Genomic DNA, 42,986 nt, shown 5'->3' with positions numbered 1-42,986 from the left:
GAGTGGAAGATGCCGCCACGGGAGTGGAGCATGGCGAAAGCCCAGTTCGCCATTCTGTTCGAAGGCCGCTTCAGGCTGGGATGATGAACCCGGCCCTTACACGGAAATTCCGACAGTCCCGGACGCTCAAGAACATCGAAGTCGAGTTCCACACCTCTGGAGCGGTACTGTTTGGGGTCGAGTACTACGTTCCCTCGCTGATGCGGTACGTCGAGAAATATGGGGCCAGGCTCAATTTCGGCTCGACCCTGAAGGCGGTGGACGGCCCGGCGAGAAAGGCGTTCTTCGAGACGAAGAGAGCTGACGGCTCGGTCGAGAGGGTCGAGCGCAGTTTCGACATGATCCATGTCTGCCCGCCGCAGCGGGCCCCCGGATTCGTGCGCGAGAGCCCGTTGGCCGATCAGGCGGGCTGGATCGAGGTCGATCCGGCCACCCTGCAGCATCCGCGCTTCGGCAATGTGTTCGGCGCTGGCGATGCCTGCTCGGCTCCGAACGCGAAGACGGCGGCGGCCGCACGGAAACAGGCGCCGGTGGTGGCCGAGAACGTCCTGTGCGTTCTCGACGGGCAGGCTCCACGGGCCGTGTATGACGGCTACGGCTCGTGCCCGCTGACGGTGGAGCGGGGCAAGATCGTGCTGGCCGAGTTCGGCTACGGCGGCAAGATCCTGCCGACGTTCCCATTCCTGGACGGACGCAAGCCGAGCCGGCTCGCCTGGTTCCTCAAGGAGAAGATGTTGCCGGCGATCTATTGGGACCTGATGCTCAAGGGGCATGAGTGGCTGGCGAAGCCGGAGCTGCTGCCGCATAAGCCCGGATCCCACGAGGCCCAGGCGGCTCTGGTTCAGGACCTCAACAAGGGAGCCCATTAGCCGCAATGCCACTCCCACAGACGGGTGCCCGGGTTTGTATCCGCGACAGCCTCCAGAGTGAGTTCGGGATGAAGAGGAGCATGCGAAGCCCGCAACAGGCGAACTGAGACGGGAGCTTCATGACGAACGAGGTCCAGCCAGATGACGGAAGTTCGCCTTGGACTGCGGCGCAACCTGCCGCAGTTCACGTTGCTTGTCGTGGTGAACGCCTTCGTGGGCGCGATGGTGGGGATGGAGCGCAGCATCCTGCCGGCTCTCGCCGAGCAGGAATTCGCGCTTGCCGCCAAGTCGGCGATCCTGGCCTTCATCGCGGTGTTCGGGGTCAGCAAGGCTCTCGCCAACTACCTCGCCGGGCGCCTGTCCGACCGCTATGGCCGCAAGCACGTGCTGGTGGCAGGATGGTCGATCGCGGCACCCGTACCCTTCCTCCTGATATGGGCGCCGACGTGGTCGTGGGTGCTTGCGGCCAATGTCTTGCTCGGCATCAGCCAGGGGCTGACCTGGTCGACCACGGTGATCATGAAAATCGACCTGGCGGGCCCGCGCAACCGCGGCCTGGCGATGGGTCTCAACGAGTTCGCCGGGTATTTCGCGGTGGCGCTGGCCGCCTGGGCCACCGGCTGGATCGCCGCACGCTATGGCTTGCGCCCGCAGCCGTTCTACCTCGGCGTTGCTTTCGTGGCGGTTGGTCTCACCTTGTCGGCCTGGATGGTCCGGGACACGCAGCAGCATGCCCGGTACGAGGCCGAGCACCATGCCGGCCCGCAGGATCAGGCACTTAGCCAAAGCGAGATCTTCCGGCGGACATCCCTGACCGATCCGAATCTTTCGAGCGTCAGTCAGGCGGGCCTCGTCAACAACCTGAACGACGGCATGGCATGGGGGCTGTTTCCTCTGGTTTTCGCCGCCGCCGGGATGGACCTCGCGCAGATCGGGGTTCTCGCTGGGCTCTACCCCATGGTCTGGGGCCTGCTTCAGCTCGGCACCGGTGCTTGGTCCGACCGGGTCGGGCGCAAATGGCTGATCGCAGCAGGCATGTGGATCCAGGCTGCGGGCATCGCCCTGATCGCACTTGCGACGGGCTTTGCCGGTTTCGCCAGCGGCGCTGCCCTGTTGGGGATCGGAACGGCCATGGTGTACCCGACGCTTCTCGCTGCCATCGGCGACGTCGCCCATCCGAGCTGGCGCGCGTCGGCGGTGGGCGTGTACCGCCTATGGCGGGATCTCGGCTATGCGTTCGGGGCCCTGCTCGCCGGGGTCACGGCCGACCTCTTCGGGCTCGGCCCGGCCATGTGGCTGGTGGCTGCCCTGACCTTCGGCTCGGGATTGGTGGTGGCGGTCCGGATGACGGAAACCAGACAACTGTCGCGCCCCGGCAGGGCGGATCAATAGCGAAGGAGCCGGCGGAATGATGCACGACATGGGCGGCATGAGCTGGGGCATGGGTGCAATGAGCCTGATCTGGCTTCTCCTCCTGATCCTGCTCATTCTGGGGATCGTCGCGCTCGTGAAATATCTTCTGAAGTGAAATGGCATGGCGGACGAGCAACTGCCCGCCCGCGTCCAGCGTGATCCCAAGCGAACCCGCTACTTGGGTTTAAGTACTAGCGGTTGTCCTGTGTATCGCCGGTGTCGTCATCGTCATCATCGTCGTTGGTTCCGCCAGGCATCATGCCTCCGCCGGGCCCCATCATTCCCCGGCCCATCATTGGTCCCATCATGCCGCGACCACCCATGCGGACGAGCACCTGCAGCCGCCGCTTCTGCGCCTCGTCGAGTGTCGCGTAGAGCGGCGAGGCGGCATCCGCGAGCTTACGCATGGCGTCCGCTCCCTGGCTCATGCGCTCAGCCATGCCACGGAGCAGACCGACCGGATCGGTTGCCATCATTCCCCGGGCCTGGCGCATGGCCTGCAGGTGGCTGGCGTGGAGTGTGGCGAGATTCCGGAACGCATTTTCGACGGGAGGCCACAGCTTTTCCTGCTCGGCGGACAGCTTCAGACCGGCATGGACCGCCGCCACGTGAGCGTCAATGAAGGCACTCATGTCCTCGGGCGAGAAGCCGCCCATCATGCCCCGGCCGGGACGCCCCATCATTCCTCCACTCATCATGCCGCTTGGCCCGCCCTGGCCTTGCTGCATCATAGCCCCGCCCATGGGCCGGCCTTGCATCATCTGGCCCATGGGCATTTGGGTCCCGCTTTGCGCCGGCGGCGTCTGCGTCTGGGCTGCGGCACTGAAGGCCAGAAGACTTCCTGCGCAAACAGCAACAATGATCAGATGTTTCATGATGTCGACCTCGCTCGGGGACCTATTCCGCTCTCACAGGCTGTGAGGAGTTGAATTCGAGTTGCTTTGGGCGCCCTGCCCCTGAGATCCGCTACGGCTCTGGCCGGGGCGTCGTGGCGACACTGGGCGGCAGGATCGGGTAGGTGACCTGCGGCTGGTCCCCGGTCAGCGTCTGCAGGAAGGCCGTGATCCGGTCGATCTCCTGATCCGTCAGCTCGGCCCCGAGCTGGCTCGTGCCCATCACGGCTACTGCCTGGCGCAGGTCCCAGCTCTCGCCGCTGTGGAAGTAGGGCGGCGTCAGGGCGATGTTGCGCAATGTCGGCACCTTGAACACGTATTCGTCGCTCACTGTCTTGGTGACCATCAGCCGGCCCTTGTCCTGCGGCGGCAGGATGTCGGCGCCCGGCTTCTGCACCACGCCGAAGGGCGCATACATGCCGCCGCCGATGTTGATGCCGCTGTGGCAGGAGGAGCAGCCCTTGTCCATGAACACGCGAAGGCCTTCGGTCTGCTCGGCCGTCATGGCCTTGTCGTCGCCGTTGAGCCAGCGGTCGAAGGGAGCGTTGGGCGTGATCAGCGTGGCCTCGAAGGCCGCGATGGCATCCCGCACGTTGGCAAACGTGATCGGATCCTGTTGGCCCGGGAAGGCTTTCTGGAACGGCTCGGCATAGCCGGGAATGCCCTTGAGCTGCTGGACCGTGTGCGCCTCGGTGGTGGCCATCTCGATCGGGTTGACGAGCGGGCCGCCGGCCTGCGCGCGCAGGTCCTCGGCGCGCCCGTCCCAGAACTGGGCTGTGTTGAAAACGGAGTTCAGCACCGTCGGGGCGTTGCGGCCACCGCGCTGCCAGCGATGGCCGATCGAGGTCTTCTCGAGGTCGACTCCGCCCATGCCAACGATATGGCAGGAATTGCAGCTGATGGCGTGGCTCTCAGACAGGCGCGGCTCGAAGTAGAGCATCTTGCCGAGCTCGACCCGCGCCGGCGTGGTCTCGATGCCCTTCACGGCCGGTGGCGTGGTCGGCAGCGGTTGGAACGTTGCCTTGGCGGTGGTCCGGAGATCGCTCTGGGCCAGCGCCGCTCCCGCGGCAAGACCGCAGGCTGCGACGGAAACAAGCAGGACAGTCCTCATGACACATCCCTCCTGATGCGGCACGAACGGCTTTTCAGAATCGCCCCATATAAATTGGCTGTCTCGGACTATTCGGAGTGAGGGTCGGATGACACCTCGGGACGACCTCCGGCGAGGGTGGTCAACGCGAAGACGTGTTGATGATGCACTCGCAGCTTGTGATGTAGATTGTCACGGCCCGGAGGTCCTTCGCAGCTGAATGAAAAGCCGGTGCAACCGTAACCGCCTCAAAGGGATAACTGTTCTCTCCTTGTATCCGCTGAACGAGCCGTCCTGCCGTGCGGCCGCAATGATCAATCTACACGCGTTGAAAGATGCTTCTTACCAGATGGCGATCATGAGAAGCTTTTGATCTCGGCTCACATATGATCTGGCGCTAACATTGATAGTCTCATGATCGAGTTGGCTAAGCAGGGATAGCCCCTGGATGGAGTCCAGCTCGGCCTTGTATTGCTCTCGGCGATCTATTGCGCTCTCATACGAGCTGCCGTGTCTTTGCTTCGGCGCGGTCATAAACAACGATTGTTTAGGGAGCTACAATGCAACTTTTCTCCAAGCCTACTCGTCGGGACGCGCTCGGTTTCCTTCTTGGCGTGGCCGCCTGTATGGCATTCGGTGTGGCTCACGCCCAGGATACGCCATATCCCTCCCGGCCAGTGCGCCTCATCGTGCCGTTTCCCGCAGGCGGCACCACTGACATTTTCGCGCGCCTCTTGGGAGACAAGCTGTCGCGATCGCTAGGGCAGCAATTCATCATCGAAAACCGCGGCGGAGCGGGCGGCAACATCGGCGCGGATGCCGTCGCGAAGGCGGATCCTGACGGGTATAGCCTCGTGATGGGAACGGTTGGAACGCACGCCATCAATTCAAGCCTCTATGCTAAGATGCCCTATAATCCGCTCACGGATTTCGCTCCGGTCGCCTATGTGGCCGGGGTGCCGAACCTAATGGTGGTGAGTCCCAAAAAAGTGAAGGCTACCACCGTCAAAGAGTTCATTGAAGAAGCGAAGGCGGCACCAGGCAAGTTCAACATGGCATCGTCCGGTAATGGCACCTCGATTCACCTCTCAGGGGAGTTGTTCAAGCAGATGACGGGAGTCGAGATGCCCCACGTGCCCTACAGGGGCAGCGGGCCGGCGGTGAACGACCTCATCAGTGGGCAGGTCGATGTGATGTTCGACAACCTGCCGTCGTCGATCGAGCAGGTGCGGGCCGGCAATCTGCGGGCGCTCGCCGTCACCTCATTGCAGCGCTCACCCGCAATTCCTGATACGCCGACACTTGCAGAGGCCGGCGTCCCGGGCTTCGAGGCTTCGAGTTGGTTCGCTCTGTTCGCACCGAAAGGAACTCCGCCCGAGATCGTCAACAAGCTCAATCGGGAGGTCCGTCAGGCGCTGGAGGCGCCCGAACTGCAGAAGCGGTTTGGGGAAATCGGCGGCGAGAGCAAGCCGATGAGCCCCGACGAGCTCGCGGCCTATGTGAAGGCGGAGCACGACAAATGGGCTAAGGTTGTCGCGGCTTCGGGGGCAAAAGTGGATTAGCCCCCTGGCCGAATGCCAGCCCTGCATATCGGCTCCGATGTCGCCACCGCAAAGGCGATAGCGGGTAAATCCATTCGAAGGCAGTTCCGCCAAGCGGATATCCAAGGCCAGGCGCCCGGTTGCGCCTTGGCCGCACTTTTCCAACCGACTCCACCAGGGAAGCCTGACGATGTTCATCACGGCTTGAGTGGCTAGTAATCTTTATCGCTTCTGAATCTGGGGCAAATCGCCAACGGGAGCATGGCAACCCGTTTCGACTGCGCATCTCTACCCTATTGTGTGGAGACGAAGCATGTCGATTCCCGCCAGCCATAATAGATTTTGTCGGAGTCCATCATGTCCCGTCAGAGCCGATCCGGTTGCGTGGTTCCATGTCTGGTCGTGCTCCTTCTCTGTATTTCGCAAGCGTCCTGGGCCCAGGACGCAAAGGGGCCTGCCGCCGCCATCGACACTCTGCCCGGAATGCCGCCTGTGCTCGACCCTTCCAATCTCTACGGAGAGGCGTCGGCCGACGGGCTGAGCCAAGCGGCCGCCTCGGCTTTGCCCAGGGTTTATGTGCCCAACGTGAAGTCCGGCAATGTCGATGTGATCGATCCCGCAACCCTCAAAGTCGTGGACCATTTCACGGCGGGGCGGAGCCCGCAGCACGTGGTACCCTCCTGGGACCTGAGGACCCTATGGGTGACCAACAGCTCGGATCGCTGGCACGGACAGGGCAGCCTGCTGCCGATCGACCCTGTCAGTGGCCAGCCCGGCCACCCGATCCCGGTGCCCGATGCCTACAATATGTACTTCACTCCAGACGGTCGCTCGGCTCTCGTCGTCGCCGAAGCCTATCGGCGGCTGGAATTCCGCGACCCGAGGACGATGGCGCTGCAGCACAGCCTGCCGGTTCCGCAATGCGCCGGGATCAATCATGCCGACTTTTCCATCGATGGACGCTACGCCATCTTCACCTGCGAGTTCGGCGGCAGCCTCGTCAAGATCGATCTCGTCCAGAGCGCGGTGGTCGGCTCCTTGCGGCTTTCGAAGGGCGGCATGCCACAGGGCATCCGGATCTCACCGGACGGCAAGGTCTTCTACGTGGCCGACATGCGAGCCGACGGCGTGCTCCTGGTGGATGGCGAGTCTCTGGCTGAGGTTGGGTTCATCCCCACGGGCCCCGGCACGCACGGTCTCTACCCCAGCCGGGACGGCGCGAAGCTCTACGTGGCGAACCGCGGCTCCCACAAGACCAATGGGCCGCCCCACGGCCCCGGCAGTGTCTCGGTCATCGACTTCGCGACCCGCAGGGTCGAGGCCACGTGGCCGATCCCCAGCGGCGGCAGCCCGGACATGGGCAATGTCAGCGCAGACGGCAAGCAGCTCTGGCTGTCCGGTCGCTACGACGGCGTGGTCTATGTGATCGACACCGCGACCGGCGAGATGAAGACCATTCCGGTCGGCAGGAGCCCGCATGGCCTCACCGTTTGGCCGCAGCCCGGCCGTTATTCGCTCGGGCACACGGGCAATATGCGCTGAGGCACTGTCAATCGCCCTCATCAGTGCCCTCCGGTGCCCTGTTCTCAGGCTCAGGCCCCACCGGGCGCTCGACCGAACTGCCGTTCCCGGCAGCGAGACCGCACCCGAAACGAGTCGTTCAGGGCCGGGTCTGAAAGAGGAGGCGGCTATGGTACAAGCCGACCTCAGTGACGATTGATCAATAAGGATCCGCCGTCCTGCGAACGGCCCAGAACGTTCCACCGGACCTTTTGCGGAACGTTGTTCGGGGACCCGGAGCTTTACTCCTGCGGCCCGCCCCGCTTGGTGCGCTTTACGCCAGTGACACTTCTCTTCTCGGGAACAATCGTGTCCCTCCTCATTCGCCTCTAAGTCGTCGCGCCTACACTGGATGCTATGGAGGGGATCCGAACAATCGAAGGAGATCGACTATGCTTCATCTGAATCGAAGGGTTCTTCCGATTGCGGCCGCAGCCTTCCTGAGCGCCGCTCCGATGGCGTATGCGGCACAAGGCCATGTCCACCATCCCGTAATGGGGCCGCCGATCCACCATCGGGCGTCACCTCTTGAAAGCAGGGTCGGCGGGCCGGAGCTCTGGCCGCCATGTCTCCAAGGCTCGCCTGCCTGTACGGCGGCTGGTTACCCCAACCTGAGCTATGCCCGCAGGCTCCACGGAGCTCCATTCTAGGCCGATGCGCGCGGCTGCCGGATGTCGCGGGCTGGCGCCGTCCGCGGTCCCGCTTTGGAAAGGAAGTTCAACCATGTTGAAGAATTCGAATGAACTGACGGCCATGAACGTCGTCAACGCTCTCCTGGCCGTCTTCCTCTTTGTCTCCCCTTGGATCCTCGGTTTTCGCGGAGTTCAAGCTGCTTCATGGAATGCTTGGGCCTGCGGCGTTCTCATTGCCGCATTGGCGGTGGCGGCCCTGGGCGAACTGCATGAGTGGGAGGAATGGACGAACGCCGTCATCGGGCTGTGGACGGCAATCGCACCGTGGGTCCTCGGATTTACCAGCGTGCGGAATGCCCTGTGGGTCCATGTAGGGATCGGAATCGTCGTCGCCATCATCGCCGCGGTCGAAGCCTGGCTTTTGCACGGCAACCCACCGGCCCGCGCCGCATAACACGGCATATAACGCTTGGGCTCGTGAATTGATCCAGGCGCACGAGGGCACTCAGGGATCTTCCGTGCTCAGACGACGCCTGAGATGAGGTTGAGAGGTGACTGTGATGCTCCGCGAAGTTCCATCCGGTGGCTGGCAGTCAAAAATCATGTGGGTACTTTTGGTACTCATCAGAGCGGTAGGACTGTTCCTGCTGGTAGCGGGTCACTTCTGAAGTGATCGCGTCGGAAGACGATCCTTGAACAATCATCGCTCTTGGTCGAGGCGAGGTACTCGCACGGATATCCTGGAGGCGATGACGCCGATGAGAATTGCCATGCCTTTATGACTGCCGCCCGAAGAGGACGCCTCATGTCAGAGATCCGTTCGCCGTCCGTAACAACCCCCACCCGCCGCGACTTTCTGTTCATCGCAACCGGGGCGGCAGCCGTCGTCGGGGCAGGAGCAACAATCTGGCCGTTCATCTCATCATTGGCGCCTGATGCGGCCACCATTGCGGCTGGCGCGCCCGTCGATGTTGATCTGGCACCGATTGCGATCGGGCAGATCGTCAAGGTGTTCTGGCGCGGTAAGTTGATCTTCATCCGTCACCGTAACGAGCGCGAGATTGCAGAAGCACGCGCGACTCCGCTATCGGAACTGATCGATCCTCAGACTGATCAGGCGCGCGTCAAACCCGGCCACGCGGAGTGGCTCATCGTCTTCGGGAACTGTACGCACCTAGGCTGCGTCCCACTTGCCCACCAGGGACAGTATGATGGCTGGTTCTGTCCATGCCATGGGTCCTTGTATGACACATCAGGCCGTGTCCGACGCGGCCCTGCACCCCTCAACCTGCCGATCCCTCCCTATGAGTTCACTTCGGATACCAAGATTCAGATTGGGCAGAATGCGTGAGGTGGAACGACAGACATCATCGACAGGAGATCGTCACGCATTCAGGCGTCGATCTGGTCTCACTCGTGGACCTTGCCTTGGTATGATGAGGTGGCTGCACCTGAATGCCGCTCCTCTGGTCTGCGCGGGCTTGTGAGACTGGCCAGCAGCACGGCGACAACGCCAGTCACGAAAACTCCGTCGAATGTTCCCGCCCCGCCGATCGACACGATCGGCGCACCAAGACCCTGTACCTTGTCCAGATTGAGAAGATCCGCACCGATCAGAGCACCCAAGCTGCCGCCGATATAAGCAAGCGGAGCCGCATGTTGTCGCGACAGAAGCAGTGCAATGATCGCGCTGGAAAGCGCCGGTACGAAGATTGGTAGCGCGATCCCCAGTCCGCGAACGGGCTGCGCGAGCATGTGGCAGACGCCTGAAACACCGACAACGCAAATCGCGCTGAGCCACCAGATCCGGCTTCTTGAAGCGAGATAAAGTGACGTCAATCCAGGAATCATGGCGCCGCCCACGTTCACCGCGATGAGGGTGCCAGGCCAGTCGACCACAATTGGAACGACATATCTCATGCCGAAGAAGTTGATGACCTGACCTGACACGATCTGCTGCTCGGGCAGGTGCAAGATGGGGACATTGACATAGCTCCCCAACAGAGATCCCAGAAGCAAGAGCCAGGCGACACCCGGACGGATGCCCATCCGACGATACGCGAAGTGCAGGGCTCCAATCTGGATCAGAGTGAAAACGAGCGATAGAAGGCCAAAGAGCAAGAGAAAGAACGGGCCAGAGAGCGGCAGGTAGTTTGTTTGGCTGATGTGCATCCTACCAATCTCCCCACGAGGCCTCATTGGAGATATTTATCAGGGAGGCGGGTGTTCCATGGGCCAGCACGAAGGTCAGCAACACTTTACGCTCTCCGCCAGTTTCCAAACGAATGCCGTGTGGGAACCAGCCAACCGTGGAGACGCTTGGCGCTTCCACGCTACACGAGTTGACAGTCCCGATAGGACCAGCTCTGAATACGGCACGTCGTCAGAATGCAGCCTCGTCTGGCCCGTCCTATAGATCAAACTCGACGTTTGTGACTCTTGACGTGCGGGATCAAACGCTCGTTGACTTTCATCAATTGGCGAATTCTTGGTCGATGCCGCTGAGGGCTGAGGCGTGCACCTCGGCCGCAGGTCTCATCTTTCCGTCGAGGCCAATCCGCTCGAAGGCCGCGGTCACACCGGACACGGCGAATGTCGTGAACCTGGGATTCCCTTATATGCGTAGCTACTGCTGTAAGGGCTTGGGGATCGGCGTCGAGTGACGTGGTTTGGGCTCCTCAATCAGTCGGAACGCCACTGGAGGTGATTTCCAGTCTGTCGGCAACTGAAGAGGAACGGTGCAGGTTGTGAACAGAGACTGCCCTTCTTGGTTCTTGACTTCGAAGACATAGCCAGGCCGCTCCATCCGGCGGCACTCGCTCCATTGATCGAAAGCGATCCAGTCGCTCATCATCACAACCTCACTGTTTCTCAGAGATAGAAATCCGCTTTGGCGAGCGCCGATAGCCCTGAGACATTGATCTGGAGATCTGCCACCCCATCACCATTCACATCGGCGGACAGGATCCCGCTGCTGAATTTCAGCTGACCTGCGCTTCCGGTAAACGCTTTGCTTCCGATGAAGGTGAAAGCCTGGTCCCCTGCAAGCCTGGTGTTGGCGTCGATCCCACGCAGGTCGATGTGGTCCACCCCGCGCACGAAATCACGGATCGTATCCCGCGCGCCCGGGAGTGAGTCCTTGACCGAGGTGAACACGAATGTATCTGCCCCCGCATCACCATACAACGAATCCGCTCCGGCACCACCATAGAGCAGGTCGTTGCCATCACCTCCATAGAGCTTATCGTTGCCGCCGCGTCCATAGAGTTTATCGTTTCCTCCGCCACCCTTGATCGTGTTGGCGGCATCATTGCCGCGCAGATTGTCGGCATATTTGCTGCCGACGAGGCCCTCAATGCTCGAATAGGTGTCGCCGTACGCGTCTCGGCTATTCTTGGATGCAACCATCAGATCAGCCACCACGCCAGCCGTGGCGCTGGCATAGCTTGCATAATCAAAACCGTTGCCGCCGCTGAGGTAATCCCGACCGGCGCCGCCGTCGAGCACGTCGTTGCCATCACGGCCATAGAGCGTGTCATTGCCGCCCTTGCCGTAGAGCTTGTCATTGCCGGCGCCGCCCGAAAGCGTGTTGTTGTTGTCGGTTCCGGTCAGCGTCAGGTTCTGTGGGGCTGCCGCAGACGCATTGCTGGTCATCTGCGACAAGGAATAGGTCTTGTCGGAGAACTGGAACCATTCGACGCCTTTGACCAGATCCTTGCCGTCCGGTGCGCCAAAACGCATATCCGCGATCTGGAACGATCCGTCTGAGAGCATAGAGACGCTGTAGTTCGAGAACAGGCCACTGAACATGGCAGTGTCTGTTCCTACGCCGCCATCCAACGTATCGTTGCCCTTTCCGCCCGTCAGGCGGTCGTTGCCGGCTCCGCCCTTGAGGGTGTTCGCGACGTCATTGCCGGTGAGAATATCGTTTCCCGAGCCTCCGAGAGCGTTCTCGATCAGCGAGCGGACATCACCTTTGTAGAGTAGTGCGTTCGCGATATTGCCGGTCGCGATTTTCGAGCCGTCCCACTTCAGATTTGCCAGCTGAGCCGTGGAGGTGGTTGTCCACTGACCGGGCCGCAGGTCGACCTTCAAATTGCTAGTGTAATTCGAGAAGTCATACGTATCGTTGCCGCCGCCATCCCAGACCGTCAGCAGGATTTTGTTGCCGCCGGGCCTCCCCTGGCCGACATTGTTGATGAACATCTCGCCGGTCGTCGGACTCCAGGAATAGATCGTGCTTCCGCTGTTGGTGGCGTAGTTGGCGCCATACATGTGCTGCAGGGCGGCGATGTCGTACATCATCAGCGATTGAGAATAACCCCAAGTCTCATTGACGTAGCCGCTCGTGGTGGAAGCACCCACATACGAGCGATAGCTCATGACCGTGTATTCCATGGAATCCCGAGCTGTCGGCATGCCGCTCTCGTGCGAGTGCTCCAAGCCGAGAGAGTGCCCGATCTCATGGATGAAGGTCAGGTAGGCGTAGTTGCCCTTGACGGGATTGCTGTAAGCCCCGCTGGACTTGTTGAACCAGGCGTCTCCGCCTTCGGAGGAGGTGGTCGGAAAATACGCCCAGGCAGTGCTGGGCTTGTCCGACAGGGCAAACCGCAGGTCCGCATGCTGAGTGGAGGTTTCACCGATTTCACTGAAGCTGAGACTAGCCACTGAGGCAAACATCTTCAGGGCCGCGCGCGTGGCGCTCTGCTGACCAGCGTTGAGAACGCCGAAGTTGGTAACATTCTCTCCATCACCATAGGAGGGGCCGTAATACGCGCTGCTTGCCGGAAAACTGTAGGTAAAGCTGTTTACGGCCCATTTGACGTCGCCCAGGACGCCATCGATATAAGCGTTACCGGTCGGGCTGTAGGTCACGACAGCAGGCATGGATCCATCCAGTATGAGAGTTGATAGGCGTGCGCGAAAGATCGTTCGATGAGAAGCGCCTAGTTCCGGCACGATATAGCCGTCTCTGACCTGGGACACTACCCAGTGGGATGGGGTAGTCGGAGCCGAAACTGATCAGGTAAATGGATTAATGCGTGACACCCGTTTGCCGCAATAGGCACCACCCTGCGCTTCGGTCATTCCATGCTTTAGGGTGGAGATTTACTCTGTCGCGATGAGAGTTTCTGTACCAGATGTGCTAGGCTTTCAGGAAGGGGCGATTCCAGTATATCGCTGTATTCTGTCGCTAGCTGACGACCTAATACATCTAAGAGATCAGCGAAGGCGATCGGAACGGGTGTGTAAATCCCTCGGCTCCATATGCTCTCATCAACAAGCATCAGGAGCCTCCTTTATCAATTCACGAGTTGTCCTTGGCGAAGACTAGCGTGGCACGCTGTTGCTTCGGCGAGGCTGATGGATGACAGGACACGTCCTGAGATATCCATGATAGCGAGAGTCCAGCCCTCCCAGTCGCCTGAATTTCCTGCATTCTCCTGTTTCAAATCTTCAATCGCTTCCAAAGCGAGCGCCTTTGCAATGGCGAGATCGGCAACATCAACTCCAGTTTTGTCGAGGATGACGTCATCCGCATTAACGAGATGAAAGAAGCAATGCATCGGCAGGCATTCATTGTGGAAGTCACGGGCGCAGGACACCGCAAGCGGCCTTTTCTCACAACGACAATTCAGGGGTGTGAGTTTCGTCCTATTATTCGTGAGGCTTAGCCTTATGGCGCGCACAGAGCAAAATGTGTTCGCCAAGCCAAACCGCGAGATCAGCTTGTAATATCTGAGATTAAATCGCCCTCTAAGATGAGAAGATCTTTCCGATGCGCCGAAGGTTGCATCGTAGACACTTAGTGCGGCTGGATTTCCATACAGCGACCGAGCCTTGGGTCAGCTGAGCCCAGACAGGGGTGCTAAGTGGCCGGAACGATTGGTGTTTTATAACGTATCGCGAAAGACGCGATCGTTGATGCTTGAGCGAAACCAGCTCTTTGATAGTGGATCAACGGATTATTTATCGCATCTGAGCAAAAAATGCTCTTATCGCCTATCCATTGGCGACGCTCCAAGGCTTGAAAGTCGGCATATTTACGGCAGTTCAACTCCTAAGGCTTACCACTTTCGCGCATGGTTCACCCTTGTCTGGACGTGGAGACGTTTCGGGAGGCATTTCGGTTCGGGGCGTCGAGCGTGTGCAGAGATGTCGGAACTGAATGACATGAAATGTTTGCACGATATAGCGAAGCTGACCCCGGCCGGAACCTGGGAATGGGATTTCCTGTCAGGTGCTGTGACCTGGTCCGACGCGGTGTTCAGGCTGCTGGGCCTGGAGCCCGGGTCGATCCCACCTTCGTATGAGTTCTTCGTCAGCCGAATCCATCCCGACGACCAGCACGACGCAGAAGCGATCGGCTTCATGGCGCGCTCCGAGCAAACACTGAGCGCGGCATTTCGGATCATACGGCTCGATAGCACCGTCAGGTGGGTCACGAGCCTGGGCGAAGCTTTTCACGATGAGACCGGGAAGCTGGCTTGGGCATCAGGTATGCTGATCGATGTTACGGATTTGAGGGAGGCGCAGCTCGAGCTCGCAACGAGGGAGGCACGATACGAGGGGTTAGCGAGCGCAAATTCTCTCGGGCAGTGGCGCGCGAGCACTGAGGGCGAGGTGTTCGAGGCCGATTACTGGTGTGAATTCACCGGGCAGAGCGAGGACGAAGCGCGTGGCCTCGGATGGCTTAGCGCCGTGCATCCTGAGGATGTGGATGCTGTTTCGTCAACTTGGCATGATGCCATAAAGATCGGCAGCGGCACTCAATTCAGCTATCGCGTCCGTCACCACTCCGGCGAATACCGCTGGCTCGTCACGAAGATGGTCCCAATCAAAAACACCGACAGATCCGTGCGGGAATGGGTCGGCTCCAGTGAAGATATCCACGAGTGGCGCGAGGCACAAGAAGCTCTCAGGATCAGCGAGGAGCGGCTCCGTCTTGCACTCGAAGGGGCTCGCATGGTCACTTGGGACTACGATCACGAGAAAGATTATATCACACGTTCGGCCAACTCGCTCGATATCTATGGAATGGGATCCGGGCCAGCCAGCGAATTCTGGGTGCGGATCCATCCCGACGACCGTCCATTGGTGAAGCATGCTTTGGAGGTAAATCGAGAGACCGGCGCACGACTGCAGGTTCAGTATCGAATCTTCGACCCACACGGCGATCTCAAGTGGCTTCACTCAAGCGGGAGTATTCTGCGGAGTGTCCGCAAAGATTCCAACCGTACCATCGGGGTGACATTCGACATGACCTCGCAGATGTCGACCGAATTCCGCTACAGAGAGGTAGAGCGCGCGCACGCGGAGGTAACAAGTGCTTTGCATGCGCTGGAGGAACGGCATCGTGCCTTAAAGGGAATCGCAGGAGACATCGTTTGGAGTACAGACCCTGACGGGAAGAGCGTCGGTATGTCCGAATGGTGCAAATTTACCGGACTGACGGCAGACCAGATTCGAGGCTGGGGTTGGCTGAACGCGCTTCATCCGGCAGACCGTGAGCGGGCGCGCGACAGCTTGGAGCGTGTCGTTGAAGAGAGATCATGCCAGGCATTCGATTGTCGTGTGCGCGACAGGGATGGGGCGTACCATCGGATTAGAGTGCGCGTCGCTCCTGTGATTGCATCCGACGGGACGTGTCGAGAATGGATCGGAGCCTGTCACGCGACAAACGCGGTGCTTCTGGAGACGGGTAAGGTCCTCACCCATCATTCACAGGCGCCATGCCATGATCCGGCGACTGCCCGGCTCGTTCCGTGGCAGATTCGAGCGGCACGGGCGATCCTGGGCTGGTCGGCGCGCGAGCTCGCAGCAGCATCGGGGGTTTCTCTCTCGACCGTCCGGCGCATCGAAGAGGCTCAAAGCCACGATTCCCGCATGCTGGCAGCTGTTCGGAGCGCACTCGAACAGGCTGGAGTGGAATTCCTGATATCGCCGAACGGAAAGAGAAGCGTGACTACAGTCGAGTCAGTTGAAAAGATTGATGTGAATTGTTGGTCCGCCGTTGGTTGAAAACGTGGCAGCCATCGCAACAGCCGCGAGAAGAGTGGACCGGATTTCCAAGCCACGCCAGAATTGGCGGTTCTCCACTAAGATTCTGCTGCCTGTCGGAGTCGTCGTGGTTCTGGCGATAACGTTTACCGTGAGTGCACTCTTCTGGGTTGCGCACGAGAGCAATACCGTTTCTGTCGAGCGTCAGATTCGGACAGTGCGCCATGCGATTGACAGCAGCATCAACAATCTCGTGAAGGAGCAGCAGACGATAGCCATCTGGGAGCAAGCGGTTCAGGAGCTCAACAGCCCGGCCACAAACTGGCAGTGGGTCGATGCTGAGGTCGGTACATGGCTGTATCGGCTGTTCGGCCATGACGAGGTCTATATCCTGGCCCCCGGTGACGATCCCGTTTATGCCATGGTGGGAGGGACGAGAGCGCCGGCCATCAAGTTCGAAGAGGTTCGTGGCAGTCTTCGCCACATCATTGATGCTGTGCGTGGCCAGCAAACCCATACGATTAAAGACGACCAGGAGGTCTTTCCGGGCGTCACGGATGACCGCGTGGAGGCCCATGGCCATTTTCTGGACCTGAACGGTCGGCCGGTTGTAGCCAGCGCCATGAAGGTCAAACCATCTACCGATGAAGTGAGTCAAAGGTCTGGTCTGGAATTTCTCGTCGTCAGTGTCCGCTACCTCGACGGCCGGTTTCTGAAAGACCTTTCCAAGAATAACCTGATCGAGCGCCCGCGGTTTTCTCGCGCCGATACGGCATCAGGCAACGAGCGATCGGTTCCACTGCATGCAGAAGATGGCGCTATCCTCTGCTACTTTGTCTGGCTGCCAGAGCTGCCCGGAACCAGAATCCTGGGATTTCTGCTGCCTATTGCCTCGATCGTGCTTGGCATGGTGATTGCGGCGATGATCCTGCTGACGCGGCGGCTTCGGCGTGCAACCCTCGAACTTCAGGCAAGCGAAGCACATGCGCAGCACCTTGCCGTCCACGATATACTGACGGGTTTGCCGAACCGCGGTTTCTTTGGGGAGAGAATCGATCAGGCGCTCGTGCGCGTGAGACGGGGAGGGAAATTAGCTGTACTGTTGCTCGACCTCGACCGCTTCAAGCACGTCAATGACACGCTTGGTCATCAAGCTGGAGATGCACTGATCAGGGAATTCGCCCGAAGGCTCTCAAAGTTGACCAGAAGCGGCGATGTGATCGCGCGCGTCGGGGGCGACGAGTTTGCAATCCTCAAGGCTACTACCCAGGGCAGGCGGGAGGTTGAAACCTTCTGCGCCGATATCCTCGCGGCAGTGGGCCCGCCTTTCGACCTGCTAGGCAACCAGATGTTCGTGGGGGTCAGTATAGGAGTGTCATTGGCTCCTGAGATGAGCATGGACCGGCTTGAACTCATACGCAAGGCAGACATCGCACTCAATCATGCAAAGAGCCAGGGAAGGAATCGCTATTGCATCTTCTCTTCTACGATGGACGAGACCGTCCGGTTGCGGAGCATGATCGAGGACGATCTTCGCCAAGCCCTGATATCGAAGGATCAATTGACGGTCCATTTTCAGCCCTTGGTCGCCGGGCCGGAGGAGACGATCGTCGGCCTTGAGGCGTTGGTGGGATGGGAGCACCCGACTCGAGGTCCCATCCCTCCATCTCAATTCATCCCTATTGCAGAGGATGCCGGCATGATCTTGGAGCTGGGGGAGTGGGTTTTTCGAGAGGCCTGCGCAGCATCCTGCCGATGGCCAGATCTCTCCATCGCCGTCAACTTGTCGCCAGTCCAGATCCGTTCGGCTGGTTTTGCGGAGCTCTGCATTGCCATCGTTCGGGAGTACCAGGCGAATCCGGCCAAGCTCGAGCTCGAGATTACAGAAGGTATTCTGCTGAAGGACGACAATGCGGTCTGCGACACGTTGAGTGCATTACGGGAATTCGGCTTCAGAATCGCACTCGACGATTTCGGAACGGGATACTCGAGCTTGAGCTACCTGAGACAATTTGATGTCGATAAGATAAAGATCGACCGGTCCTTTGTTCAACGGCTCGGCAAGACGGATAGCGGCGAAGGCTTGGCCATTATCGAGGCTCTGGTTTCATTGGGCCACGCCATGGGATTGGCAGTCGCCGTGGAGGGAGTGGAGACAAAGGATCAGGAGCGCCTTCTCCTTGCAGCAGGATGCCGCGAAATGCAGGGCTACTTATTTTCACCAGCTTTGTCTCAGGAACAGATCACTGCCATGCTTTCAAGCCGTGGACGTTGAGGGCACCCACTGTGTCGAACCCGAATATCTTTCGAATTCAGCCCATTGGGTCGGAGCGTAGCGCGTGGCGCTCAAGCCTTGCGCTCCTCGTGTGCCTTGGCGTCGCTTTCCTCACTTCCGCCTGTACGATGATCGGCGAGGGACTGCCTTCGAGTTTCGGCAGCTCCATGGCTGCGATCGACCTCCCTGCGACCGTCGAGCCATATCCCGACGATCAGGTCCTCCGCATTGCGAAAGCTCACTTCGCCGAAGGGAATTACGGTCACGCGGCCCGCTACTACGAGCGATCGGTCGAGGTGGCGCCCGGAGACGGAGAGGCATGGTTGGGGCTTGCCGCTTCCTACGATCGGCTCCGACGCTTCGATCTCGCTGACCGGGCTTATCGGAATGCCGCACTTTCTATCGGGCATCGCCCCGAGTACTTCAATAATGTCGGGTATTCCTACCTCTTGCGGGGCGATATTCAAAAAGCCCGCGGCAATTTTTTGAAGGCGCTGGAGCTCGATCCCCATAATCCTACGCTTCTGAACAACCTGGAGCTATTGCGGGAGAGTGTCAGGAAAGTTGGGACGAGTTAGCTCTTCCAGTGTCGAAGGTGGAACTTGCGGGCTCTCTTGGCTTGCTACGATCCGATTGATGGCTGCAACAATTGTCTTCAATTGATAGGGCTTGGCGACGAATTGGCTGTCAGTCAGTCGCCTGACGGGATCTTGGCTCTCGTTTGTCGCGTAAATGACGCCGAGCCGCGGCCGGAGATGCCGAATGCGTTCTGCCAGTGCCCAGCCATCCAATGTGCCTGGCATATTGATATCCGTTAGAAGAATGTCGATCCCGGCGCCAGCCAGGAGGATCGCGAGGGCCTCGTCGCCCGATTGGGCTGCCTCGACCGTATAGCCACTGGCCTGCAGTTGCTTCGTGACGAGTTCACGCAGGAACCTTTCGTCCTCTGCAAAAAGGATCCTTATAGGGGAGGGGACGAGCATTCCATTTCAATCCGGATGGTTGCGTTCTGCTGAGGCAAGGGCCGATTCCCAGACTCTCACAAGTTCCAAGCGGGAGCTACCCAGGCAGGAGGCTTAGTCCATCGGCGCGTCCTTTGCTGCGACGTCGTCAACAGGACGACTGTCCGGGTGCCTTAATGCGTCCCGAGTACTAGGGGCCGGGATGGGTTAATCCATCAGCCCGAATGGTGGCCGGAGCTGAGAGTGAGCAAATACCGTCCATCGAATGATATTTGGCGGGATGCTGCAAGTATGACGTTCTCCTCATTATTAGCTCTCTTTGCCAGTCTGATTTTCGTCGCTGCCATCCTGGTGGCCGGTGTGATGGATCTCCTGATTATGAGGATCCGCAACTGGCTCGTCCTTGCGCTCCTCGTGTCCTATGGCTTCCTCGCCCCCGCTGCGGGTCTCGATCATGAAACGATTGGATGGAGTATTGTTGCAGGGCTCGTGGTGCTCCTTTGTGCGTTCTTGTTTTTCTCCCTGAACTGGATCGGCGGAGGCGATGCCAAGCTGGCTGCCGTCACCGCCCTCTGGCTCGGCGCTGGTCAGACCCTGGATTACATCCTGTATACGGCTCTGTTCGGAGGTGCCCTCTCCATCGTTCTGCTGAGTTTCCGGAGAGTGGAGCCTCCACGTAGCGGGTGGGCTTCGCCCTGGATGTCCCGCCTGCACATGCATGAGACAGGGATTCCCTACGGGGTCGCTATGGCCCCGGCTGCACTCCTCGTCCTTCCGCATACTGCTTGGTTTTCACCTTTCTGAGTTCGAGCAGGAACACGATCATGCTTCGCATTCTCATCCTTGTCGTGGCGCTTGGCGCCGGCGTTCTCGCGGCTTGGCTCGCCCTGTCGATGCAATCCGGCGCAAGGCCGCCAGTTGCAGCCACCGAGGTCGTGAAGGCTCCAACCGTTCAGGTCCTCGTCGCCGCGGCCGATGCTGCTCAAGGGGAGAAGCTCGGCAAGGCTGGTCTGCGTTGGCAGCCATGGCCCGAGGAGGCCATCAATCCGGGATTCATCACGCAAGCGGCGAAGCCTGATGCCGTGGAGGCGCTCAATGGCGCCATCGTACGAATTCGCTTCGTTTCCGGAGAACCGATCCGAAAGGACAAGCTGTTTCAGGATGGCTCGAATCTGCTGGCGGCCAATCTAAGCCCCGGCATGCGCGCCGTCGCGATCCGCGTCTCTCCTGAAAGCTCCGCCGGAGGCTTCATCCTCCCGAACAGCCGTGTCGACGTGATTCATATTGCGAACCAGCAGGAGCAGCCCGGAGGTCCGACGCAGATCATCGGGCAAACGATTCTCAAGAACATTCGTGTGCTTGCAATCGACCAGAAGGTAGATGAGGCGAAGGGGGAAGCGACCGTCATCGGAAAGACTGCCACGCTGGAGCTGACTGCCGCCCAGGCAGAGGTCATTGCCGGCGCCCAGGCCTCGGGCAGTCTGTCTCTTTCGCTCCGCTCCATCGAAGATGGTGACGAGATTCCGGAGTCTCCCGCGACCAAGCAACAGACGCCCAATACGATACGGTTCCTACGCGCTGGACGCAGCGAGATCGTGACCATTCGGTAGAGCACCCTCGAGACCGCAGCCCTCAGCAGGAACTTAGCACGACGTCCCATGAAGAATCCCGCATTTAATCTTGGAGGTGATGCCCTCCTGGATCGGCGCGATGAGATCGCCGCGGTCCCTCGCATCGTCGTTCAGGCCTTCTGCGACAGTCCAGATGCTATGGATGTGGTCAGGTTGGCCGCGCAGGACCGGCTCATGGCTCGGGCCCGGGTGACGGTTCGTTCGGGTGGAGTTGCTATGGCTGTGCAGGCTCTTCAGAGCGAGCCTACTCCCTCCCTGATCATCGTGGAAAGCTGCGATCCAGCCAAGGTTCTTTTTTCACAACTGGATCAGCTGGCGGAGCTTTGCGATGCTGGCACGAAAGTCCTGGTGATCGGGCACACGAATGACATTGGCATCTATCGGGAGCTCATGAAGCGGGGGGTCAGTGAGTACGTGGTTTCGCCTATCGATCCCGTGACGGTCATCGCCGCCATCTCTGGCATCTATTCGGACGAGGCCTCCGACAAGCTTGGACAAGTCTACGCCTTCGCCGCTGCGAAAGGGGGAGTAGGATCCTCGACAATCGCTCATAATGTCGGGTGGACGATTGGAAACCACTTCGGTCAGGATGTGATCTTGGCCGATATGGACTTGCCTTTCGGCACTGGGAGTCTCGACTTCAATCTGGATCCCGCCCAGGGCATTCTTGAAGCCATTCAGGATGTCAGTCGCTTGGACAGCGTGCTGCTCGACCGTCTGCTGACCAAGTATGACGAGCATCTAAGCCTGCTTGCCGCCCCGGTTACTCTCGAGAGATCGTTCGAACTGAGCGGAGATGCTTTCGACCCATTGCTCGAAATCGCCCAGTCGAGCGTGCCATTCACGGTGCTCGACATTCCTCATCTTTGGACGTCGTGGGCTCAGAATGCGCTGACCTTGGCTGACCAGGTCGTAATTACGGCAGAACCGGACTTGGCCAATCTCCGGAACGCCAAGAACATGGTCGGATTCCTCAAACGAGTGCGTCCGAATGATCCGCCACCGAAGATCGTGCTCAACCGGGTCGGCATGCCGAAGCGTCCGGAAATCAAGCCTCGCGACTTTGCAGAGGCTTTAGGAATAGAGCCGATCGCGTGTGTTCCCTTTGAGGCGCATCTGTTTGGAATTGCGGCCAATAACGGGCAGATGATCCAGCAGGTCTCCGCGAAGTCCGGAGTATCGGACACATTCGCCATGATTGCGCAGCTTATCACGGGGCGACAAGACGCCAAACGGCATAAAGGCGTACGTGGTCTCGGCCAATTCGTGGAGAAGTTGACCGGCAGGGGCCACAGCCGATGAAGCGTATGATCTTGTTGGCGCAAGCTGCCACAAACAGGGTAAAGGCAGGCCTTGCCGCCTTGCTGCAGGACCAGCGCGGCGTCTCCGCAGTGGAGTTTGCGCTGATCGCTCCGATCCTGTTGGGCGGCTTGCTGTCGATGGTCGATCTCGGCCTTGCGGCAACCGAGCGGATGAGCCTCGATCACGTGTTGCGCGCCGGTGCTCAAGCCGCAATGGCGGAGCAAGACAAAGAGCGCATTCTGAAAATTCTGGAGGCAACGGCCTTGGAACATTTCGCGCTTGCAGACTCACCAACACAAACGAGCGCGGAAAATCCGGTTGTTCTTAGCGTCAAGTGCATTTGCTCCGGAGAAAACGCCGCCGAGGAAGAGTGTGCCGCTTGTGCGGATTCGCCTCAGGCTCATGTCTATTATCGGATTTCCGCAGAGAAATTGTATAATGGCATCATCTTCAAGGCATTGCAGCTGATGACCAGGATTGAGGTTCAGCTTCGATGACGATGCCTCACCTGCTACGTGCGTGTCGCCAAGACGAAAGCGGGTCGACAGCCATAGAATTCGCGATTGTCGGCTTTGTCATGATCCTGATTATGCTTGGAACAGTCGAATTTGGCCGAGGGCTCCTCGTGCACAATGAAATTGCCTATGTGATGGATGTCGGATCACGTAAGGTCCTGATCGATTCGACAATTGCGGATGATGCGCTCGCGGATGAGATGCGCGACGTTTTCTCGAAAGATCGCGGGCTTTTGCAGATTACCATTTCCGCGGATGTAACAGGCGATATGAAATATCGCGTCATCGCTGTCACTTATCCTATGAATCTGCTCGTGCCTGGCCTGTCCGGCAGAACGCTGCGCCTCCACGCCACCCGCCGAGTTCCAGTCGGATGAAATGCTTTCGGAACCCGCGCTAAGCTCTGCCGTTAGAAACCCGATGCCGATCGTCGAGGAATGTCGATGCGCAAGTCTGTGAAAGCAATCAGCACCGCAGCCCTCTCGCTCGGTATTACAACTGGCGGTCAATCCTATGCAGATGAGCCAAAGCTCAGCCCCACGTTGAGTTCATCCGCAAGCGTCGAAGTCACGACTCGGACGACTGAAGCGCTCCAGGTGGTGATCAACTTCGCTAAAATCCTCGCTCTGAAGGAGTCTGCCAAGACGGTCGTGATAGGAAACTCGGGTATTCTCGACGCCGCGATCAATGACGAAAAGACCGTCGTGTTGACGGGCAAGGCCACTGGAACGACCAACATGATCGTTCTCGGCGAGAACAATAGGGAAGTTTTGAACACCACTGTCATCGTTGTGCCGGGGCGCCAAGTCACAACTGTATATCAGGGTCTGCAACGTCGGACATATACCTGTACGAGCGCTTGTACGCCGGTTCTGTCGGTCGGAGACGAAGCTGGCCATTTCGGCCGAGCCCGTGCTCAGATAGAGGCGCAGCAAGAATTCGCGACTGGAGCTGGTGCTGGACAGTAGAGGCAGCAGGCTCGTCTTCTTTCCGTTCACGAAGCCGAGCGCAGCGCCTTAATCCAAGGCCATCGAGCGGGTTAATGCATCCTTCCGAATGGCGCTTTTCGTTCAGGACGAACAAATAACGCGGGGTGGAGAGATTCCGCTCAACGTTGGTTGTAGCGCCTGCCGCTATGCAGGCTCGCGTTCTATCCTGACAAGGTCAGCTTCATGTTCGGCAAAAGAAACAACAAGGGTGAAGCCTCCAACCGAGGACGTACAGCGTTGCCCACGCTTCGTTCTGAGGGCAACCCGATGTCGCAGGATGTGACACCGGCCGCGTCTCAAACCATACCCCTCGTGCCCGCACGCCCTCAAGCGACGCTCAAGACCGAGGAATACTATGCGCTCAAGACCAGGATCTTCACCGCGCTGATCGAGTCCATCGATGTTGCCCAGCTCGGAGGAATGAGCCTTGATCAGGCACGATTAGAAATCGGGGCCATCGTCAACGAGATCATTGCGGCCAAAAAGATCGTGATGTCCACAGCCGAGCAAGACGACCTGCTTCAGGACATCTGCAACGATGTGCTCGGTTATGGCCCGCTGGAACCTCTCCTCGCGCGGGACGACATTGCGGATATCATGGTCAACGGCGCCAACACGGTTTATATTGAGGTCGCCGGCAAGGTCCAGAAGACTGATATCCGGTTCCGGGACAATGCCCAGCTCCTCAATATAAGCCAGCGGATCGTGAGCCAAGTCGGGCGGAGGGTGGACGAGTCCTCGCCGATCTGCGACGCACGTCTGCCAGACGGCTCCCGTGTCAATGTCATTGTGCCGCCGCTCGCTATCGACGGCCCATCGCTCACTATCCGTAAATTCAAGAAGGACAAGCTGACCCTCGACCAGCTGGTGAAGTTCGGCTCCGTCACGCCGGAGGGTGCCGCGATCCTGGAAATCATCGGCAGGGTCCGCTGCAACGTCATCGTCTCCGGCGGGACCGGCTCGGGTAAGACGACGCTTCTGAACTGCCTGACCCGGTACATCGAACCAGGGGAGCGCATTGTGACGTGTGAGGATGCTGCGGAGCTTCAGCTGCAGCAGCCCCATGTCGTTCGTCTCGAGACGCGCCCTCCGAACCTGGAAGGCGAAGGACAAGTCACGATGCGTGATCTTGTCAAGAATTGCCTGCGCATGCGTCCCGAACGCATCATCGTTGGCGAGGTGCGCGGCCCTGAAGCCTTCGATCTCTTGCAGGCTATGAACACAGGCCATGACGGATCTATGGGAACGCTGCATGCCAACTCACCGCGTGAGGCCCTGTCGCGTATCGAGTCGATGATCACCATGGGCGGTTTCTCTCTGCCCTCAAGAACACTGCGCGAGATGATCATATCTTCCGTCGATGTGATCATCCAGGCCGCGCGTCTTCGCGACGGCTCGCGTCGGATCACTCACATCACGGAGGTTCTCGGTCTCGAGGGCGACGTTATCATCACACAGGATCTCTTCGTCTATGACATTCTGGGAGAGGACGCGAACGGCAATCTCATTGGGCAGCATCGCTCCACTGGGATCGGACGACCACGGTTCTGGGATCGGGCCCGTTACTACGGAGAGGAAAAGCGGCTCGCTGCCGCGCTCGATGCAGCAGAAATGGCTGCCGCATGATTTTCCAGCCCTTCTTTTGAGTACCTGCCGATGTTTTCGCCTGACCTCATTCCCTATGTGATCGCAGCTTTGACGGCCCTGAGCGCTGGAGGGCTCGTCGTTGTCGGGTTCTACTCGCGCGTCGCCAATCGTTCGAGCGCTAAAATGCGCTTCCAAGCGGTGGCCGCGATCAGCAAGGCTGAGAACGTTACTGCGATAGGATCGGATGAAACTCGGCGCAAACGCGCTGTCGAGGCGACTCTGCGCGAGATTGAGGAAAAGCAAAAGATCCGGAAGAACACCAAGCCGTCCCTTGTAGGCCGGATGCGTCAGGCCGGTCTCGGCTGGAGCAAGCGAGCCTATTTTACTATTTGCGGTATTGCCGGTCTTGCCTCGTTCCTCATGGCAATGCTCATGCTCGGGATTGGGACAGCCTCGGCGGTCGGGTTCGGATTTACAGGCGGGTTGCTTCTCCCCCATTTGTATGTCGGTACCAAGCGCAAGCGCCGCTTCAAGTCGTTCACGGCCGAGTTCCCGAATGCCGTCGATATCATCGTCCGCGGCGTGAAGGCTGGCCTTCCTCTTGTCGATTGCTTGAAGATTATCGCTGCTGAGGCACAGGAGCCGGTGCGGAGTGCGTTTCGCGAAATCGTAGAGGACCAAACCCTCGGCATGTCCCTGGATGAGGCTGTAGAGCGCCTCCCCGAGCGCATTCCTCTTCAAGAGGCCAGTTTTTTTGCGATCGTTATCGCAATTCAGAGCCGAACAGGTGGCAGTCTATCAGAAGCCCTCGGGAATCTTTCGAAGGTCCTCAGGGAACGCACGAAGCTGCAGGCAAAGATCAGGTCCATGAGCGCTGAAGCCAAGGCCTCAGGCGGCATTATTGGCGCATTGCCGGTCGTAGTCGCGCTGCTCGTCTATCTGACGAGCCCCACTTACATTGCGCTGCTTTTCACAACCATGACCGGCAAGCTCGTGCTTGCTGTGTGTGCATTGTGGATGGGAATCGGTATTCTCGCGATGCGCAAGATGATCAACTTCGATTATTGAGGTCCTCAGGATGTCCTTCGGTCCTGTCAGCATCCATATGGAATTTGTAGTAGCTCTGTCAGCTGCGAGTTCGGTCTTTCTCGCCATTCTCGTCGTCGCATGGCCCTATCTTGCGCGCGATCAGCTGAAAGTCCGCATGGCAGAAGTTGCCAGTGAGCGGGAACGGATCAGGCTCCGTGAGCGCGCTCGGCTCAACCGGAGTAAAAAGCAGGCAACCCTGAGAAGTGAACCGAGAAAGTTCTATCAGGCCATCGTCGAACGATTTAACCTGGCTAAGCAGGCCGAGGATGCCGAACTTGTGCAAAAGCTCAGGATGGCGGGCTATCGGGGGCAGAGCCCCGCCATAACCTTTGTGGCCGCTCGCTTGATCGCCCCAGTTGTGCTTCTCGCGATTTCAGGCCTCTATGTCTTCTTTGTTCTGCAATTGAACCATCCTCTCTCCGTGAAGCTCGGGATCGTCTTTGCCGTGGCCGCTTTGGGCTATTACGCGCCACTGCTCTATGTGAAGAACAAGATCACGAAGCGCCAGCAGGCGATCCGGCGTGCATGGCCGGATACGCTCGACCTGCTTCTGATTTGTGTCGAGTCGGGGATGGGAATCGAAAGCGCTTTCCGGAAGGTTTCGGAGGAGATCGGCTCCCAATCCACGGAGCTGGCAGAGGAGCTGAGCCTGACTACTGCCGAGCTGTCCTATCTTCAGGATCGGCGCAAAGCCTACGAGAATCTTGGCGAACGTACAGGTCTCGACGGGGTTCGGGGCGTTGTCACCAGTCTGATCCAGTCCGAGAAATACGGCACCCCACTCGGCCAATCGCTTCGGGTTCTAGCGCAGGAGAATCGCGACATGCGCATGAGCGAGGCCGAGAAGAAGGCGGCGGCTCTTCCGCCCAAGCTCACCGTGCCAATGATCCTGTTCTTCCTGCCGGTTCTGTTTGCCGTGATCATGACGCCAGCCATCATCCAGATCGCCAAACTGTCATAGTTCTTGAGAATCATGCCAATGCTCCCTATTAGAGCTTTTCTGCGCAGGCAAACATTGCGATTGCCTCTTCTTTTCGGGCTGTGCTGCGTACGCCTCAAGGCATTCCACGGCAACGAAAGTGGTGCGATTGCGGTCGTTGCTGCCATTGCTTTTCCAGTCCTGATCGGCGCCATGGGTCTCGGAGCAGAGGCCGGCTATTGGTACTTGGCACAGCGCAATCTTCAGCATGCCGCCGATGTCTCCGCTCATGCGGCGGCAATCCGCAAGCGTGCCGGCGATGACCAAAGCGGCATTGCGGCAGCAGCGCTTCATGTGGCGCGGGCTTCGGGTTTCTCGCCCGATATCGGCACGATCACGGTCAACACTCCTCCCGCCTCACAAGCCTTCGCCGGGGACAAGAGCAGCATCGAGGTCGTGCTGACACGAACTCAGCCGTTACTCCTCTCATCGCTGTTTCTAAGCGACCCGGTGAATATTCGTGCCCGTGCCGTCGCGAAGCTCGATACGGCTTCACAGGCATGCATTTTGGCGCTCTCACCAAGCGCGCCTGGTGCCGTTACCGTTGCCGGATCCACCGTCGTGACGCTCAATGGCTGCGATGTGGCATCGAATTCAAGCGCATCGGACGCCTTGAGAATGCAAGGGGGAGGATATCTGACGACAGACTGCGTCAATACCGTTGGCGGAGCCGTCACGACTTCAGGATTGAAGCTGCAGACCTGCGATTCCGTGCGCGAACGGGCTCCGGAGACGATGGATCCTTACGCAGATATTGCAGAGCCTGTGATCAGTGGAACATGCTATAAGCCGGACAGTTTCGCCTCCGGTTCGGCACTTCTGAGCCCAACCTACCAGTCACACCCGAGCGGTCTTCCGACCCTGCGATTTTGTAGCGGCCTAAAGGTGAACGGGGGGAGCATTACCTTCAAGCCTGGTCTTTACATCATTGAAGGGGAGCTCGACGTGAACGCCGGGACGACTCTTGCCGGTTCAGGCGTGACCTTCTATTTAGCAAAGGGGGCGAGCCTCAAGCTCAATGGTGGCGCCAGAATCAACCTTGATGCGCCAACCGAAGGCCCTTTCGCCGGTATTCTGTTCTTCGGTGCAAGAGTCAGCACAAGTGTCACTCATCAGGTCAACGGTTCGTCTGGTTCGACCTTCAATGGAGCGGTCTACTTCCCCGGCTCCGGCATAGAATATTCGGGCCGCGCTGGTTCTACGGGCGGCTGCACCCAGATTATTGGTAATACAGTGACATTCATCGGCAATTCCGAGGTTCGGTCGGACTGCCAGGCAACCGGAACGCGGCCGATCGTGACGAGCCAGTCGGTCAAGCTCGTGGAGTGATCTCTTCGGTCCGCCAATGCCGTTCCAGAAGAATGGCGAACACGTGCCGATCATAATGGTAAGAAGCTTGTCTCAGTACGAGAAAGGGGCCACTGTTTCCAGCGACCCCTTTATGACGATTGATGAGATGAGGTGCGCTGCTGATAAAGGCGAGGCACGTATCTTTAGCTATTATTGGGTCTCGGCAGGGGCGGTGGTGGTGGTTCCGGCTCCGCTGATCGTGTTCGCGATGGTTTGGAACTTGTTGTTCAGGTTGGTGCCGAGAAGCTGAGCGCCGCCAATGATCACGACAGCAATTAGCGCAGCGATAAGGCCGTATTCGATTGCGGTTGCGCCAGACTGATCTTGCCGAAAGCGGGAGAGAAGCTTGGTCATTTCGTATGTCCCTTTGGAGGTCGAACCATTCGTCCTCGCTGATGGTGCTGATTTACTGCTGCTCCCCTTCGTTTGCTATTCGGCAGAATGGGGTAATGCACTCTCCGGGCACGGATTAATGCGCATCGCTGCCGGTGATCGCGCCGACGCAAGGGGGTTAGGGCAGCACAGGTGCGGCGTAACTCACCAGCTCCTCGGGAGAAGTCCGCGCCAAAGAGCAAGAACGGGTCTTTTCTAGGGATTCGAAATAAAGTTCGCTCAATGCTGAGCGGAATTTGCTCTTTCGGATCGTCGCACTGCTCCGGAAACCATGCTGCTACTTGAAGCACGAGCATGGCGCGTCAGATTCCGAGGAATTTCATTACCGCTTTGTGATTACCTCAATGGGGATATGCCCGTGTTTCTGACGAAGTGGGGTCGCAGACCTGATACTTTCCGTCTGTCGCTGATCATGCAGGCTCTTCTTCTGGTCTTTTTCTGCTTCGGCAATCTCCTGGTCTCTTCTCAGTCCCAGGCGCGAGAGCGGCTCATCACCTTTGTCAATGGCCGCGCCAGCGGTATTGACCTTGCCAAGGGTCAGTTCATGACGGTGAAGACGGCGGTCGATATCGGCAAAGTGGTTGTTGGCGATCCTGACATTGCAACGGCAGTCGTGATGAGCGGGCGCTCGTTCTACATTCTGGGCCGGGGTGAAGGGCGGACGAACGTAGCTGTTTTCAATGCGGACGATGTGATGATTGGTACGGCCAATGTTGAGGTCGGTGCCGATACTGTCGATCTGGAACAGTCGATCCAAGAGGCGGTTCCAAACGCGAATGTCCGAGTCGATACGGTCAATGGCCGAATCCGTCTCGGCGGCACGGTTCCGGACGCCGTTGCCCTGCGCAAAGTGCTCGAGGTTGCCGAGCAGTATGGATCGGAAGGAGTGATCAACACGCTTCGAGTCACCGGTGGGCAGCAAGTAATGCTGGAGGTTCGATTTGTCGAGGCGAGCCGCAATGCTGGACGGGAACTCGGAATAGGCTGGTTCGTGCGCCGGGAGAACGATCAGAGCGGTCGCGGATTGGCGACCGGAGCATTCCGTGGGACCGGCGCCTCCGGTGCGGTTACTTTCAACGCTAATCTTCCAGGCGGAGGATCTCCCTTCGGAACGATCCTAGCCGAAGTGCTCGGCGTCGGCGTCAATGCCGATATTCTAGTGCAAGCTCTGGAGGGAAAGGGACTGGCGCGCCGACTTGCAGAGCCGAATCTCGTTGCGCTCTCAGGTGACAAGGCGAGCTTTCTCGCAGGCGGCGAAGTTCCCATTCCCGTCTCCGAAGATGACGGCAAGGTCACGGTCACATACAAGGAATACGGCGTCCGCCTGAACTTCACGCCAACCGTGCTCGATGGTGGGCTGATCAATCTCAAGCTCCAGCCGGAGGTGAGCGAGGTCGACTTCTCGACAACGGTCCGCACCGGAGCCATTCAGATCCCGGCATTCACGACGAGGCGGGCTGACACGACGATCGAACTTCGCGACGGCCAGAGCTTTGTCATCGCGGGTCTTTTGCAAAGCGTTCACACCAAGACCCAGGATCAGCTCCCCTGGCTAGGGCAGTTGCCGGTTCTGGGAGCCCTGTTTCGATCCTCCTCCTTCAGAGAGCAGGAAACTGACCTCGTCATCATCGTGACGCCACGTCTGGTCAAGCCTACGCGACCAGGGCGTCCTCCACGTACACCACTCGATTCAGCCAGTCCCAGCAATGACCTCGAGTTTTTCCTTCTCGGCAAGCTCGAAGTGGACAATGACACGTTGAAAGGGATCGCGGCTGGAAAAGGAATCATCGGTCCCTACGGACACATCGTCGATCTCTCGCCCGGAAAGCCGCATGCCACACAGAAAGTCGTCAAGAAGAGGATCGTCCGAGAGAAGATCGTCAAGGACTAGGATAGAGGCGCTTTTCCTTGCGTCGATGGCCTTGAGCCTTGGCGGTTGCGCCGATTACCTGGAGCGGCGCGACACCATTACGCTGGCGGCTGGAGAGGCCCAGGCCTGGAACCGCGTTGTCCATACAGTTGATCCCTGGCCTCCATACGTTCGGAACACGACGATCACGAGTGACGGCGAGCGGGTGGCGAGAGCCACCCGAGGGTATTTCGAAGGCGGAGAGGGCGGCAACCTCGGAGCCGTATCGGCACTGCCTGACCAGGTTCAACCGGCAGCTACGGCCGGGGCGGAGCGTGATTGAATGAGCTTGCGGCTACCATGTTCGATACTCGCGGAAAGCTGACAGGGCTGCGCTCATATCTGTCGGCTGGAGACGGAAGGGATATCGCACGCGCAACGCTGCTCGTGATCGGCACGATCTGCCTTCTCTTCCCTGTCATCTTCGTGCTGATCCTGGTCCAGGGAAAGCAGGGTGAAAATTTCAGCGGGAATCTCGATCGTTCTTTTGATCGGAGAGTTCTGATTGGAAACTTATCCGAAGCTCTGCACGATGCAGAGATCAACCATCTCGCATATCTTGTGCGAGGCGGCTTAGACTTCCTGCAAGCCTACCAGGCGGCCCATGATGTCGCTTCATCTCACCTGAATGCGCTATTGGAAGACGGAGCGAGCCTTCCGACAGATAGGCACAGCCTGAGAAATTATGTTGACGACAGGTTGTCCGAGCTGAATCTCGCTATAATCGTTCATCAGTTCATCGGCTCGGAACCGGCAATCAGGATTGCTCACGATGCAACGGGCAAAGCTCGTAGCGAGGCAATCCGGCTGCTCATCGACAGGATCCGTTCAGACGAGATCCAGACCAGCCGCGACCTATCCGAGAAGGTCAGAAAACAGGCACGGGCGTGGGAGACCATAACACTCATTCTGCTCACTGGTATGATCATCGCGATGCTCGTCGCATCCACGGCGGTAGCCAGCGATCTACGACGGCGGAGGAGTGTCGAGAAGGAGCTGAAGACAGCCCAGCATCTGGCGCAGCAGGCTCGTGACGCGGCAGAGAAAGCAAGCTACGCTAAGACAGAGTTCCTCGCTACGATGAGCCATGAGATTCGAACGCCATTGAGTGGCGTGATCGGATATACCGAACTCTTGCATGAAAGCCCTGGTCTGACGGACGAGCAACGGAGCTACGTAGATCATATTCAGAATGCAGGTCACGCGCTCCTCGCCTTGGTCAATGATGTTCTCGATTTTTCGAGGGTCGAGGCTGGAGAGGTAATTCTCGTTGCTGAGCCATTCTCTTTGCCGGAGCTCATCGACAATGCCGTGTCCATTGTTCGCGCAGTCGCTCGAAAGAAGGCGCTGCCAATCCGTGTCGAGTCGAGCCGCGATGTTCCCGAGTGCCTGCTGGGTGATGCTGGCAGACTCCGTCAAGTCCTCCTCAACCTTCTCAATAATGCCGTTAAATTCACCGATAAGGGAGGTATAACGCTTCGGATTGATGACACGGGAACTTCCGAGGAAGGTGAATGCATACGGTTCTCGATCATCGATACAGGATCTGGGATTGCCCCTGATCAGCAGAGCAAACTTTTCAAGCGTTTTGCCCAAGTGGATCACCCTAGCGGCCGCCGCATGGGTGGAGCGGGACTAGGACTCGCCATCTCAAAGCGTTTCGTGGAGCTCATGGGAGGCAAGATAGGAGTCGAAAGCGCAGAAGGAGAAGGTTCGACCTTCTGGTTCATAGTGCCTCTGCCACGAGCCGAAATGGCAGCTCATCAAGAGCATGAGTTCGACAATCATCGCGATTTCATTCGGCCAGGCTGCATCCTTGTCGTAGACGATCTCGACCAGAATCGCGAGCTTGCACAAACCATGCTTCGGGCAATCGGGCATATTGTTGATACGGCCGAAAACGGGGAAGAAGCCGTCGCAGCCGTTCAAAACAAGCCCTACGACCTTGTTCTGATGGATGTCGAAATGGCCGGTATGGACGGAGCGACCGCTGCACGCACGATCCGCAGCCTCGATCATCCGGCAAAGAATGTCCCGATCGTTGCAATGACCGCCAATGTTCTCCCTCAGGACACCAGGGAATTCAGGGCGGCGGGAATGAACGATCATCTTGGGAAGCCATATACCCGAGCGCAGCTCCTGGCGAAGGTACATGCCATTTTAGCGGCTGCAGCGGATAGTGCAGGAGAGCCCGCCATGGATGGAACCTCGAAAGGATGGGAGGAGCCTGACAGCATCGAGAGCCTTTGCCAATTCATGGGGTGCGATTGGGTCGTCCGAGGTTTGACGGAGCTCAAGGGACAGCTGGAAAGCACTTTCCTCGAAGGGGATCCTGAAGCCATCGGAGGCGATCAGCTGGCCGGAAAGGCACACATGATGGTTTCCCGCTCCTCTATTTTCGGATTTTCCGATTTTGCGCATCTCTGCATCAAGCTCGAGGAGGCATGCAAGACTGGCGACGAACTGGCGAGCGTCTTTCACGGCGTGCGAGCCGCTGCTGACGAGGTGCACAAGAGAGTATGCGAGATGCTCACCCGCGTGAATGGGCATACGGTGTAAGGAGGTGACTTTGCAGGACGCTCCCCGAATTGCTTTGACGGCAGACGATGACGAGTTCTTCCGAGCTGCGCTAAGATTTATTCTCTCCAGTCGGCTGGGTTTCTCGGAGGTGATCGAAACTGGATCGTTCGACGACGCGCTCGAGCACTTGACGGGTCGTGATGATATCTCCCTGGCCTTATTTGACCTCGCTATGCCGGGGATGGACAGCCCGGGAAGCCTGAGAACAGTTCGGGAGTTCTTTCCGAAGACGAGAGTTGCCATGGTGTCCGCATCGAAAGCGCGCGGGGACATCCTGATGACCCTCGATGCCGGTGCCCACGGCTATGTCTCGAAGGATCTCTCGATGGCCGAGATGACGGAAATTCTTCATAAGATCTTAGAAGGCTGGATCTATGTGCCGCCTTCCGTCGCTGACGTATCTTCCACCTCCGAGGCGGTTACGCTCCTACATGGGCGCCCCGCGCGGCAAACGGGAGATGTCGGCATGCTCACGCCGCGGCAGAGGCAAGTGCTGGATCTCTTGATTGCAGGTAAGTCCAATAAGGAAATTGCCAGGGCGCTTCAACTTAGTGATGGCACAATCAAGGTTCACATGGCTGCGCTCTTTAAAAACCTCGGCGTCAACAGTCGCTCTGCTGCTGCGGCCCTTGGAGCTCGGCATCTGGTGTCCACTGAAAAGGATGACGAGACCCAATAATCTTCCCTCAGTTTGATGGACACGTCTGATACGCACCTGCGGGAGCGGGGATGCGCTGCGCCCGCAAACCGGCCGGAGTCGTGCGACAGAGGTCGCCATCAGCGTTTTGATACGCATACTTGAGCTTGGACGCCCGAAGTTCATCACGGCATGCACAATCCGACCGGCGCAACATGGTCGCATGGAAGCCCCAAGAATAAGCAGATGCGGTAACGGAGCAGCGCTAGGCCAAGGCTGTCTGAATGCATCCTAATCAGCGAGCCCACTTACTCTTCAGTTCCGGCTACAGATTTCTTGACCTTGAGATCAATATGAGAGCATTGGATGATTAAGAGCGAGAGAAAAGCTGATTGGCACGGCGCGAGCGGACCAGACCGGTCTAGTAAGCATCAACTGCGTAAGGCGTCTCGTAGCTGGTCTCTTCCAGATTGACGCCAGGCCCGTCTCGGTCGACGACCAGGAAATCAGAGATTTGGCCGAGCGCGATCAGGGGATGGTGCCAGACGTTTGGCGCGTAGCACACCCCTTGGTCGCTGTTTGCGCGAAAGACAAGCGGCGCGCCTGGCTGCCCACCCTTATCCGGGGCAACTGCGACCAACCAATCTCCGCCCGAAAGTGGCCAAAATGCCTGGCTCCCCAACGGATGCCGCTCCATCATCGACAAGACGAGAGGCAGCTCTGTGGGCTCAGCCCGAAAGAGGCTCACGATTGCCCGCGCATCCGCTCCCCGGGTTACGATGGTGGCGAGTGCGTGGAAGCGCGTGCAGGATCCCGAATTGATGAGTCGCGTCTCAGCACCAGTCGTTTCGAGAACCTCGCCAAAAGGCGCGAAGTTCTCCTTGGTCAACGGCTGGACAGCAATTTTAATGGTCATGTTCCGTCATCCTGGGTAGCAGCCGGCAAATCCCTGTTCAGGGGCGAAGCTTCGCGTGTCGGTTCACGTCCTTGTAGAGGAGATAGCGGAATGGGCCGGGCCCGCCCGCGTAGCAGGCCTGTGGGCAGAATGCCCGGAGCCACATATAGTCGCCCGCTTCGACCTCCACCCAATCCTGGTTCAGACGGTAGACGGCCTTGCCTTCCAGCACGTAAAGACCGTGCTCCATGACATGTGTCTCAGCAAAGGGAATGACGGCGCCCGGTTCGAAGGTAACGATGGTCACGTGCATGTCGTGACGCAGGTCCGCTGGATCGACGAAGCGGGTGGTTGCCCATTTGCCATCGGTGCCCGGCATCGGTGAAGGTGTGATGTCGCTCTCATTGAGAACAAGGGCATCAGGAACACTGAGGCCCTCGACACGCTCGTAAGCCTTGCGGATCCAGTGGAAGCGGACCGGTTCGCTACGGTGGTTCCGAACTGACCAGTTGCTCGCCGGCGGGATGTAGGCATATCCGCCCGGCACCATGCTGTAAGTTTGGCCAGCAAGAACGAGAGTCAGTTCGCCTTCCACCACGAACAACACGCCCTCAGCGTTTGCGTCCTGCTCCGGTTTGTCGCTGCCGCCCCCCGGCGCAACCTCCATGATGTATTGCGAGAACGTTTCGGCGAATCCTGATAATGGGCGAGATAGCACCCAGAGGCGCGTATCCTCCCAAAATGGAAGGAAGCTCGTCACGATGTCGCGCATCGTTCCTTTGGGGATAATGGCATAGGCATCCGTGAACACCGCGCGATCGGTGAGGAGATCCGTCTGCGGTGGGTGTCCTCCAGATGGTGCATAGTAGGAGCGGGCCTGAACCGGCGGTCTCATCGTTGGCTTCGTCATGAAGGTTCCTCAGATTGCGTATTATCAAGACACAGCCAGCGGGCAGGCTTTTATGCTTCCCACGCTCGCCCATCGGCAGGTCGCCGGCGCATTAGCTCAAGTTCGAGAACACATCCGCCAGGGAGGGCATACGTTCCTTAAGGCGCAGAAGTGCGATGAGTTCGATCTGGACGATGGCGGTCTCGAACTCCTGCTCCGGATCGTGCTCCAGCCGCTCGGCGAAGGCCGCCAGGATCTCCGCCTTCGTGCGGCCTTTCACCGCCAGGATGAAGGGAAAGCCGAATTTCTGCTTGTAGGCGTCGTTCAAGGCGATGAAGCGGTCGCGCTCCTCCTCGGTGAGGCTGTCGAGCCCGGCCGAGGATTGCTCGTGACGTGAATCGGCCGTCAGCTCGGCGAGCTTCAGACGCCCGGCCAGATCGGGATGGGCCCGGATGAGAGCGAGCTTCGGCTCGCGGCCTGCCTGCGACAGCGCATGCACCAGGGTGGCGTGCAGGCCCTCCGCCGTATCCTGAGCCGCCGTGAAGCCGGAATCATAAGCACGTTCCGCAACCCACGGCGAATGCTCGAACACGTCGCCGAACAGCTCGACGAATACGGCCTTGCTCATCGTGCTCGGCCTCAGAGCGGCCGGTCGGTGATAGCGGACCCACAGCCGCGCGATGTCGATGCGCCGGGCAATCCACACATCCTCGTGCGAGGCCACGTAATCGAGAAAGCGTGCGAGCGCCGCAGCGCGTCCAGGCCGGCCTGCGAGACGGCAATGCAGGCCCACCGACAGCATCTTCGGCGCGCTCTCGCCCTCCGCATAGAGCGTGTCGAACGAATCCTTCAGATAGGTGAAGAACTGATCGCCCGTGTTGAATCCCTGCGGCGTTGCAAAGCGCATGTCGTTGGCGTCGAGCGTATAGGGCACGATGAGTTGCAGGCGGTCGCCGTGCGGCTCCCAGTACGGCAGCTCGTCGGCATAGGAATCGGCGCTGTAGAGGAACCCACCCTCCTCCGCGACGAGGCGGTTGGTGTGCTCCGAGGTGCGTCCCGTGTACCAGCCGCGCGGGCGCTCGCCCGTCACGTCTGTGTGGATACGGATCGCCTCCTTCAAATGTGCCCGCTCCTCTTCTTCCGAGAAGTCGCGGTAGTCGATCCATTTCAGGCCATGGCTGGCGATTTCCCAATCCGCTTCCTTCATGGCTGCGACCGCGTCGCGATTGCGCATGAGGGCGGTGGCGACGCCATAGACGGTGACGGGCATCTTGCGTTCGGTGAACATCCGCCACAGGCGCCAGAAGCCGGCGCGGGAGCCGTATTCATAGATCGACTCCATGCTCATGTGGCGCTGGCCCGGCCAGGGCTGCGCCCCCACGATCTCGGACAGGAAGGCCTCCGAAGCGCGATCACCATGCAGGATGTTGTTCTCGCCGCCCTCTTCGTAATTGATCACGAATTGCACGCAGATGCGCGCATTGTCCGGCCAGCGCGGATGAGGCGCGTTGCGTCCGTAACCGACGAGGTCGCGGGGATAGGAGGTCTCGGGCATGGTCTTTCAGCTTCCGCGATAGGTGGAATAGCTCCAGGGGGTGACGAGGAGCGGCACGTGGTAATGGCCATCGGGGTCCGCGATGGTGAAGCGGATGGGAACAATGTCCAGGAACGGCGGATCGGCGGTCGGTGTCCCAAGCGCCTTGAAATAGGCGCCGACCTCGAAGACGAGTTCGTAAGTCCCGGCCCGAAACGCCTCGCCGGTCATGAGGGGGGCAGCGGTGCGTCCATCGGCATTTGTGACGGTGCGCAGGACGGAACGGCGGCGGTCGCCCTCAAGGGCGAAAAGCTCGATGGCGACGCCCCTGGCAGGCTTGCCGGCGACGTTATCCAGAACATGCGTGGACAGGCGGCCCATGAACCCCTCGATCCTGTAGAGAAGATAGTTCCTTATTCAGGCACTCACGCAACCATAAATTCCGCCAGCCAAGCAATAGCTGAACGCCTGCAGATTACTCGAATAATTTTGAAACTGATATAAAAGTGACAGATAGAAATTGAGGATAAAGCTCGATAACGTCAAGTGGGGTGCAAGGCCCGTTTAGAAGGCCGCGAACATCACGACCCTCAGAGGAAACGCTATGCCGAACGCCACGCAAACTGTCGAAGGCGTCGTCCTCCCACCCACCTCTCCGGTGGACGGGGAAGGAGCCGTCGCGCCAACCGCCGTTGATCAAGTTCTTCCTGTTCCCAGACTGGCTGCACTCGGTCTACAGCATGTCCTTGTCATGTATGCGGGGGCGGTCGCTGTCCCGCTGATCATCGGCCGGGCGCTGGAGCTTCCAGCCGAACAAATCGCTTTCCTGATCAATGCAGACCTCTTCGTCTGCGGCCTTGCCACGCTTGTGCAATCCTTTGGTTTCCGATCAATCGGCATACGTCTTCCAGTGATGATGGGCGTCACATTCGCGTCCGTCGCCCCCATGCTCGCGATGATTGCAGCCGGTAAAGCCGCAGGAGCCTCAAAAGAGGCCACACTGAACGTCATCTATGGCGCGGTGATCGCGGCAGGCATTGTCGGCTTCCTGATCTCCCCGGTCATGAGCCGGCTGCTCAGGCTTTTCCCGCCGGTCGTGACAGGCACGATCATTCTCGTGATCGGCATTTCCCTGATGAAGATCGGGATCAACTGGGCTGCGGGCGGCTTGCCATCATCGCCTAATTTCGGGAATCCCTTCTACCTCGGGATTGCTCTGCTCGTTCTGATCGTAATCCTAGGCGTCTCGAAATATGCGCGCGGATTTGCTGCCAATATCTCGGTTCTGATCGGGATCGTTGCAGGGTCCATTGTGGCCACCGTGGCGGGATACATGAGCTTCGAGAAAGTGTCGACCGCCGCATGGTTCGATGTGATCCTGCCGTTCCATTTCGGGATGCCGATTTTTGATCCGATTGCCATCGCGACGATGTGCTTGGTCATGATCGTCGTCATGATCGAGTCGACGGGCATGTTCCTTGCCCTTGGGGAGATGACCGGGCGCACGGTCACGAAGGATGATCTTACCCGCGGGCTGCGGGCTGACGGCGTTGGGACAATTCTCGGGGGCGTTTTCAATACGTTCCCTTATACTTCGTTCTCGCAGAACGTGGGCCTTGTCGGAGTGACAGGCGTGCGCTCGCGCTACGTCTGTGTCGTGGGCGGCGCTATCCTCATAGTCCTTGGCTTGATCCCCAAGATGGCGGCAGTGGTCGAGGCGGTGCCGGCCTTCGTTCTCGGCGGGGCAGGGGTCGTGATGTTCGGGATGGTTGCCGCAACCGGGGTCAGGATTCTGTCAAAGGTAGATTTCGCATCGAGCCGCCACAACCTCCTCATCGTGGCGATCTCGACCGGCTTTGGCATGATCCCGCTCGTGGCCGAGAAGTTCTTCCAGTACATGCCGAGCGCATTGGCTCCGCTGCTGCATTCCGGCATTCTCCTCACTTCAGTTGTCGCGGTCATCCTTAATCTGTACTTCAATGGCCTGGGATCTCAGAAGGATGCGGAGGCAAGTGCAGCGACCTGTGCGCACGGTTCCGACCACTAACCTGTCATTGATCCTCCAGCGAATCCATCCGGATGGAGGATCGCTCCATCGACATGCGCGAGCGCGTCAGCAACATGCTGGCGCGCTTGTTCCACGATAATATCGACGAAGTTCCTCACACGCGGCGTCATCATTCGACGGCTGGGAAAGAGGACGCCCAGCGTCACAGATTGCGGCGGATACTCCGGCAGCACCTGGATCAGGCGGCCAGACGCGACGTGCTCGGCAACCTCGAACAGCGGCTTCAGGACGATGCCCTGGCCTGCCAGCGCCCAATCCGTGAGCACATCGCCATCATCGGCATCGATCGGACCCGAGACAGGAAAGGTCGTGGGTTGGCCGTCTACGATCAGCGTCCATCGGAACTGCTGGGATCCTGGAAACCGCAGCAGCAGGCAACGATGGCCAAAGAGATCATCCGGCTGCGATGGAATGCCTTGTGCGGCCAGATACTCCGGTGATGCAAACAGCATTCGCTGGACCTCGGCGATCTTCCGCAAGGTGAACGTCGAGTCCTGGAACTGCGCCATTCGAACCGCAACATCGACCGATTCCTGCACAAGATCGAGCAAGTGGTCCGACAGGCGGAGCCGGACCTCCGTCTCGGGATGATCTCGGCGATAATCCGTGATGGCCGGGGCAATGACCCGCCGTCCAAGCCCCAATGGAGCCGTGACCTTGAGGGTTCCACGAGGGGTCGCACCCGTCTCGGCGACGCTGGCCTCGGTGCGTTCGACCGTTTCCCAAAGATCCAGGCAGCGCTCGTAAAAGATCCTTCCCGATTCGGTGAGGCTCATGCGGCGGGTCGTGCGGGTGAACAGCCTGCACCCCAGGCCCTGCTCAAGGACCCCGATTCTGTAGCTGACAACCGCCGCGGATAACCGCAAGGCGCGGCCAGCTGCCGAGAAGCTGCCGAGTTCCACCGTGCGCATGAAGATCTGGATATTCTCGAGTGAGAGCATGTTCCGGATTTCTCAATTCATTTTGAAAGTAATCCAAAAAACGCCAACAAGGCAAAGTCCCAGCCGCTGATAAACTGGCCCTTTGAGAAGAAGCCCGGGAGGAACGTCGGTGGACGCCTATATCTTGGAATGGGGCAGCCTGTTGCTGCGCTGGCTGCACATCGTTACCGCCATCGCCTGGATCGGCTCGTCGTTCTTTTTCATGCACCTCGATGCCAGTCTGCGGACTACCAATGGAATCCCAGTGGGCCAAGGCGGAGCGGCTTGGCAGGTGCACGGCGGCGGTTTTTACGAGATGCGCAAACATCTCGTCGCTCCCCAGCAAATGCCGGAGGAACTCACCTGGCATAAATGGCAATCGTACTGGACCTGGATCTCAGGCTTCTTCCTCTTGTGTTGGATCTATTACGGCCAGTCGCAACTGTATCTGATTAATCCGAGCATCATGCAGCTGACGCCGTTTGCCGCCAGCGCAATCGGCTTGGGCGGTCTGGCAGGGGGATGGCTGTTTTACGACACCCTGTGTAAATCGAAGTTCGGGCGCAATGACGTCCTGCTTGCCGGCGTCGGTTTCTTGTTCATCGTTGCGGCCAGCTACGGCTTTTCCTCCGTCTTCTCCGGGCGCGGCGCGTTGATCCATACGGGCGCCTTGATGGCCACGATCATGTCGGCCAATGTGTTTCTGATCATCATTCCCAACCAGAAGAAGGTTGTTGCGGCCCTGATCGAGGGGCGTACGCCGGATCCGCGCCTTGGAAAGCAAGCCAAGCAGCGCAGCGTTCACAATAATTATCTGACGCTGCCCGTCATATTCTTTATGATCTCCAATCACTACCCGGTGACCTATGCCAACTCGGCGACGATCCCGCTGATTGTCGCTCTTGTGGTCTTTACGGGCGCAGTCGTGCGGCATTTCTTCAACGTCTATCACACCGGCCACCGAAAGGCTCCTTGGTGGGCATGGTTTGCCGCTACATGTGCGATGTGGACCATCTTCTGGGTTGCAATGGCATCATCCCCGGACGGGCGGGAGCGTCTGGGGCTCACTCAGCTTGAAGCACCTGCGGTGCAGATCGTCGCGGCAGCGCCGCCTGCTCATGTCACTGATATCATCGTGACCCGCTGCTCCATGTGCCACACGGCGCAGCCAGTTTGGCCAGGGATCCAGATCGCACCCAAGAATGTCGTCCTCGACAGCCCGGAGTCCATCGCACGTCAGAAGCATGCCATCGGAGTACAGGCTGTCATGTCCCATGCGATGCCGCCCAACAATGTCACTGAGATGACCGCCGGCGAGCGGAGCCAGCTCAAGGTATGGTTCGAAAGCGCGACTATCAATCCCGGCGCAATGTCTTCCGCCAGCCTGATCAAGTGATGCCATGGCGCTCGCTGCCGGTGGCGAAGACGATCTTCAGCTCCCATCGCCCCCGCACCCACATTGTGGCAGGACTGCACGATCAGGATCGCATGGGGCAGGGGGCTTCTCTTGGCCGCGCCGGACGTCAGCTATGAAATTTCGTGAACAGCCTGCATTTGAGCAAGCCTGCTCCTGGATGAACGAATTTCGGATTTCTGTGGTCGTCGAGATCATTCTTAAGCGGGTCACGAATATCTTCGGGCGATGCCCTACTTTTCGCGGCCAAAGCGGGTGCAGACCTGGCCAAGGTTCGTCAGGCCCTCGTGGGGTATTTGCTTCCTCAAGGGTCCTTGAGGTCCAAGGTGAATGGATGATCCATCGGAATTTCGAGCCGGGCTTTCGCGTCGAACTCTATCAGAAGGGTCTGAACTTGGCTCTCCAGAGCGCGAAGGCTCTGAGGATCAACCTTCCGAACACCGCAACGATACAGGAACTATTCAACGCATGCGTAGCCCATGGTGGAGCGGCCTGGGATCATCCGGGGATGATCCGTGCACTTGAGATGCTGGCCAATCACGAAATCGCGATGCCGGACGTCAGCAAGAAAGCTGCCTGAGTTGCCTTTTCAGGGCTCTTGCGAGCCGGGTCCTGCTTGGCTGCCCGTGTTCTACGGGCAGCCTGCGACGGCCACCACCTGTGCGCCGAGCTGCTTGGTGGGAAAGAACAGGCATGGGGCGAATTGTTCTGTTTCGGCAAAAGTCTTGGGCCATTCCGTCACTTATCGTTGAGAGTGCGCCTTGTTATGACAGGAGCCAGCACCCAGTCGCATGTCCATGAATGGGCTGCCGCTCCAGGGAACGATCACCCAGTACTCAAAGAGAACATCGATGACGCGCGTTGAGACGAACGGCCTCCAGGTTGCACCGGTTCTTCATGATTTCATCGAGCGGGAGGCGCTGGCCGGCACCGGCGTATCGGCCGCAGCCTTCTGGACGGGACTGGCGGGCCTGGTCGAGAATTTCGCGCCGCGCGACCGGGAGCTCCTGGCCATCCGCGATAAGCTCCAGGCCCAGATCGACGATTATCACCGCGCCCGCTCCGGCCA

36 protein-coding genes and 3 pseudogenes are annotated in these 42,986 nt (G+C 58.9%); 27 read left to right on the top strand and 12 right to left on the bottom strand.

All coding sequences use genetic code 11. From position 1 onward, the window contains the following. Positions 1-107: 107 nt before the first annotated feature. Together ACS5Q0_RS23550 and ACS5Q0_RS23545 are read left to right on the top strand one after the other, a co-directional pair. Positions 108-869, top strand: a pseudogene (locus tag ACS5Q0_RS23550) (NAD(P)/FAD-dependent oxidoreductase); the annotation flags it as partial. A gap of 141 nt (positions 870-1,010) precedes the next feature. Then, complete coding sequence (locus ACS5Q0_RS23545; RefSeq protein WP_473129088.1) at positions 1,011-2,261, top strand: MFS transporter; 1,251 nt, start codon at positions 1,011-1,013, stop codon at positions 2,259-2,261. A 212-nt stretch (positions 2,262-2,473) separates the two neighbouring features. On the opposite strand, the gene ACS5Q0_RS23540 is transcribed toward ACS5Q0_RS23545, so the two are convergent. Both ACS5Q0_RS23540 and ACS5Q0_RS23535 read right to left on the bottom strand, forming a co-directional pair. Then, positions 2,474-3,157 carry a Spy/CpxP family protein refolding chaperone gene (locus ACS5Q0_RS23540; RefSeq protein ID WP_473129087.1) on the bottom strand — a complete coding sequence of 228 codons (684 nt, stop codon included), beginning with the start codon at positions 3,155-3,157 and terminating at the stop codon, positions 2,474-2,476. Between the two features lie 91 nt (positions 3,158-3,248). Beyond that, positions 3,249-4,286 carry a cytochrome-c peroxidase gene (locus ACS5Q0_RS23535; RefSeq protein WP_473129086.1) on the bottom strand — a complete coding sequence of 346 codons (1,038 nt, stop codon included), beginning with the start codon at positions 4,284-4,286 and terminating at the stop codon, positions 3,249-3,251. A gap of 539 nt (positions 4,287-4,825) precedes the next feature. On the opposite strand from ACS5Q0_RS23535, the gene ACS5Q0_RS23530 reads away from it, so the two are divergent. The 4 genes from ACS5Q0_RS23530 to petA all read left to right on the top strand — a co-directional run bounded on the left by ACS5Q0_RS23530 (position 4,826) and on the right by petA (position 9,349). Beyond that, positions 4,826-5,827, top strand: coding sequence for a Bug family tripartite tricarboxylate transporter substrate binding protein (locus tag ACS5Q0_RS23530; protein ID WP_473129085.1), 1,002 nt, complete (start codon positions 4,826-4,828; stop codon positions 5,825-5,827). Positions 5,828-6,163: 336 nt separating this feature from the next. After that, positions 6,164-7,348, top strand: coding sequence for a YncE family protein (locus ACS5Q0_RS23525; protein ID WP_473129084.1), 1,185 nt, complete (start codon positions 6,164-6,166; stop codon positions 7,346-7,348). A 741-nt stretch (positions 7,349-8,089) separates the two neighbouring features. After that, complete coding sequence (locus ACS5Q0_RS23520; protein WP_473129083.1) at positions 8,090-8,452, top strand: SPW repeat protein; 363 nt, start codon at positions 8,090-8,092, stop codon at positions 8,450-8,452. Between the two features lie 351 nt (positions 8,453-8,803). Further along, on the top strand, positions 8,804-9,349 hold the full coding sequence (gene petA, locus ACS5Q0_RS23515; protein ID WP_473129082.1) for a ubiquinol-cytochrome c reductase iron-sulfur subunit: 546 nt from the start codon (positions 8,804-8,806) through the stop codon (positions 9,347-9,349). A gap of 59 nt (positions 9,350-9,408) precedes the next feature. On the opposite strand, the gene ACS5Q0_RS23510 is transcribed toward petA, so the two are convergent. The 3 genes from ACS5Q0_RS23510 to ACS5Q0_RS23500 form a co-directional block, all read right to left on the bottom strand. Continuing rightward, positions 9,409-10,170: a DUF1614 domain-containing protein gene (locus tag ACS5Q0_RS23510; protein ID WP_473129081.1), complete on the bottom strand. Its 762-nt coding sequence runs from the start codon at positions 10,168-10,170 to the stop codon at positions 9,409-9,411. 699 nt (positions 10,171-10,869) lie between these two features. Further along, a complete protein-coding gene (locus tag ACS5Q0_RS23505) occupies positions 10,870-12,885 on the bottom strand; it encodes a M10 family metallopeptidase C-terminal domain-containing protein (RefSeq protein ID WP_473129080.1) in 2,016 nt (671 codons plus the stop codon). Between the two features lie 416 nt (positions 12,886-13,301). Beyond that, the gene (locus ACS5Q0_RS23500; RefSeq protein ID WP_473129079.1) at positions 13,302-13,604 is read right to left on the bottom strand and encodes a DUF6894 family protein; all 303 of its coding nucleotides are present in this window, start codon (positions 13,602-13,604) and stop codon (positions 13,302-13,304) included. 550 nt (positions 13,605-14,154) lie between these two features. Between ACS5Q0_RS23500 and ACS5Q0_RS23495 the strand changes: the two genes are divergently transcribed. From ACS5Q0_RS23495 to ACS5Q0_RS23485, 3 genes are read left to right on the top strand one after another with little or no spacing between them, the layout of a single operon-like run. Continuing rightward, positions 14,155-16,020 carry a PAS domain-containing protein gene (locus ACS5Q0_RS23495; RefSeq protein ID WP_473129078.1) on the top strand — a complete coding sequence of 622 codons (1,866 nt, stop codon included), beginning with the start codon at positions 14,155-14,157 and terminating at the stop codon, positions 16,018-16,020. 4 nt (positions 16,021-16,024) lie between these two features. Beyond that, positions 16,025-18,274 carry a putative bifunctional diguanylate cyclase/phosphodiesterase gene (locus ACS5Q0_RS23490; RefSeq protein ID WP_473129077.1) on the top strand — a complete coding sequence of 750 codons (2,250 nt, stop codon included), beginning with the start codon at positions 16,025-16,027 and terminating at the stop codon, positions 18,272-18,274. Further along, positions 18,190-18,852 carry a tetratricopeptide repeat protein gene (locus ACS5Q0_RS23485; RefSeq protein WP_473129076.1) on the top strand — a complete coding sequence of 221 codons (663 nt, stop codon included), beginning with the start codon at positions 18,190-18,192 and terminating at the stop codon, positions 18,850-18,852. Before ACS5Q0_RS23490 ends, ACS5Q0_RS23485 begins: the two co-directional genes overlap by 85 nt. Here the strand turns inward: ACS5Q0_RS23485 and ACS5Q0_RS23480 are convergent. Beyond that, positions 18,814-19,257 (bottom strand): response regulator, encoded by a 444-nt coding sequence (locus ACS5Q0_RS23480; protein ID WP_473129075.1) that lies wholly within the window; start codon positions 19,255-19,257, stop codon positions 18,814-18,816. The genes ACS5Q0_RS23485 and ACS5Q0_RS23480 overlap by 39 nt on opposite strands. Before the next feature lie 222 nt (positions 19,258-19,479). Between ACS5Q0_RS23480 and ACS5Q0_RS23475 the strand changes: the two genes are divergently transcribed. From ACS5Q0_RS23475 to ACS5Q0_RS23430, 10 genes are all read left to right on the top strand, one after another. Then, complete coding sequence (locus tag ACS5Q0_RS23475; RefSeq protein ID WP_473129074.1) at positions 19,480-20,040, top strand: A24 family peptidase; 561 nt, start codon at positions 19,480-19,482, stop codon at positions 20,038-20,040. Positions 20,041-20,060: 20 nt separating this feature from the next. Beyond that, positions 20,061-20,846 carry a Flp pilus assembly protein CpaB gene (gene cpaB / locus ACS5Q0_RS23470; protein ID WP_473129073.1) on the top strand — a complete coding sequence of 262 codons (786 nt, stop codon included), beginning with the start codon at positions 20,061-20,063 and terminating at the stop codon, positions 20,844-20,846. A gap of 48 nt (positions 20,847-20,894) precedes the next feature. Beyond that, the gene (locus tag ACS5Q0_RS23465; protein WP_473129072.1) at positions 20,895-22,169 is read left to right on the top strand and encodes a CpaE/TadZ family protein; all 1,275 of its coding nucleotides are present in this window, start codon (positions 20,895-20,897) and stop codon (positions 22,167-22,169) included. Next, positions 22,166-22,666 carry a TadE/TadG family type IV pilus assembly protein gene (locus tag ACS5Q0_RS23460; RefSeq protein WP_473129071.1) on the top strand — a complete coding sequence of 167 codons (501 nt, stop codon included), beginning with the start codon at positions 22,166-22,168 and terminating at the stop codon, positions 22,664-22,666. The genes ACS5Q0_RS23465 and ACS5Q0_RS23460 overlap by 4 nt, the downstream gene beginning before the upstream one ends. Then, a complete protein-coding gene (locus tag ACS5Q0_RS23455) occupies positions 22,663-23,061 on the top strand; it encodes a TadE/TadG family type IV pilus assembly protein (RefSeq protein ID WP_473129070.1) in 399 nt (132 codons plus the stop codon). The genes ACS5Q0_RS23460 and ACS5Q0_RS23455 overlap by 4 nt, the downstream gene beginning before the upstream one ends. Positions 23,062-23,127: 66 nt before the next feature. Further along, on the top strand, positions 23,128-23,652 hold the full coding sequence (locus ACS5Q0_RS23450) for a pilus assembly protein N-terminal domain-containing protein (protein WP_473129069.1): 525 nt from the start codon (positions 23,128-23,130) through the stop codon (positions 23,650-23,652). A gap of 288 nt (positions 23,653-23,940) precedes the next feature. Beyond that, the gene (locus tag ACS5Q0_RS23445; protein ID WP_473129068.1) at positions 23,941-25,299 is read left to right on the top strand and encodes a CpaF family protein; all 1,359 of its coding nucleotides are present in this window, start codon (positions 23,941-23,943) and stop codon (positions 25,297-25,299) included. Positions 25,300-25,329: 30 nt separating this feature from the next. After that, positions 25,330-26,328 carry a type II secretion system F family protein gene (locus ACS5Q0_RS23440; protein WP_473129067.1) on the top strand — a complete coding sequence of 333 codons (999 nt, stop codon included), beginning with the start codon at positions 25,330-25,332 and terminating at the stop codon, positions 26,326-26,328. A 10-nt stretch (positions 26,329-26,338) separates the two neighbouring features. Beyond that, positions 26,339-27,310, top strand: coding sequence for a type II secretion system F family protein (locus ACS5Q0_RS23435; protein WP_473129066.1), 972 nt, complete (start codon positions 26,339-26,341; stop codon positions 27,308-27,310). Positions 27,311-27,364: 54 nt separating this feature from the next. Then, positions 27,365-28,657 (top strand): pilus assembly protein TadG-related protein, encoded by a 1,293-nt coding sequence (locus ACS5Q0_RS23430; protein WP_473129065.1) that lies wholly within the window; start codon positions 27,365-27,367, stop codon positions 28,655-28,657. Between the two features lie 171 nt (positions 28,658-28,828). Here the strand turns inward: ACS5Q0_RS23430 and ACS5Q0_RS23425 are convergent, their stop codons facing one another. Then, complete coding sequence (locus ACS5Q0_RS23425) at positions 28,829-29,032, bottom strand: Flp family type IVb pilin (protein WP_473129064.1); 204 nt, start codon at positions 29,030-29,032, stop codon at positions 28,829-28,831. A 397-nt stretch (positions 29,033-29,429) separates the two neighbouring features. On the opposite strand from ACS5Q0_RS23425, the gene ACS5Q0_RS23420 reads away from it, so the two are divergent. From ACS5Q0_RS23420 to ACS5Q0_RS23405, 4 genes are read left to right on the top strand one after another with little or no spacing between them, the layout of a single operon-like run. Further along, on the top strand, positions 29,430-30,962 hold the full coding sequence (locus ACS5Q0_RS23420) for a type II and III secretion system protein family protein (RefSeq protein WP_473129063.1): 1,533 nt from the start codon (positions 29,430-29,432) through the stop codon (positions 30,960-30,962). A gap of 25 nt (positions 30,963-30,987) precedes the next feature. After that, the gene (locus ACS5Q0_RS23415; protein WP_473129062.1) at positions 30,988-31,263 is read left to right on the top strand and encodes a hypothetical protein; all 276 of its coding nucleotides are present in this window, start codon (positions 30,988-30,990) and stop codon (positions 31,261-31,263) included. A gap of 17 nt (positions 31,264-31,280) precedes the next feature. After that, positions 31,281-33,539 carry an ATP-binding protein gene (locus ACS5Q0_RS23410; protein ID WP_473129061.1) on the top strand — a complete coding sequence of 753 codons (2,259 nt, stop codon included), beginning with the start codon at positions 31,281-31,283 and terminating at the stop codon, positions 33,537-33,539. Between the two features lie 10 nt (positions 33,540-33,549). Next, on the top strand, positions 33,550-34,239 hold the full coding sequence (locus ACS5Q0_RS23405) for a LuxR C-terminal-related transcriptional regulator (RefSeq protein ID WP_473129060.1): 690 nt from the start codon (positions 33,550-33,552) through the stop codon (positions 34,237-34,239). Between the two features lie 379 nt (positions 34,240-34,618). Here the strand turns inward: ACS5Q0_RS23405 and ACS5Q0_RS23400 are convergent, their stop codons facing one another. The 4 genes from ACS5Q0_RS23400 to uraH all read right to left on the bottom strand — a co-directional run bounded on the left by ACS5Q0_RS23400 (position 34,619) and on the right by uraH (position 37,896). Next, positions 34,619-35,113: an ureidoglycolate lyase gene (locus tag ACS5Q0_RS23400; RefSeq protein WP_473129059.1), complete on the bottom strand. Its 495-nt coding sequence runs from the start codon at positions 35,111-35,113 to the stop codon at positions 34,619-34,621. A 37-nt stretch (positions 35,114-35,150) separates the two neighbouring features. Continuing rightward, positions 35,151-36,002, bottom strand: a complete 852-nt coding sequence (locus tag ACS5Q0_RS23395) for a bifunctional allantoicase/(S)-ureidoglycine aminohydrolase (protein WP_473129058.1) — start codon at positions 36,000-36,002, stop codon at positions 35,151-35,153. A gap of 91 nt (positions 36,003-36,093) precedes the next feature. Further along, positions 36,094-37,536, bottom strand: coding sequence for an allantoinase PuuE (puuE, locus tag ACS5Q0_RS23390; RefSeq protein WP_473129057.1), 1,443 nt, complete (start codon positions 37,534-37,536; stop codon positions 36,094-36,096). A gap of 6 nt (positions 37,537-37,542) precedes the next feature. Then, on the bottom strand, positions 37,543-37,896 hold the full coding sequence (uraH, locus tag ACS5Q0_RS23385) for a hydroxyisourate hydrolase (RefSeq protein ID WP_473129056.1): 354 nt from the start codon (positions 37,894-37,896) through the stop codon (positions 37,543-37,545). 223 nt (positions 37,897-38,119) lie between these two features. Here uraH and ACS5Q0_RS23380 point away from each other — a divergent pair, with 223 nt between their 5' ends. After that, positions 38,120-39,562, top strand: a complete 1,443-nt coding sequence (locus tag ACS5Q0_RS23380; protein WP_473129055.1) for a nucleobase:cation symporter-2 family protein — start codon at positions 38,120-38,122, stop codon at positions 39,560-39,562. On the opposite strand, the gene ACS5Q0_RS23375 is transcribed toward ACS5Q0_RS23380, so the two are convergent. Further along, a complete protein-coding gene (locus ACS5Q0_RS23375) occupies positions 39,559-40,524 on the bottom strand; it encodes a LysR family transcriptional regulator (RefSeq protein WP_473129054.1) in 966 nt (321 codons plus the stop codon). The two genes, ACS5Q0_RS23380 and ACS5Q0_RS23375, sit on opposite strands and share 4 nt — an antisense overlap. Positions 40,525-40,633: 109 nt before the next feature. On the opposite strand from ACS5Q0_RS23375, the gene ACS5Q0_RS23370 reads away from it, so the two are divergent. The 3 genes and pseudogenes from ACS5Q0_RS23370 to ACS5Q0_RS23360 form a co-directional block, all read left to right on the top strand. Then, positions 40,634-41,899, top strand: a complete 1,266-nt coding sequence (locus ACS5Q0_RS23370; protein ID WP_473129053.1) for a urate hydroxylase PuuD — start codon at positions 40,634-40,636, stop codon at positions 41,897-41,899. A gap of 245 nt (positions 41,900-42,144) precedes the next feature. Continuing rightward, positions 42,145-42,497, top strand: a pseudogene (locus ACS5Q0_RS23365) (NAD-binding protein); the annotation flags it as partial. Positions 42,498-42,768: 271 nt separating this feature from the next. Then, positions 42,769-42,986 (top strand): annotated as a pseudogene (locus ACS5Q0_RS23360) (malate synthase G); the annotation flags it as partial.

This window comes from Microvirga sp. HS2 (assembly GCF_055792805.1).
The sequence above is the reverse complement of the archived record's forward strand: the minus strand, read 5'-3'. Positions and strand labels throughout refer to the sequence as shown.

Coding starts and splice junctions, on each gene's coding strand:
- ACS5Q0_RS23545 (WP_473129088.1), top strand. CDS start 1,011: ATGACGGAAGTTCGCCTTGGACTGCGGCGCAACCTGCCGCAGTTCACG.
- ACS5Q0_RS23540 (WP_473129087.1), bottom strand. CDS start 3,157: ATGAAACATCTGATCATTGTTGCTGTTTGCGCAGGAAGTCTTCTGGCC.
- ACS5Q0_RS23535 (WP_473129086.1), bottom strand. CDS start 4,286: ATGAGGACTGTCCTGCTTGTTTCCGTCGCAGCCTGCGGTCTTGCCGCG.
- ACS5Q0_RS23530 (WP_473129085.1), top strand. CDS start 4,826: ATGCAACTTTTCTCCAAGCCTACTCGTCGGGACGCGCTCGGTTTCCTT.
- ACS5Q0_RS23525 (WP_473129084.1), top strand. CDS start 6,164: ATGTCCCGTCAGAGCCGATCCGGTTGCGTGGTTCCATGTCTGGTCGTG.
- ACS5Q0_RS23520 (WP_473129083.1), top strand. CDS start 8,090: ATGTTGAAGAATTCGAATGAACTGACGGCCATGAACGTCGTCAACGCT.
- petA (WP_473129082.1), top strand. CDS start 8,804: ATGTCAGAGATCCGTTCGCCGTCCGTAACAACCCCCACCCGCCGCGAC.
- ACS5Q0_RS23510 (WP_473129081.1), bottom strand. CDS start 10,170: ATGCACATCAGCCAAACAAACTACCTGCCGCTCTCTGGCCCGTTCTTT.
- ACS5Q0_RS23505 (WP_473129080.1), bottom strand. CDS start 12,885: ATGCCTGCTGTCGTGACCTACAGCCCGACCGGTAACGCTTATATCGAT.
- ACS5Q0_RS23495 (WP_473129078.1), top strand. CDS start 14,155: ATGTCGGAACTGAATGACATGAAATGTTTGCACGATATAGCGAAGCTG.
- ACS5Q0_RS23485 (WP_473129076.1), top strand. CDS start 18,190: ATGCCGCGAAATGCAGGGCTACTTATTTTCACCAGCTTTGTCTCAGGA.
- ACS5Q0_RS23480 (WP_473129075.1), bottom strand. CDS start 19,257: ATGCTCGTCCCCTCCCCTATAAGGATCCTTTTTGCAGAGGACGAAAGG.
- cpaB (WP_473129073.1), top strand. CDS start 20,061: ATGCTTCGCATTCTCATCCTTGTCGTGGCGCTTGGCGCCGGCGTTCTC.
- ACS5Q0_RS23465 (WP_473129072.1), top strand. CDS start 20,895: ATGAAGAATCCCGCATTTAATCTTGGAGGTGATGCCCTCCTGGATCGG.
- ACS5Q0_RS23460 (WP_473129071.1), top strand. CDS start 22,166: ATGAAGCGTATGATCTTGTTGGCGCAAGCTGCCACAAACAGGGTAAAG.
- ACS5Q0_RS23455 (WP_473129070.1), top strand. CDS start 22,663: ATGACGATGCCTCACCTGCTACGTGCGTGTCGCCAAGACGAAAGCGGG.
- ACS5Q0_RS23450 (WP_473129069.1), top strand. CDS start 23,128: ATGCGCAAGTCTGTGAAAGCAATCAGCACCGCAGCCCTCTCGCTCGGT.
- ACS5Q0_RS23445 (WP_473129068.1), top strand. CDS start 23,941: ATGTCGCAGGATGTGACACCGGCCGCGTCTCAAACCATACCCCTCGTG.
- ACS5Q0_RS23440 (WP_473129067.1), top strand. CDS start 25,330: ATGTTTTCGCCTGACCTCATTCCCTATGTGATCGCAGCTTTGACGGCC.
- ACS5Q0_RS23435 (WP_473129066.1), top strand. CDS start 26,339: ATGTCCTTCGGTCCTGTCAGCATCCATATGGAATTTGTAGTAGCTCTG.
- ACS5Q0_RS23425 (WP_473129064.1), bottom strand. CDS start 29,032: ATGACCAAGCTTCTCTCCCGCTTTCGGCAAGATCAGTCTGGCGCAACC.
- ACS5Q0_RS23415 (WP_473129062.1), top strand. CDS start 30,988: ATGGCCTTGAGCCTTGGCGGTTGCGCCGATTACCTGGAGCGGCGCGAC.
- ACS5Q0_RS23410 (WP_473129061.1), top strand. CDS start 31,281: ATGTTCGATACTCGCGGAAAGCTGACAGGGCTGCGCTCATATCTGTCG.
- ACS5Q0_RS23400 (WP_473129059.1), bottom strand. CDS start 35,113: ATGACCATTAAAATTGCTGTCCAGCCGTTGACCAAGGAGAACTTCGCG.
- ACS5Q0_RS23395 (WP_473129058.1), bottom strand. CDS start 36,002: ATGACGAAGCCAACGATGAGACCGCCGGTTCAGGCCCGCTCCTACTAT.
- puuE (WP_473129057.1), bottom strand. CDS start 37,536: ATGCCCGAGACCTCCTATCCCCGCGACCTCGTCGGTTACGGACGCAAC.
- uraH (WP_473129056.1), bottom strand. CDS start 37,896: ATGGGCCGCCTGTCCACGCATGTTCTGGATAACGTCGCCGGCAAGCCT.
- ACS5Q0_RS23380 (WP_473129055.1), top strand. CDS start 38,120: ATGCCGAACGCCACGCAAACTGTCGAAGGCGTCGTCCTCCCACCCACC.
- ACS5Q0_RS23375 (WP_473129054.1), bottom strand. CDS start 40,524: ATGCTCTCACTCGAGAATATCCAGATCTTCATGCGCACGGTGGAACTC.